The sequence below is a fragment of the Streptomyces sp. NPDC058086 genome, assembly GCF_042885015.1.
In the GTDB taxonomy this organism is placed as follows: Bacteria; Actinomycetota; Actinomycetes; order Streptomycetales; family Streptomycetaceae; genus Streptomyces.
This window is the reverse complement of record NZ_JBHVST010000012.1, coordinates 56,287-104,871: the sequence shown is the minus strand read 5'-3', so window position 1 is coordinate 104,871 and position 48,585 is coordinate 56,287. Positions and strand designations below refer to the sequence as shown.

The window sequence follows — 48,585 nt, the reverse complement described above, 5'->3', positions numbered from 1 at the left end:
GGAGGCACGGTCCCGGGAGGCACGGTCCCGGGAGGCACGGTCCCGGGAGGCACGGTCCCGGGAGGCACGGTCCCGGGAGGCACGGTCCCGGGAGGCACGGTCCCGGGAGGTGCGGCCCCGGAAGGTGCGGCCCCGGCAGACACGGTCCCGGGAGGTGTGGTGCCGGGGGGTGTGGTGCTGCCCGGGCCGTCGGCCGGGCTGGGCCCGCTCACCACAGCAGCCGGGTGGCGTACACGTCGCAGTCCACGCCGTGGCGGACGCGGCCGGCCAGTTCCGCCCAGACGGGTGCGCGCGGGTCGGGGACCGGTCCGGGCAGCGGCACGCCCAGCCGTCCGGCGATGCCCGACAGCGCGAGCAGCGCCCAGTGCGTACCGCCCAGAAACAGGCCGCGGCCGTCGTCGGCGGCCTCCCTGACACCGAGCACGGCGGCGGCCAGCCACAGCAGGGCCTGCCGGTCCGCCAGCGCCCGCGCCGCCGGAGCACCGGGGTCCGCGCCTGCCGTGCGGCACGGCCGGCGCAGCGCGCGCTGCTCGGTCAGCAGCCGCCGGGCCACCGCCCCCAGCGCGGCACGGTCCGCATCCGCACCGTCCGGACGGACGGCGCCGGCGCGCAGCAGACCCGACAGCACCACACTGTCCCCGCCCGGGCCGTCCCCGCCCGGCTCGTACCCGCCCGGCTCGTGCCCGTCCGGGGCGGAGCGGCCAGGCTCGTGCCCGTCCGGGATGTACCCCTCCCCCTGCTCCCCGACAGCGGCGGGCGTGGGGGTGGGCGGGTCGGCGAGCCGGAAGAGGGCGGGGGCCGGGCCGCGGTGCGGGGCGCGGGGCTCTTCGGCCGCCAGGGCCGGCAGGGCCCTGGCCAGACGGTCCTGCCAGTACGCGGCGCCCGCCGCGTCCACCCCGGCCAGGGGAAGGTCGCGGGTCAGTTTCGCAAGCATCCGGCCCCCGGCGCTGGCGGGTCCGTGGCCGCATTCGGCAAGAACCAGTCCCAGCTGCGCCAGTACGTCGGCCAGCACGGTCGGCACCACGTAGCCCGCCACCGCGCCCAACAGCCCCGCCCCCGCCCCCGGGCCGGCCGGGCGGCGCAGCGCCACACAGGCCAGGCTCTCGCAGGCCAGCAGGTCGGCGAAGGCAGCGGCGAGCACGGGCTGCCACTGCCGCAGGGCCGGCTCACCACCGCCGCGGCCGGCCACGGTGCGCGCGGCGTGGCGCAGCACACTGCCGGCGGCGGCCACCAGCGCCGCCGGGCCGAGCAGCACGGCCGGCACCGGGGAGGACTCCGCGACCTGCCCCCGGGCCCGTGCGGCAGGCGGCGTACCGGACCCGCCGGACATACCCGCGGCATGCCCCAGCGCCAGGTCCCGGCGCAGGAGCGGGCGCAGGACACGCACCCGCTGGTCGGCCGCGCGTACCTGCCCCAGACCGGCCGCCGTAAGGAGCGGGACCACCCGCCCGGCCCGGCCCTCCCCCGCACACCCGGCACACCCGGCACACCCGGCACACCCGGCACACCCGGCACACCCGGCAGAGGCGGCAGAGGTGGCAGAGGCGGCAGAGGCGGCGAGGGCGGGCAGGCCGTAGGGGTTGGCCGCGTCGCGGGGATCGCCCAGCAGCGCCTCCAGCCGCAGCGCGGCGAGCGCCACCTCGAGCGGCGGCGGCAGCGCGGCATACCGGTGCGCCAGCGCTCCCGGGACCGGCCCGGCCAGACGGACGGCACTCCCGCACCCGCCACTCCCCCCGCGCCCCGTCTCCCCCCGTACCGCCGGCCCAGACGGCCCAGACGGCCCAGACGGCGGGGACGGCACGGACGGCACGGACGGCGGGGCCGAGTCCGCCGGCCGGGCCGGCGGGACAGCAAGGGCAGAAACAGAAACCGGAGCAGGGGCGGGGGCGGGGGCGGGGGCGGGGGCGGGGGTGTTGGTGTTGGGCGCGGCGGGCTGGGTGACGGCCATGACCGGCCTCCTGTTCATCTGGTCATCGCAGACGGCGGACGGTGCTCTCGGCATGCCACTTGGCCAGGCCCAGCGTTTCGGTACTGGCGCGCGACAGCCAGGCACGGACATGGTCGCGGGCCTCCAGCAGGCCGGTGCCCGCACCGAGCACCGGGGTGACGGCTTCCTGCCGGAGCATCACCTGGTGGGCCGCGACGACCGTGACCCCGGACGGGTCCGGCAGCAGCGACCACTCGCCGCTGTGAGCGGCGATCAGCCCGGGCGTGAGCGTCTCCTTGTAGACGATCCGCCCGGCGTGCGGGAAACACAGCCGCACGGCCCGCGTGCTCACCGTCCGCCCGCCCGGCGCGGCACAGGTGTCCAGGGACGCCACCTGGATCCCCGGCACGTCCTCGCGCACACTGGCCCACTCCACGTGCGGGACCCGCTCGGGCCAGTCCTCGATCCGGTAGAGGAAGTCGTAGACCAGCTCCGCGGGGCCCTCGATCCGCACCCGGTCCTCGAACGACAGCAGCAGTTCGTCCAGCTGCTCCCACCGCTCGGCCGCTTGTTGTACCTGGGCGAGCCGGCGGTGCACGTCCGCCTCCGCCTCCCGGCGGGCACCGGCACCGTCCGCAGCCGCCGCCGGCAGCCCGCGCTCCTGGCGCAGGGCCAGCACACACGCCGTCTCGCCCGCCGGCCGCACACTCCACACACCCGAGGTCACACTGCCGGGCCAGGCAGCGTCCTCCTGCTCGAACACGACCGCCCGGGCATCGGGGTGCAGCACCCGCCGGGTGTGCCAGGAACCAACCCGGCCGCCCAGCACACCACCCGCACCGCCGGCGCCGGCCTCATCGGCCAGCTCCCACATCCGCAGCCGCTCCTGGACCCCGTCGAAGTCGAGACGCTCGACATGCACGACCGAGGGCAAGAACACCGGCCAGCGGGCGGCGTCGGCCAGCATCCCGTACACGACACCGGCCGGAGCAGCCACCCCCACCGAGTCCTCACAGGCGTGCACGCGCGACGACATGCCGGCCCCTCCTCCTCCAGGCACACCCCCCACCCTGCCCCCCACCACTCGAGCCCGCCTCGCGCCCGCCCGGACCCCCACCCCACCACCCCGCACACCCACCACCCCGCGCACCCACCACCCGGCACACCCACCGCCCGGCCGGCACCCCCGCAGCACCAGGGCCCGGCAGCACCGGGGCCCGGCACCCTGGGGCGGGGGCAGTACCGGGGCGGGGGCAGTACCGGGGCGGGGGCAGTACCGGCGGGTGCCGGCCGGGCGACTGCCCCAACACCGCCGTACGCCGCCCACCGCAGCCACCACGGCCCACACAACCGGGCACCAGCAGCACGCACCGCCCGCACACACGCCCAGCCCGCACCGCACGAGCAGCACGCACAACACGCACCGCACGAGCAGCACGCACAGCACGGGCAGCACGGGCCGTGGGGGCAGCACGGGCCGTGGGGGCAGCACGGGCCGTGGGGGCGGGGTGAGGCCCGGACAGGCAGCACGGGCGGGGTGAGGCCCGGACAGGCGGTGAGGCCCGGACAGGCGGTGAGGCCCGGACGGGCGGTGAGGCCCGGACGGGCGGTGGGGCCCGGACGCGGGCCGCACGGCCGCAAGCCCCCGCATACAGGGCGCGGGGGCGGGGGTGGGGGGCGGACCGGGTCCGGGGCATGCGCCGGGTCCCGGCGGAAGGAGCCGGGACCCGGGCGGGAGCGGGGCGAGAAGGGGTCAGCCGACCGGGGCGAGGCGTCCGGTCCCGGCGGGGCCACTCCCCGTGGAGCCCGGCCCGGCGGGATGGGGAACGGCGGCCGGTGAACCGTCCGGCCGGGCCATCAGGATGGAACGCTGCAGCTTGCTCAGCGCCGCCGACGGTTCCAGGCCCAGACTGCGCACCAGGGTGGCACGCAGCCGCTGGTAGGCGTCCAGGGCCTCCCCCCGGCGCCCCGAGCGGTACAGGGCCAGCATGTACTGCCCGCACAGGCTCTCGTGCGTGGGATAGCGGCTGACCAGCACGGTCAGCTCGGCAAGCAGCTCACGGTGGCGGCCCAGCCGCAGATCGGCCTCGATCCGCTGGTCCAGCGCGCACAGCCGGCTCTCCTCCAGCCGTTTGACCTGGGTGGCCAGGTGCATCCCGGCATGCACATCGGCCAGCGGCGGCCCGGACCACAGCCCGAGCGCGGCCCGCAGATGCCGGGCCGCCCCGGGGAAATCGGCGGCATCCATCGCCCGGTAGCCCAGCCCCGCCAGCCGCTCGAACTCCCGCACGTCACTGCCGCCCTCACCGCTCTTGAGGAGATAACCGCCCGGCACGGTCAGCAGCACGTCCTTGGCCGTACGGGCATCAGCCGCATCCGGCTGCAGCGCCGCGGTGATCAGCTCCCGCAGCTGCAGAATGTACGTCTGCAGCGTGGGCCGCGCACTACGCGGCGGCCTGCTGCCCCACAACTCCTCACTCAGCATGCCCACCGGCACCATCTGATCAGCCTGCAGGACCAGCAAGGCCAGCACCTGCCGCGGCTTGGGAGCGGTCGGAGTGATCGAAACGCCCTTCTCCCGCACAGCAAGAGTGCCGAGTATGTCGGTGTCCACGCCGTCTCCCCTGTCCATCCACTGCGGTCTGCCGAACCCCTCGGACCCCGTCAACCCCAGGCCCCCAAAACCTCCCAGCCCCAGGACCCGGAACCTCCCAGACCCCGGACCGCCAGGCCCGCACCGCCCCGGCCCGGCCCGAAACCACCGGCACCACCAGACCCCGATACCACCAGACCCCGGACAGCCAGGCCCCGATACCGCCAGACCCCGGACCGCCGGACCCCGATACCGCCAGGCCCCGGACTGCCAGAGCCCGGACCGCCGGACCCCGATACCGCCAGGCCCCGATGCCGCCGGAGCCCGGACCGCAGGACCCGCACGGCCCCGGCCCAAACCACCAGACCACCGGCACCACCGGACCCTCGACTGCCAGGCCCCGGACTACCGGACCCTCGACTGCCAGGTCCCGGACTACCGGGCCCCGATACTGCCGGGCCCTGGTCTGCCGGCGGGCCGGCGGGCCGGCGGGTGAGCCGCGCCCGCCGGCCGGGAGCCGCCCGACACACCGAGTAAAAAACAGCATGGACGGTATGTCAATCTCAAACCGGTCGTCTTGTTTTCTCTCCGCCGATGCTCGAGATCCCCTCGAGAGAATCCGACTTCTGGCGCATAAGCGCCCCGACCGGGCGGGATTCCGGCCGCTGCGGCCGTCCCGCCAGCGGTTTGACTTCCCCGTTGCCGGACCATGCGGTCTGTTTACCTGGAGGTGTGGTCGGTTCCGGCGGCCCGGGGACCGGGCAGGACCGGCAGCCGGCGCGAGGGAGCCGCAAGGCCGGGCAGCAGCAGGGCCCAGAACTGCTCCACCAGATGCGGGGAGGAGCGCACACGCTGACGGGAGGCGAGCCGGCCGAACCCGGCAACAGAGGCGACCACCGCCACCGCGGCCGCCTCCGGCGACACCCCCCGCGCCAGCTCCCCCGCCCCCTGCGCCTCACGCAGCAGCCCATGCACCCACTCACTCCACCACCGCCCCGGCCCCTCCGCACTCTTGCGCGAAGGATCACCGCCCAGCTCGAACCCGGCCCGCAGCACCGGATCCACAGCCAGCGCCGCCACCAGATCACCGCTGACATCCACCAGCAACTGCAGCCCGCCCCCGCCCCCCGCACCCTCCCGCACCGCCAGCCGCTGCACCGACACCGTCGCCGCCGCCTCCACCTCACGGGCCAGAAGATCCTTGCTCGGGAAATGGAAATGCAGCGCCCCGGTACTCACACCCGCCCGCCTGCTGATCACCGGCAGCGAAGCCAGCGCATACCCGTCCTCCGCGAACACCTCCGCCGCCGCACGCACCAGAGCCCGACGCGTCCGCACCGCCCGCACCTGCCTCACCATCCCACCCCTCCTCCCCACCCCCGCACCAGCCGCCACCACCCCGCACACACCGGAACCCCCCCACCCTACCAAACCGCATGCCCGGTATGTTTCCTCGTCCGTGCTCCACCCCAACCCATTCCTCCACCCCACCCGACCCCAGCCACCCACCCCCGGACCCCACACAAACCAAACACACCCCCCGCCACACCCCCGCCCCAGCACAAAAACACCCACACCACAGAAACCGGCACCCCCCACCCCCCAGCGGCCCGCACCACCAGCCCGCCACCCGCCCCACAGCCACACCCCGCCCCCCCACCCACACCACCAAGCCACCACCAGGCCCCCACCGCCAGGCCCCACCGCCAAGCCGCACCACCAGGCCACACCACCAAGCCACCACCAGGCCCCACCGCCGGGCCCCACCAGAAGCCACCCGCCCAGCCGCCCCGCCCGCCCCGCCACCAGAACCCGCACGGCCGACACCACAGGCCAGACCAGGCACAGCAGACACAAAAGACACACAACGCCAGAAGAGAACCGCCCCACAGGCCTGCCCCACGCTCAGCCACAGCACTCGACGCCCACTCGCACCCGACCAGAGCCCCCACCCCCACCCCGCCCCACACCCGGATCAGGGCCAGGGCCAGGGCCAGGCCCAGGGCCAGGGTCGGGGCCGGCCCGAGCCCCCACCCGCCACTACACACCCGGACCACGGCCGGACCCGGACATGGCGGGCACCGCAGACCGGGCTGCCCGGGCAGGCAAAGGAGGAAGGACAGACGGGGCCAGGATCCGAGGGCCGGGATCCGAGGGCCGGGGGCCGGGATCCGAGGGCCGGGGGCCGGGATCCGAGGGCCGGGGGCCGGGATCCGGGGGCCAGGATCCGAGGGCCAGGATCCGAGGGCCAGGATCCGAGGGCCGGGATCCGAGGGCCGGGGGCCAGGGGCCAGGATCCGGGCCACACCGGGACGAGACACACAAGGAACGGAAGAAGACACGCCAGGAGAACAGGAAACCGGACAGGAACGGGATCAGGCCCGTACGCCGACCCCGCCCAGACCCGCCGGCTCCCCCGCCTCCGCAGCCAGCCGCTCACCCTCCAACGCCACCTCCGCAGCCCGGGCCGGATCAATCACCAGCCGCCCCAGCACCGCAGGCACCGCCACACTCGGCAGCAAATGCTCAAACAACACACACACCCGCCGCTCCAGATCCTCCCGCCCCGCCAGCGTATGGGAATACACCTGCACCCCCGTCCACGCCGCCGAGAACACCCACGCACTCTCCGCCACATCCACCTGCGGCAGCAACTCCCCCTGCTCCTGCGCCTCCCGCAACACCCTCTCCGTCGCATCCAGCCACGTCCGGATCGTCCACGAACCGAAAACCGCCCCCATCTCCTGACCCAACGACAACCGCGCCGACGCACTCACCACCGGATTACGACGCATCCGATACGCCAACGCCAACCCCATATCCACCAACTCCTGCAACTTACTCACCCGCGGCGCCAGCACAAACCCCGCAAACTGCTCCCCCAACACCCCCTCCGCCAACGCCCGCTTCGACGGAAAATGAAAATACAAAGCCCCCTTCGTCACCCCCGCCCGCGCCAACACCTCACCAATCGTCGCCGCCTCATACCCACGCTCATCAAAAACCGACGCCGCCGCATCCAAAATCGCCCGCCGCGTACGCAACGCACGCTCCTGCCGCACCACAAACCCCTCCAAAGACCAACCCACAACCCACCACAACATGCTCCCTGCAACCACCCCAAACCAAACCAGCTAGTCCGTATATTCACAAGACCAAAACCCCCACCACACCCCAACACCAACGACCGGACGACCGGATTCAACCCCCACCGCCCCACCCCCTCCGCCACCCCGCAACGAGACTCCCGACCTCCGGGCCTGGCATGACTGCCTCCCCCGTTCACCATGACCCGGAGCATGCCCCTATCCCTTTGCCAAGGCGCGAACGGCTTGGCTAGAGCGGCCTGGTGCGGGTTCAGCCGCGGAAACGCCGGGTCCACAGACCTCCACCCAGACGTTCTTCATCAGCCCGGCGCTCCATGATCCACTGTTCATCGCGCTCGCGGCGCCCGCCCACCCCCAAGACGTCCGGCCGGCGAGCGAGGTGACGATGCTGGACACCTCCGCAAACTGGATTGGTAACTGGCAGTGGACGCATGATCACTTTGCGGGGCTGCTGCGTCCTGTCGGGCTGCTGCCCATCACCCTCTTCGGACTGTTCGTCGTCGCGTCACTGGTCCCCTTGCACCACACCACTGCCATGAAACAGAGGAAGCCCCAGGCGGTCATGCCGTCTCTGTGACGACTCGCGTGCCGCGAATCGTCAAGTGGCCAGGGCGGGTTGGGAGTCCCAGAAGGTGCCGCCGCGGAACATCGCGCAGAACACGCCGACCCTACGGCGTGCGAGACAAAGAAGGGCTTGGGTGCAGTGCTTGCTCTGGCCGATCTTCTTGTCGTAGTAGGTCCAGGAGGCCAGGTCGGACAAGGACGCCAACACGGACAGGAAGAAGGCCCGTTTGAGCTGTTTGTTTCCGCGGCGGGACGGCTGCTCACCGGGGATTGAGGACCCGTGGCTCATGGCGCTCCTGCACTGCCGTCAGGCCGTCGGTCACTCCAGGACCGGCGAGCGGACCCGAGCTGAACGCTCCCTCGTACGCGCCGACGCCGCGTACGACCGAGCCCAGGGGCAGCCCACCCATGCTGTCCTTCCTCACCCCGGCCGAGATCACCGGTCCCGCCGGTGCGGCACACCAGGCCCTCGGCCGTCACGCCCCCGCTCAGAAGGTCACCGCCCCCGCGCTGGCCCCACTGGAGCCGCGCTTCGAGCGGAACCGGGTCCACCACACGCCCAGCACGCGCTAGCCCTCCTCGATGGCGGGGAGGTCGAATACGCGGTGGCCGAGGCGGCACGGGCGGTCGTGATCGCCAAGCGGGTGCAGAGCGATCGCGTGCAGGACAAGCCCGCTGACCTGCGGCTTCAGATGCGTCAGCATACGAAGCGCGTTCCGGACACGGCGAACTTCCTGGAGCAGACACGACAGACGGGAGCATGACGTGGACGGGCTACGGCTGGAGCGACGCGACGGGACTCGAGGACATCCGTCCCCAGCTCCTCGACGTGTACGCCGAGGTGTACGCCGATCGGCTCGGCGAAGAGTTCCACAGCGATGCCCGGTTCGACGAGCGCCTGGGCTGGAACACGGAGGTTCCCGGCTTCGCCGCCGTCGTCGCCTACATGGACACGATCCCGGCCGGCTACGCGTACGGCTGCACCCTGTAGGAGGGCACCCGCTGGTGGCGCAGCCTGCGGACACTGTTCGCCGACGGCGCGACGCTAGAGACCAGGGCCCGCACGTTCGCCCTGTCGGAACTGATGGTCGTCGAGAAGGTCCGCAGTACCGGCACCGCTCACGAGATTCACGACGTGCTGCTGCGCGGCAGACCCGCGGAACGGGTTGCCCGTCCTGCCCCGGCCAACAGGGCTTCGTCCTGTCTTGGAGCCCCCTTTAGCACCCGGATGTGGGAGCCGTCGACGGCAGCCCGGGAGAAGTCCAGGACGTCAGCACCACGCAGTTCGGCGAGCAGAACCCGGTGCAGCCGTGGCCACACGTCGGCCTCAGTCGCGCCGCCGGGGTGGACGCGTTCTCGGTGCCGCTGGACGTGACCAGCGACCAGAGCGTCTCCGATGCCGGGGAACTGATCGAACGGCAGGCCGGGCGCCTGGACGTCCTGGTCAACAACGTCGGCATCTCGGGTTGTCTCCACAGGTCCCGCGTTCTTCGGGTCCTCGACGCGGATGACCTCGGCCACGGCCGGGCTGGCCGCGCCGAGGGCATCGGCCTGGGTGCGCACGGCCGCCGCCGGCCGCTTCCACGCAGACGCCCATGACCACCGGGCCGCGCTGGTCAGCCCCTGCGGCGGCGGGCGAACAGCACCGATCCGACGCCGAGCACGGCGAGGGCCCCGGCGGCCGCGGTGAGGGGGACGGTGGCGTTGGAGATGCCGGTCTCGGCCATCTCCCCGTCGGTGTCCGACGGCGCGGCGGGCGGAACGGACGTGGTGGCGGGCGGCGACGTCGGGGCGGCCGTTGCCGAGTTCGTCGGTGAGGGCGTCGAGGTCGGCGCGGTGGCGCTCGGTGTCGGCTTCGCGGTGGTGGGCCGCGGGGTCGGGCTGGTGGCTGTCCGCTGGATCCGGAAGGTGTCGTTGCCGTGGGCGATGCCCGCGCAGGCGACTTCCTTGCCGGTGTCCGGGAAGCGGTAGACGTCGGCGAAGGCGCCAGTGAAGGCGAACTCGGAGCCCCCGAGCGTCTTCGGCACGCCCTTGACGACGCGCACGCGCAGCTCGTACGTCCTCGTCTCGCCGGGCTTCAACGCAGGCGCGTCGATCCTGCCGGAGCCGTCCAGCGGCTGCCATCCGCCGTCCGCGGTCCGTGCCTCCACCTTCACGAAGTCGCTCATGTCGGCCAGCTCAGGGTCCTCGGTCTCGAGCCAGGGGTAGGCACTCGCCACGACCGCCGGCAGGTCCCGCTTGCCGACGTTCGTCACGGAGCCCCGGGCCGGCTGCCAGTCGCCGCCCGCCATCAGCACGGTGGCCGCCACGTCGACCGAGACCGTCACCTCGTCCTGCTCGTAGTCGCCGTAGGCAGTCGACACGTCGGTGCATTTGGGCAGGGACCCAGGGTCCTCCGCCGCCCGGGCCGCGGGCGAGCCGGCGAGCAGGGCGACGGAGGCCGCAGCCGCGATCACGGCCGGACGTAAATTCATGGAAAGGGTCCTCACGGTGCGGGTGGAAACATTGGGACGTTGCTTGCCGTACACGGTGAAGACATCCCACAAGTGCCCAGGGTTGTACGATCACCCCTCGGCGAGCAGCGGCCCCCAGGGGAACGGCGGATCCGGGATCTCCCGCCGCAGTACGGGGGCTACCTCGAACGGCGTTGCGGCCCTGACGCAGTGCAAGGCACGCACCGGCTCCGTGACCGTCCCCAGGGGGTACGTAGAGGTACTGAAGTGGCTGTGACGTCGTTCAGCGGGGTCTGGCGCAAGTTCCATGAACCGATGACGCGTTGTAGTTGTTGATCTTCCTTCGGGTGGTCAGGAAGTCGCCTCGACACTGCAACGCTCCGAGGCCCTCCACCAGGCCCGCGCCGAGGGCACCTTCACGGCCGTCCACGAAGCCTTCTGGGCTGCGGTCAAGAAGGCACTCGGAGATATCGACCCGGAGCCGTTGAATCTGGACCTGGCCCAGGTCACGCCCCTGACGCCGCGCCGTCTCGCCCGTGCTTTGCCCGCCGATCAGCGCCCCCTGCCCCGTCTGGAGCAGTGGGACGAGCTGTCGCAGCTTCGCCGGAAGGACTCAGCATGACCACTGCCCATCACGCGCTGACCGCAGAGGCATCCGACGCGGCGATCGACACTGCCTGCCGCCTGCTGCGGCTACCGACCATGCGAGCCCAGGCCGCCGACACGATCGCCCGAGCCGACGAGAGGGCCTCCAACGAGGCTTTCACCGGCTGGAGTCGCACCTTCACCGATCCCCGACTTTGCGCGGCGATCGTGGACCGGCTCACCTTCAACGCCACCCTCATCGAGACCGGCACCGAGTCATACACCCGGCCCCGACATGACCGGACCGCGCTCCGCACAGCCGCCACAACTCGGTGAGGGCACGTCCGGGCGGTCACTGGATGCGGATCTCGGCCAGCTTGCAGGCAGTACTCGGTGGTCTCGCCGGGGGTCGGGGCGGGGGCACCGAGCTTGGTGGCTTGCAGCCGGGTTGGCCTGCCCCGTCGCTGTGCCGACAGTTGAAAAACTGTCCCTTGATTGAGAGGTAGGCAGGTGGGACTACTTGAAGGTGGAAAGACGCTTGTGGCCCAGCCTTCCACTGGCCGAGCTGCTCCTGTTCCAGGTGCTCACCGCCAGGCTGTGGACCCACCCTCGGTCCGTGCGGCTGCCCACAGCGCGATCTGCGTGCGTGAGCGCAGGCCCAGCTTGTCGCGGATCTTGTCCAGGTGCGTGGCGACCGTGTGGATCGAAAGGCCGAGCCGGTCCGCGATCTGCCGGTTGGTCAGCCCTTCGGCGACGAGTTCGGCCACCGTGGACTCCCTTACGGTGAGCCGGAGCCGCTCGTCGGTGGCGCGGCCATCGCGCCTCGTTCGGTCCTCGCCGCTCCCTGCGCCGAGCGCGTACGCGACCAGCCGCTCTCCGCGCAGCCCATGGGCACCGGCGACGGCAGCCTCCTGCGCCGCTGCCGACAGCCGTGTCCGGGCACGCGCCGCCGCCTGTTCCATCCTGTGCCGCCAGGGGGCCTCGGGCTCGGTGTCCAGGCGGCGCCGCGCCTGCACGCTCGCCTCGTACAGCCGCAACGCACGCTGCATGTCGCCGCTCTCCGCGGCCACGAGGGCCAGGCCCTCCACGGGGTACAGGGCATGGAAACTGGCCCCTGGAGCGATCCGCAGCACCTCGGCGAACAAGGTCTCCGCGCTGCGCAGACGCCCCAAGGCCAGCCGCACGGCCCCCGCGGTGTGCAGCGCGGCCGCGGTCCGAGGCCATGGCGCTTGCTGCCTCAGCACGGGTAGACACCGTGACATCAGTTCGTCGGCCTCCAGCTCCCCGCCGGCCTGAAGCAGCGCCCAGGCCAGGTGATGGGTGCACCAAGCAGTGTCCTGTGGCCTGCTGGGGGAAGCGACGACCTCCAGGCACTCCCTCAGATCCGCGACGGCCTCGGCGAACTCACCGCGGCACAGTCGCGCCGCCGCCCGGGCGTCCAGGGCGTTGGCCAGTCCGGCGACGTCTCGACGCATCCGCTCGCTCTGCACCGCCCGCTCTCCCAGGCGCAGTGCCTCGTCCAGATCGGCCTGCTGGCAGGCCACGCGTGCGGCGAGCGCCGGCACCTGCCCACCCAGCGCCCGGCCCCCGGCTCCCCGCAGTAGTCCGGTGAGCAGCGCACGGGCGGCCGACGGCTGCTCCTGCTGGTAGTGCACACGCGCCAGCTCCAGTGTCAGCCGCACCAGTACGGCATCGCCGTGGCCGGCGCTGCAGGCCAGTACCGAGACGAGATTGTCCCGTTCCGCCGCGAGCGGGCTGCCGGCCTGGTCGGCGAAAACCTCCCCGCGGCCCCGCCCGGCCAGCTCGGTCAGCCACGCGAGCGCCCGGCGCAGGGTGGCGTGCAGCTCGCCGGATGCACGCAGACGGTCCAGGGCGCAGACACGGATGGCACTCAACTGCCTGAAGCGTGTGGGCGACGTCTCTCCCGGCAGACGCACGACGAGCGACTTCGCTTCCAGGGCGCACAGGATGCGGAAAACCTGCCGCCGGTCAATGCCGTCACCGGCGCAGACTGTTTGCGCAGCGGTCGCGTCGAACCCGCCGACCAGGACCGAAAGGCGCCGGAAGACCGCCTGCTCGGCCGGATCCAGCAGCCGATGGCTCCAGTCGACCGCTGCGGCGAGCCCGCTGTGGCGTGCGGGTCCGGTTCTGCTTCCCCCGGTCAGAAGGTCCAGCTGGGAGAACTGGTCGTCCAGCCCTGCCAGGATGTCGCTCAGCGCGAGCGCACCGACGTGGCGGGCCGCAAGTTCGACGGCGAGCGCCAGGCCGTCCAGGCGCCGGCAGATCTCGGCCACCAGGTGGCCGTTGCCGCGATGGAGCGTGAACCCCGGGGAGTTGCTCGCGGCGCGGTCGACGAAGAGCCGTACGGCATCGGACTGCATGAGGGCCGTCGCATCGTCTCCGGCGTCGGCCGGCGGCAGGGACAGCGCGCCGACCCGGAACACGGTCTCTCCGGGCACCCTCAGGGCCTCCCGGCTGGTGGCCAGGATATGCAGACGAGGGCAGCGGCCCAGCAGGGTCGCCACCAGCCGGGCACACGGCTCGGCCAGATGCTCACAGTTGTCCAGAATCAGCACCCGGGAGGCGTCACCGATCGCCCGGACCAGCACGTCGACGCCGGTCCGGCCCGCTCGTTCGCCCACCCCCAGCGCGGCGGCCAGGGACTGCGCCGCCAGCGCGCTGTCTTGGAGTGAAGCGAGTTCCACGAGGTCGACTCGTGCGAAGCGCTTCGGTAATCCCTTGGCGAACTCCAGCGCCAGCCGGGTCTTGCCCACACCGCCCGCACCGGTCAGCGTGAGGAGGCGCGAGCTCCTCAGGAGGGTACGCAGGCCCGACAGCTCGTGCTGCCGACCGACGAAGGAGTCGAGCGCCGGCGCCAGGACGCTCCCACCGGCCGTCGAGACCGCAGGCGTGACACGCGAAGCCGCCCGTCGCCGAAGCGCCCGCTGCCGGCAGGCGCTGGAGCAGTATCGAGCCGGCCGACCCCCGTGCGGCCTCACGATCAGCGTCGCACCGCACACATCACACGTTCGACTCCGGCTCATCCCCGATTCCTGGCCGCACCGCCCTGGAACGAAACCATCGCCTTCAGCCATGTGTCTCTATGAAGACTGCGCCGGTCGGCTTCAGGAGCAGTGCGGCCGCAGTCGCGCGTGCGATGGCCGACACCGTGGGAGGGCCGGCCACTGCAGGCATCCAGTTGCGTCAGGGTGTGGCGGCGGGGTCGATGCCGAGTACGACGGTGCCGGTCACTCCCTTGCCGAGGTCGCTGCCTGCCTGGGTGAGGGTCAGCAGGGTCGAGGACCCCCCGTTGCGGTAGATGCCGTCCCGCGCGTTGAGCGTGCGGGTGGCCGTGTTGTTCCGGTACGGGGACAGGGCGGCGATCCTGGTGTTGTACGCCTCCGGGAAGTAGAGCTGGCCCGTATGGGACACGTGGCCGCCGTGGTACGTCCCGTTGGACACGGTGCCTCCCACATGCGTCTTGACGTGGATGTGGAGGGCCCGGCCGACGTACCAGCCGGGGTAGACGGTCGTGAACTCCGCAACACCGGCGGAGTCGGTCAGCTGCACGCCGCGCAGGAAGGTGGTGTCCGGGGTGGAACCGCCAGCGACATAACCGGAGTAGACCCCGAGGGCGTCACTGTGCCAGATGTCGACCGCCGTCTGGGGCAGCGGGGCGCAGGTGGCTGCGTCGACCACCGTCACGCGGAGGGTCAGCGGAACACCCGCCTTCCCCTCCGTGATGTCCTTGCGGACCGTCTCCAGGTCCAGGTAGTACGGCCCCTCGGTCTGCTCGGGCGTGAGGACGCAGGCGGCAGCCGGCCGGGCCGCGGCCTGGTGCTCGGTGGCGGCGGTCGCCTGCGTGGCGGCGAGACCCAGCGCGGCCACGCCGAGGGTGGCGCCGCCCAAGGTGGCTATGACGGACCTGCGGGTGGCACCTGCGGGTACGTCCGACGTCTCGAGGCCGCGCTGCGGTTCCGCGGTGTTGTGGTGGGGGGTGTCAGTCATGGCGTGAGCATGGCGCCTGTGACGGCCCACGGGATCGCACGGACGACCCACGAGGCAACCGCGTTACGAAACCCTCCATCGGTGCCGCGTGCGCGCCGTACATGGCCGCCGCGCCCATGACCGTCCGGATCAGCAGGACGAGCGTCTGACGTCGTCCTGAGCCATGCGCGGGCGGCGATGCTCCAACAGGCGCAGCAGGTCAGGTCGTTCACTCCCCACCGCGACGAGGGTACGGGGTCAGAGCTCGATGAGGGGCGACTGGACGTGCAACCGCGCGAACCATCACATCGTCGCGACCAGGTTGCGCTGCGTCGCCCTGATCGTTGCGCGTGCGGGCGTCTGCCTCGGGTGGTCAGATGGACCGGTCCGCCCACCCTTGCGGTGGGCTCGGTCATTGCAGCCTTGCGGCCGGTGCAAAGGCGTGGGGTTTGGCACGCTTTGCATCGTGACGTGAGGTCGATGGCATGCTCGATGACGAGCACGTGACGGGCGACGGTGCGCACCTGGGCGGGTTCTGTTCCGGCAGCCGGCGAGGTCGCTCCGCGGGTGCGCTTGGACAGCAGGTGGTTCAACCTGCTGTGGCTGCTCCCGATCGGCTTCCTGGGGTCACCGAACACGCCGCACTCACCGAGACCCTCAACAACTGCCCCGACCAGCCCATTGCCGTCAGCCTCGCCCGCTGACCCCCGCACCTCCCTCCGCGGCCGCTCCGGCAGCCGACGACAGGCCGTCCGCGGCCGGAGGTTCCTCGTCCCAGGCCCGCGCCAGGCTGTGCACGACGCCGGACTCGCGGGCGAAGCGGTTGGCCTCCGCGGCGGAGCCGGTCATCCTGTGCAGCCACAACCCGTACGCCACCGACGCGATTTGCTCCTGCGTCAGATGCAGCCGTCACCGCTTGATCCCGTGATCGCACGAGGCCGCCCCGACCTGCTCCGCCAGCCCGTCGGCCGGCGGCACCCGGAGCCGGCCGGTGAGGCCGACGAACACGCGCAGCGCCGCCATCTGCGACGGAATCAGCTCCACCGGCTGCCGGTCCGGCCCCTTTCCACTAGGTGGAGGCTCGGCCCGGGGGCGGCAGCAGCCGTAGGTGAGGGTGTCGTGGCCGTACAGCGTCAAGCAGGCCGCCCACCGCACGGGCCGACCCTCCAGCACCCAAAGCTCCGCCCGGTCCTCCCGCCCGGCAAGCTCCACCAAGCCCTGGCTCTCCAGCGCGTTCACCTGTAGCTGGTGCGCCGGGAGGAGCTCCGTGTCCGGCGCCCAGCCGTGCCCGGCCGCCTGACCGCGCTCGCACAGCGCCTCCAGCACCGACAGTGACCTCTCCCAACCCCTCATCCCACTCCCCCCCCGCGTTGTGTGCCGTGCCCGTCCGCGTGCGCCGACCATAGAGGCCTACGACGGCCCGTGCTGTTCGAAGACGGGAAGGGGCAGCCCTTCGTGGGAATCCGCTGGCGGAATGCTGCCGGGGTGGCGGAAGGGACGCCCGCGACCCCGGCAGCCTTTGTTCCCTGCCGGGGCGGCGACCCGCCAACCTGTCGCCGAACCGGCCTGCCGCGGCAAAACCCCCTGGCCAAGGCGCCACCCCTAGGGTCCCGTGTCCTCCTGCGAGATGACGGCCCGTACCTCCTGCGGGCGACAGCACGTCCTCCACTGAGGGGACGTCAGCTACGACGCTGCGTTCTAGCGTCGCCGCCATGACCACAATCCGTCGCACTGCCGTTGCTGCAGTGCTCACACTCGTCCTGCCACTGTCCGCGGTCGCAGCGGGTACGGCATTGGCCGCACCCGTATCCGAACACTCCGCCGCCGCGGCCTCGGACCCTTACGGACTCCATCCGGAGCTCCCCCGCCCAACCGGTCCACACGCGATCGGCCGAGAAATCCTGCACCTCGTCGACACGCACCGTCAGGACCCCTGGGTGCCGTCGGTGGGACCGCGACAGCTGATGGTGTCGATGTACTACCCGGCCCAGCCCGGGACGGGCCGACCAGCTCCGTACATGACCGTCGAGGCAGCCCGGGACATGATCCAGTTGAAGCTGCCGGGTACCACCATCCCGGCCGAGGCGGTCAGCGGGACCCGCACCTGGGCGCGCTCCGACGCGCACCCGGAGCACGGCCGCTTCCCGCTGGTGATGCTCTCGCCCGGTTTCACCATGCCACGCACCGAGCTCACCAGCCTCGCCGAGGACCTGGCCAGCCGCGGATACGTCGTCGCGCTCGTCGACCACACCTACGAGAATTCCGGCACCACCTTCCCCGACGGGCAGACGCTCACTTGCGCCATCTGCGACACGCTCCCCACCGGCGGTCCCGGGGTCATAGCGGAGAGCCGGGCGAAAGACATCTCCTTCGTGATCGACCAGCTGACCAGCCGCCACCACCCTGCCTGGCAGTACGCCCGCATGATCGACGCCAGGCGGATCGGAATGGCCGGGCACTCCCTCGGCGGCGACGCGGCCGTCACCACCATGGCAGCGGACAAAAGGGTGCGAGCCGGGGTGAATCTCGACGGCACCATGTTCGCGCCGGTCCCCACCACCGGCCTCGGCGGTCGCCCCTTCCTGCTGGTCAGCCATGACCAGGGCGGCGGGGAGGATCCCACCTGGACGAGCGGCTGGGCGAACCTGGACGGCTGGAAGCGCTGGCTGACCGTCTCCGGTTCCAACCACGCCAGCTTCACCGATGTGCCGGTCCTCTCCGAGGCGCTGGGTATTCCCGAGCCCCCCGGTACGACGATCTCCGCCCAGCGGTCGGTGCAGCTCACCCGCACCTACGTCGGGGCGTTCTTCGACCTGCACCTGCGCGGCATCCCCGAGCCGGTCCTGGACGGGCCCTCTGCGGCAAACCCTGAGGTCAGCTTCCACCCCTGACGGACCCGCACGCACCGACGCAGCTGACGCTCCGTATTGGCCAGACTGGGCAACCGTTCGGTTCGCCGGGTTGATGGTCGTGGCGGTTGGATGTGCGATGACGTCCGATCCGACCGCTGGAGATGCGGTGGCCGAGCCCGTCCGCGTGCGCAGACTGACCGACCAGGAGGGGCAGCGGCTGCAGCAGATCGTGCGCCTGGGCAGCACGAGTTCGGCGCACTACCGGCGGTCGATACAGCCGCACCCGCGGACCGTTCCTCACCCTTGAGGGGCCGGCCGGCACGCTCCGCTCGCACCTGGTGCTGTGCTCAGGGGGTGAGGTCCAGGACCCGGACCGGTTCGCCGGCCCACCGGTGCGGGCCGTGGTGGCGATGACCGCGCCGTCGGGGCGGTCCGGGGTGGGCTGCGCGGAGTACTGACTGTGCGCCGCGGCCCACGTCTCCTGCCGCGCGAGAGCCAGGGCGGCGGCCAGGTCCAACTCCAGGACGGTGATGCCGTCCGGGCGCTGCCGACATGACCGCACCTGCGCCGGAACACCGGAGTCTCTGCTCAGCCCTCAGCGCGGGAGCTGGCTCGACGGCCTCGCAGACGCTCAGCCGGGAGTCGCTGCGGGCGAGGATGTCTCGAAGAGCGAGGCCAGGCGGGCGCACCGCTCGGTGAGCAGGTCGGCGATGGCCGTGGCGCGCCGGGCGGTCCAGCGGTCGGAGGGGCCGGAGATGGCGACCGAGGCTACCGCTTGCAGAGATGTGGTCAGGACGGGTACGGCGATCCCCAGCAGGCCCGGATGGTTGGCCGCCTGCGACAGGGCGTAGCCGTTGGTGCGCACCGAGGCGAGGGCGCGCTCGACTTCTTCGGCGTGCGCCGCCTCGCCCGCTCGCCGCATGATCGCGATGATCTCAGGGTCAGGGAGGAACGCAAGGATGGCCTGGCCGCTGGCGCCGCGGTACAGGGGGGTGGCCGAGCCGATCCTGGCGGCCCTGCGCAGTTCGTAGTCACTCTCGGCGCCGAGAACCAACACTGCCTCATCGCCCGCACGCAGGTGCAGAGTGGCCGTCTCACCAGACAGGTCGGCCAGGGACCGCAGCATCGGGCGGGCCCCGGCGAACACGTCGGCGCGCGGCATCACTTCGGCCGCAAGCCCCATCAGGCGGGCTCCGACGCGGTAGCCGCCGGCGTCAGCCCGGGTCACGTACTCCTCTTCCTGCAGGACACGTAGCAACCGGTAAGCGGTGGACTTGCTCAGCCCGACCGTGTCAGCCAGGTCCTGCAGGGCGGCCGGTGAACTCGCGGCGGCCACCGCTTCCAGCAGGCGCAGGGCCCGCCTGGCCGTGTCGCCACCTTCGGTCCGTGCCGCTGTCATGCCGCCACCCTGTCGCCCTGTTCCACAATCCATATCTTCAGATCCAGTATCTAAAACTAGGGCCTCGGTCCCTCCCGGACAAGAGGTCCTCACGAGTCCACTTGTGTGTGTCGTATCTCCTTGACGCGGCTTTACGCGCCTGTCACTCTCTGCCCCCGCCGTGAAGACCAGGTTGCAAATAGTGGAACTGGATGGTGCAATGACTGACATTCCCGGCACAACGCGCGCCGTGCGAAACACCGCGGACGCCGCTCGTGTGCAGGAGGCAGTCGGGTCCCGCCTCGACGCCCTCCCGGTGGGCCGCTGGCACCGCCGTGTCCTGCTGATCGTCGGACTCGGCTCGTTCTTCAACTTCTTCGAGGTCGCCCTCAGCAGTCTGCTGGTGCCGCTGCTGCCTGGCGGATGGGCGTCGAGCACGACCGACAAGTCGGCGTTGATCGGTGCGACCTTTGCGGGTGAACTGCTGGGAGCCCTGCTGTTGTCCGGGCTCGCCGACCGCTTCGGACGCCGGCGCATGTTCCAGATCAACCTCGTCGCGTACGCGGTGCTGTCCGTGGGTGCCGCTTTCGCACCCGACGCAGCCACGCTCATCGCCTTGCGTGTCCTGCTGGGAATTGGCCTGGGCGCCGAGCTCGCCTTGGTGGACACGTACTTGACGGAACTCATGCCGACGCCCCGGCGCGGTCGGATGATGGCCAGCGCCTACGGGCTCGGGATGCTGGCCGTGCCGGTGGCGGGACTGCTGGCCGCGAAACTGCCGCACAGTCTGGGTGGCGTGGCCGGCTGGAGGTGGCTGATGGCCTTCGCCGCGTGCGGTGCCGTCATCGTGTGGGTACTGCGCCGCCGCCTGCCGGAATCCCCGCGCTGGCTGGCCACCCACCGACCCGGCGAAGCCCTTGACGCCATGACCCGTATCGAGGCAAGCGCCGGACACTCGGCACCCGCCACCGGCATCGAGAACCCCGGCCGCACTGTCGCCTTGCATCCGGTATCCGCACCCCCATCGGCCACCTCAGGCGACCACGCGGCCCAGCTCCGCCTGTGGGGGCCGCAGCTGCGCCGGCGCACGTTGCTGGTGTGTGCGATGGAGGCGCTCGGCCCGATCGGCTTCTACGGCTTCACTTCCATCGCCCCCCTCGTGCTGCTGGACAAGGGGTTCACTGTGGTCGAGTCGCTGACGTACTCGGCGCTCACCGCGCTCGGCTACCCACTGGGATGTCTGCTGCTGATGCAGGTGACCGAACGGATCCAGCGCAGGACCCTGGTGATCGTCTCCTCACTGCTGGTCGCCGTGGCCGGCACGGCCTTCGGCCTGGGCAGCAGTGCGTGGGCAATCGTGTCCTCCGGCCTGTTCACCACGCTCATCAGCGTCATCAACGCGACCGTCTCGCGCGCCTACGGGGCCGAGCTGTTCCCCACCGAGGTCCGCAACACCGCCCTGGGCCGCGCCTACGCTCTCTCCCGACTGGTGGCAGCCGTCCTGCCGTTCTGCACCCTGACGATCCTCCACGCACTCGGCGCGGGCCCCCTGTACCTGATATGCGGCGCGTTGATCGCGCTGATGAGCGTGGCGGTCGCCGTTCTTGGCCCCAAGACCAACGCGGTCCGCCTCGAAGGAATATGACCTCCTGCACCCGCACTCGTATTGACGGCCTGAAGGCGCGTCACCGGATCAGGAAGGCATTCCTGTGAACGGCATTCTCCCGGTTCCTGCGCTCGTCGGCGGCGACCTGGCAAGGGAGCGGCGAGCGCCCTACTGGCCCTCGGGGGAACTGAGCAGCCGGTGGAAATCGGAGCGCCCCTGCGTACGGTGCTCGGCCAGCAAGCGCAGCGCGAGGGCTGGGGCGCCGTCCTCGAAGGCGGTGACGATCCCGTCGTGCTCGGCGAGGATCGTCTCGATCCGCGTGTGGTCGCCGGAGGCGGCCCCGCGGCGGTAGGACAGGGCGCGGTGCGGTTCCAGTGCTTCCCAGAGCTGCCGGATGAAGCGCAGCATCCATTCGTTGTCGCAGCGGTCGAGCAGGGCGAAGTGGAAACTCCGGTTGGCGGAGATCACGCCCTGCACATCTGCTCCGGCGACGGCGGCACGCTGGGCATCCAGCGCGGTGCGCATCGCTGCGATGTCCTCAGGCCGCATCCGGGCCGCCGCGTTCGCCTCGGCCCCGCCCTCCAGGAGTTCCCTGACCCGGAAGATGCCGTCCACGCTGTGGGGGCTGAGCTCGGTCACGGTGTAACCGCGCTGCGGGACGTAGGTGACGATCCCCTCCCCGGCGAGCGTCTTGAGCGCCTCGCGTACGGGGATGACGCTCAGCCCCAGCTCCTCGGCGGCCGCGCTCTGGCGGATCGGCGCGCCGGGGGCCAGGTCGCCGCGGACGATCGCGTCGCGGAGTTCCGCCAGAGCCACAGCCTCGGCGGTACGGGGGAGAGAAGTTCGCTTCAGTGCCACTCGCACATGCTACCCAGCGATCACATAAAAATAGATGTTATAAATTATAATGAGAGACGTGGGAGACCGGACCACTCGTTCTGCCCGATCCGGGCCTACGACATAGGAGGTGAGCGCGGTGTCCGCACCGACGCCAACGACCACTCGACAGCCCACCGACCCCGCCGGCCCCACGGGTCAGCTGGCCACCTGGCTGACCACCACCACGCTGGAACGCATCCCCGCCTCCGTGCGGGAGCGGGCCGCACACCTGGTGCTCGACGGCCTGGCCTGCGCGCTGATCGGCGCCCAGCTTCCGTGGTCACGCACGGCCGTCGAAGCGGTCCTGGGCCTGGAAGGCGCCGGTGACGTCCCGGTCATCGGCTGGGGGCGCACCACCAGCGGCCCGGCGGCCGCGGTGCTGAACGGCACCCTCATCCAAGGCTTCGAGCTGGACGACTACTACCCGGCCGCCCCCCTGCACAGCACCTCCCTGGTCCTGCCCGCGCTGCTGTCCACCGCCTCGCGGCTTCCATCGGTCTCCGGGGCGGAGTTCCTGCGGGCGACGGTTCTGGGCTTCGAGACCGGAACCCGGGTGGGCCTGGCACTGCACGGCTCGCAGATGCTCTCGCGCGGCTGGCACTCCGGTTCGGTTTTCGGCACGCACGCGGCCGCCGCCGCATCCGGGGTGCTGCGCGGCCTGGATGCTGCCGCCTTCGAGGACGCGCTCGGCCTGGCCGCAACGCAGTCGGCGGGTCTCATGGCCGCGCAGTACGAGGCGATGTCCAAGCGGATGCACCACGGTCTGGCCTCCCGCAACGGCTTCTACGCCGCCGGTCTCGCCCAGGCCGGATACACCGGCATCAAGAGGGTCTTCGAGCGCCCCTACGGCGGATTCCTGTCCACCTTCGGTGAAGGCCACGACCCCGACGCCGCCCAGATCACCAAGGACTTGGGCGAGGTGTGGAACACCGAGCAGATCACGGTGAAGATCCACGCGGCGATGGGCGGACTCCACCCCGCCATCGACGCCGCCATCGCCCTGACCGACGGCCGCACGCTGAGAGCCGACGCCATCGAGTCCATCCTCATCGAGGTTCCTGAGGCGATCTACCACCACGGGTGGTGGTACCCGGAGCGCCCCCTGACCACCATCGGCGCCCAGATGAACATCGCCTACGCCACCGCCGTCGCTCTCCTGGACGGTCACGTGCGGCCCGAACAGTTCACGCCCGCCCGGATCGACGCCGACGACGTGTGGCAGCTCATCGGCCGCACCGAGGTGAAGCAGGTCGACGAGCCGCAGGACCCCACCTGGACCCAGCGCGGTTACAACACCCGCCTCACGCTCACGCTGCGCGGCGGCGAGATCCTGACCCAGGCACTCAACCAGCCCCATGGCGGCCCGGACGACCCGCTCACCAACACAGAGATCCGCGAGAAGTGGCAGGCGCTGACCGCCGCTGTCATTGATGCCGACCGGGCCGCGGAGATCGAACGCATCGTCCTGGACCTTGAAGGCCAGGCCGATCTCGGCCGCCTGGTGGAACTGCTCGCCGCACCCGCCCGCAGCGTCCTCGGCTGACCCGTCACGAACTGCGAGGAATCCCCATGTCACTGTCCCCGCACGGAAGTTCCGCCACCGCGGGTGGCCGGCTGCGGTCCCTGCTTGCCCAGGAGAGCCTGATCACCGCCCCGGGTGTGTTCGACGGCCTTTCCGCCCACCTCGTGGCCCGGACCGGTTTCAGCGCCGCATACCTGAGCGGTGCGGGTGTGTCCGTCGCCGGGTTCGGCCTGCCCGACATCGGGCTGCTCACCCAGAGCGAGATGACCGAGCGGGCCCGCATCGTTATCACCGCACTCGACGGCATCCCGCTGATCGCGGACGCCGACACGGGCTACGGCGCGCCGATGAACGTGGCACGCACTGTGCGCGAGTACGAGAAGGCCGGGGTAGCCGCCCTCCACCTGGAGGATCAGGCATTCCCCAAGAAGTGCGGACACCTGCCCGACAAGGAACTCATCGCCCCTGAGGAGTTCACCGACAAGCTCGATGCCGCCCTCCAGGCCCGCACCGACCCCGACCTCGTGATCATCGCCCGCACCGACGCCCGCGGACCCCTGGGCATCGACGAGGCCATCGACCGCGCGGGCCGATACGCCGCCGCGGGCGCGGACGTCCTCTTCGTCGAGGCCCCGCAGAACGTCGAGGAAATCGAGCGCATCGCCGCCGAGGTCGATGCCCCGCTGCTGATCAACATGGTGCAGGGCGGCCTCACCCCCGACACCGCACCCGGCCGGCTCGCCGAACTCGGCTACCGCATCGCCATCCACCCCGGCGCCCTGCTCGCCCCCTACGTGCTGCACGGGCTGGAAGCCCTCGGCCGCCTCGGCGGCACCATGCCCGAGGCCACTCCCGGCCCGCAAGGTCTGTTCGAACTCGTCGGCCTGCGCGAGTGGTCCGCGATCGGCGAGCGCTACCGCGACAACTCAGAGGACGGTGCCTGATGGGCATGACGATGATGGAGAAGATCCTCGCCCGCAAAGCAGGCTTGGAGAAGGTCAGCGCCGGTGACACGGTGGTCTGCGACGTCGACATGACCGTGATGATCGACCTGCAGTTCGCCACCAGCTGGGTCCAGCCCCTGAAGATCAACGACCCGGACAAGGTCGCCGTCATCATGGACCACGCCGTGCCAGCCCCCAACGTGCACGATGCGATCGGCGGCACCCACGCCCGCACCTTCGCCCGCGACTTCCACATAGAGAAGTTCTACGACGTCGGCCGCCACGGCATCTGCCACCAGGTCATCGCCGAGAACGGCCTCGCCCGACCCGGCGAGATCCTCGCCTGCACCGACTCCCACACCTGCGCAGGCGGCGCCTACAACACCGCGGCCAGAGGACTCGGCCCGGCGGAGGTGTACTCGATCCTGTGCACCGGCCAGACCTGGTTCCAGGCCGCACCCACCATCCGCTACGAATTCACCGGTACCAAGCCCGCCGCCGTCTCCGGCAAGGACATCTTCCTGTACATCGCCGGCACCTACGGCGACGCCACCAACCACAACCTCGAGTACGGCGGACCGGGCCTCGCCTCGATCCCCATGAACGACCGGCGCACCATCGCCACTCAAGGCGCCGAGATCTCCGCCGACTTCTCCACCTTCCCCATCGACGCCCTCGCCCGCAACTTCCTCGCCGCACGCGCAGTCGCCCCCGACACGTACGAAGCAGCCGACCCGGACCCGGACGCCACCTACGCCGCCATACGCACCGTCGACCTCGACACCCTCGAACCGCACGTCGCCCGACCCGGCACGGTCAGCCACAACTCCCTGCCCGTCTCGGCGATTGAGAGGCGGCCGGTCAACCAGTGCTTCATCGGCTCCTGCGCGAACGGGCAGCTGGAGGACCTGAAAATCGCGGCCGACATCGTACGCGGCCGCAAGGTCGCTCCGGGGGTGCGGCTGCTGATCACTCCGGCCTCCCAGCGGGTCTACAAAGACGCCATGCGCGCCGGCTACCTCCAGGACCTCGCCGACGCCGGCGCGGTCATCACCAACTCCACCTGCGGCGCCTGCTTCGGCTACCACATGGGCCTGCTCGCCCCCGGCGAGGTCTGCCTGACCTCCTCCACCCGCAACTTCACCGGCCGCATGGGCAGCCCCGAAGCGGAGATCTACATGGCCTCCCCGGCCACCGTCGCCGCCTCCGCACTCACCGGCCACGTCACCGACCCGCGAGGGGAACTCACCTGATGGACACCCTCATCACCGGCCGTGTCTGGACCGTCGGCGACTCCGTCACCACCGACGCCATGTACCCCGCGTTCGCCATGAAACTGCCCGTCCCCGAAGCCGCGAAGCACATCTTCTACGAACTCCGCCCCGGCTGGAGCGACGAGGTCGAGGCAGGCGACATCGTCGTAGCGGGCCGCAACTTCGGCCTCGGCTCCTCCCGCCCCGTCGCTGCCCTGTTCCGTGAACTGGGCATCGCCGCACTGATCGCGGAGGAGTTCAACTCCCTGTTCTTGCGTAATTGCATCAACCACGGCCTGCCCGCCCTCACGGTCCCAGGCGCCACCAAGGAATTCACGGACGGTGACACCGCCCGCCTCGACTTCGCCGAAGGATGGGCCGAGAACCCCGCGACCGGTACCCGCCTGACCGGAGGCGCGCTGCCGCCCCTGGTCCTCGACATCCTCGCCAACGGCGGCATCCTGCCCAAACTCGCGCGCGAAGGGTACATACCCGCTCCGGCCGCACGCGGCCACTGAGCCGTTCTCTCCCCGTCAGGGATCGCACCCTCCTCAATTCAAGGAACCTCCATGCACAGCCAACTCGCTCCCGGCGTCACCCAGATCGCCACCAGCAAGCGTGACAACGCCTTCCTCGTCGACGGCGACGACGGCCTCACCCTGGTCGACGTCGGTTGGTCCAAGGCCCCCGGCGTGCTGCTCCACGCGGTCGCCGCCCTGGGGCGCAAGCCCTCCGACATCCGCCGCGTCGTCCTCACCCACGCCCACCCCGACCACGTACAAGGAGCCGCCGAACTCCGACGCCACACCGACGCACACATCCTCATCCACGACGCCGACCGAGCCTGGCTGGAAGCCGGACGCGTACCGACCCAAGGACGCTCCGGCGCCGTCGGCCGCTTCATCGACCACCTGCCCAAACTCCACTGGACCCCCACCACCGCCGACGGCACCTTCACCGACGGAGACACAGTGGAGGGCAGCGACGGGCTGCGCGTCATCCACACCCCCGGCCACTCACCCGGCCACATCGTGCTGATGCACGAACCGAGCCGGACCATCCTCATGGGAGACGCAGCCTTCAACCGCGGAAAGTTCGCCATCGGCCCCGCCGCACTCGCCGCCGATCCCGGCCTGCGGCCCGGCAGCCTGGCCCGCATCCCCCAGAACCTCAACGCAGTCGGCTTCGCCCACGGCGCCCCCCTGACTGGCAGTGAAGTCCACACCTTCCAGGAGTTCCTCCAGCAATTCCGCACGGAATCCTGAGCCCGGACGCCTCGGCCGGGCATGCGACGGCCGCTCTACAGGCCAAACCCTCTTTCAACACGCAGAACTTGACAGGGAACAGGCCCTATCGACGTACAGCTTGGTCCTCAGCCGGCTCCCGCAGCCGCCCAGCCACAGCCCGCACCGGTACGTGTCGCCCTGGCGGGCGTGCCGGAAGACACGCCATCGCCGACGGATCATCGTCCGTGCCGTATCCGACATGGCGACGACATCACGGCGCGGAATACGACACGACAAAGCGGGACCCTACAAGGATGTAGGTTCCCGTTTCAGACGCCCTGCCATGGCGCTGACCAGTGCTGATGCAGGCTGTCTCGCGCGATGTCCCCGCGAGTTCGCCTCGCTTCCGTGTGCTTTTCCACGCCGTCCGGCAGGGGGTAGACCGCCCGTGTCGCGCTGACCTGGCCTGTCTCACTTCCAGGTCGGACAAGGGACTTCGCTCGCGAGACAAGGACACGGGAGATGAGAACCCGCGCGTGCGCGCTCTCCTCGCCGAGCTGGCCATCGAGCAGGAGAACCAGCTCAACCTGGGCGTGGCCACCGCCGAGTTCCGCAATGCCATCGCGCAGCCCGGCATCGCCGAAGCGTTCGACCGTGACTTCGGGGGTCTCCCCCAGCCCTCTCACACCAGCAGCCGGGCAGCCTGACCTTGCCCATCTGGCTGCATATCGATATCCGGTGGCTCCTTGACCGGCAGGAGGAGCTACTCGGCAAAGCCCTGTCCACCCGTCCTCCGAGTGCGTCCGTGCGTCGGAACCGCTGGTGCCGCCACCCGCACCACCACGCGCACCAGAGATACCCAACGCGCACGCTCCACCTCCTCCGGCGATCAGAAGCGTTTGCCCCAGCCGCTGGCTGAACAAGCCGCTCATACCGCCCCCGCCGGACGGGCCTCCTCCCAGGTCGACAACAACCCGCAGCGTCTCCCTGGGCACGACGACGATGTCCCAGGCGGCGGAACCACCCCGCCCCCAGCGCCGCCTCCACCGCCCCGGCCACCCCAGCAGCGCGCGTTGATCGTGGTGACGCCAGGGGGAACGGTGAAGTTCTCGACGCTGCCGGAATAGTTGAAGCGCCCGATTCCGGAGGGAGGAGCGGCGGCCCGTTCCCGTGCCCCGCGCTCACCAGAGCCCGCTGGGCTCCCTTCCGGCCGCCCGGAGCAGGATGTCCCGCGTGGAACCCATCCCGTACTTGTCGACCTCACTGGAGAGTTCGGCCACGTCCAGCAGGAGCGGCGGGATGTGGACACCGGCGTCCCGGGCCTGCCCGCACAGACCGTTGAGGTCGACCATCATGTCCCGTGTGTCGCGGCCCTGATCCTCGACCGACATCTCTACCAGTCGCCGCCGGAAGCCTTGGGGCGTGGGTTCGAAGGGCAGCGTCGTCGCCCAGCCGAACGAGTGGCACCGCTCCACGAGCGCGCGCAGGGCGGCCTGGACGTCCTCGTCGCCCTCCTCGTAAAGGGAAAGCACGTCCCGCAGCGCCGCCTCGGCCTCCGGCCGGATCCCCGCCTCGTCCAGCGGACATGGGCCTTCCTGCATCTTCCGCATCCAGTCGGGGTCGGTGATATCCACCGGCCTCGTCGCGATGGGCTCGATGCACGCATCGATCACTGCGACCCACTCCTCGAGCTCCGACAGTTCCCCCATGGCGCCCCTTCCCCCCCGTCCGACCAACGGTGGCATGCCGCGGCCCGCCCTCCGCGGCGGGAGGATGAGGCCGTAGGAGCATAGAGCGCCACGGCCCACGGCCCGCTGACGGACCCTCGGCAACGACGATGCGGGCAGAGGGCAGCAAGCGCCGCCGGACGCGAGCCGGACGCCCGGCCCGCTGACCCGGCAGATGGCATTCCGTCACCTCGCAGGCCGTATTTCGTCGATTGCCCATACCGCCACCTCACCACGAACCCACGGCCCGATCCCCCAGAATGTCGGCACCCAACCCGCGGCGGATTCCCCCTGAAGAACCTTCACTTTCCACAGAACCCAAGGGCCTCTAGGCCCTGGTCTCCTACCTCTGACCCACGGTGCGAAGTAGCGACCGGGGTCGCATCACGGCGGTCATGTGCTCCTCATCGCCGCGGTGAGGAACTCCAAGCCGACGTCGCTCGCCTTCAGCTCTTCGGCAGGCATGGCCAGTTCGGTGCCGCAGCCGAGCCGTTTGTGTTCATGGACGACGAGAGAGACTGCGACGCCGGAGGAGCGGATCTCCCCGGCCGGCTTCACGGCGGCCTCCACTTCGGGCCACTGCGTGACGCGGGTGGAGATGCGCTGGTCAGCGTCGTCTTCTCGTCGTGCTCGGTGCCCCACGGTCGAAACTTCAGTTGAGCGGAGCCCACGGGTTCTCCGACATGTGGCGGGGATCACGTCGGGGGGAAAACCTGGGGCCCGGCCCGGGCGTCTAGCCGGTGTGAGATCAGTCAGGAAGGCACCGAGCGCGCTGGACGAGGAGCGTCTCGTCCAATTGGTGGCCAGGGGTGACCGCGCGGCGTTCGAGGAGCTGTACCGGCGCACCGCGCCGTGGATGGCGTTGCGGCTGCGCCGACGAACAGATCGTCGCCGAGGTCATGCAGGAGACGTATCTGGCGGTGTGGCGCGCGGCGGGCGCGTTCGCCGGGTCCTCGGCGGGCGGGACAGCCGCAGGATGGCTGTGGACGATCGCGGCACGCCGCCTCGTGGACGCCTTCCGGCGCAGGGCCCACCACGCCGAGCCGCCGGCGGCCGCCGCTCTCCCCGACGCGGCGCCCGCCGCCGAGGAGGAGGCACTCGCGACGGCCGTCGGCGGTGACGTCGGCGACGCGCTGCGGCGCCTCGCGCCGGAACTCAGACAGGTACTGCAGGCCATGGTGCTCGACGGGCTGTCCGTCCGGGAGACCGCGGTCCTGCTCGGACTGCCCGAGGGCACGGTCAAGACCCGTGCCCGCCGGGCCCGGATCGCGATGCGGGAGGCGCTGGCATGAGCCTGGAACACGCGTCGAAGCGGATCATCGACGGTTACGCACGCGGCGACACGGACATCGCCGCCGACGAGGTGTGGGCCCTGGAGGCCCATCTGGAGGCGTGCGGGGTGTGTCGTGACCGGCTGTCGGCCGCCGTCACTGCCGAGGCGCCCGCCGTGGCGGCGCTGGTCGGCACCGTGTGGTCCGACCTCGAACCCCAGCTGGCCGCCACCGCCACGATGCCGCGCCAACGGCGCTGGTCGGCGTGGCTGTCGAGGTGGATGACGCCCACGATGGTGCCGTGGCTGGCCATGGTCGTGAGCGTGACACTGCTCGCGCTCCTGCTCGACCTGGTCGACACCGGCTTCGGCGAGGTGTCGCTGGTGCTGCTGCTCGCGCCGATCCTGCCCGTCCTCGGCGTCGCGGCGTCGTGGTCGCGCGGCCTGGACCCGGCGTACGAGCTGACGGCCTCCGCGCCGAGGGCGGGACTGTACCTGGTGCTGCGGCGCACGGCGTCCGTGCTCGCCGTGGTCGTCCCCGTGCTGCTGGTGGCCGGATGGGCGACCGGTGTGACGGCCGCGCAGTGGCTGCTGCCCTGTCTGGCCTTCACCTCGACGACCCTGGCGCTCGGCGGTGTCGTCGGCGTGACCCGCGCCGCTGTCGCGCTGGCGGCCGTGTGGGCCGCCGCCGTCGTGGCGCCGACCCTGGCCACCAGCCGTACGACCTTCGCCCTGCAGACGGGCAGCCTGCCCGTGTGGGGACTGGTCCTGGCACTCGGTACCGCTGTCGTGATCGCACGCAGGGGCGCGTACTCCGTGTTGGGAACCCATCGATGACCAACGGAAAGGAACACCACATGATGTCCGCGGTAAGCGCGGCCGACATCGCACCAACGGCCTACGCCTGGCAGATCCAGGCCACCGGACTGAAGGTCAGGGTCGGCAGGAACCGGATGGCCGTCAACGGGCTCGACCTGTCGCTGGGCATCGGCGTACACGGCCTCCTCGGCCCCAACGGGGCGGGCAAGACCACCCTCATCAGGACGCTGGCCACTGTACTGCGCCCCACCGAGGGCACCCTGGAGATGCTCGGCGAGTCCGCGGGCGGGATGGGCGAACACCGGGCGCTGCGCCGCCGGATCGGCTACCTGCCGCAGGAGTTCGGCTACTACAAGCGCTTCACGGTGCGCGAGTTCGTCGAATACATGGCGTGGCTGAAGGAGGTGCCCAAGGCGGACATCCCCGCCGCCGTGCAGCGCGCCGTGGAGAGGGTCGGTCTGGCGGACCGCGCCGACGAGAGGATGAAAGCCCTCTCGGGCGGCATGGTGCGCAGGGTCGGCATCGCCCAGGCCATCGTCAACGACCCGACGATCCTGCTGCTGGACGAGCCGACGGTCGGCCTGGACCCGGCGCAGCGGCTGCGCTTCCGTGAGCTGCTGCAGGAGTTGGGTACGGACACCTGCGTGCTCGTCTCGACCCATCTGGTGGAGGACGTCGCCGCGGCGTGCACCGACGTGGTGCTCTTCGCCGAGGGGCGACTGGTCTTCCAGGGCCCTCCGGACGAGCTGGCCTCGGTGGGCGGCCCCGAGCACGTGGGTGACAGCCCGCTGGAGCGCGGCTACTCGGCGCTGCTGCTCAACCCCGAGCAGGGAAGGGGCACCTGGTGAACGTCCGCGTCCTGCGTATCGAGCTGAAGCGCTCCGTCGCCCCGTGGGCCGGCGCCGTGGTCCTGACGCCGGCGCTGGCGTTCCTGTACCTGATTCCCGGATCGTGGTGGACGGGCACCACGGCGTGGACGGCCCAGTGGACGTCCATGGCCCTGTGGACCCGCTCCCTGCTGTTCTACCTGTGGCCGCTCGCCGTGGGGCTCGGGGCGCTGCAGGGCCTGCGCGACCACCGCTCGAAGATGTCCGAGCTGCTGACGAGCACGCCGCGGCCCGCCCGGCACCGCGCGGCCACGCTGGCGGGCGCGACGGCGATCACGCTGGCCTCGGCCTTTGCGCTCCTCGTCCTCGTGGGCGCGGTTCAGGTGGTCGCCAACACCGAGTACACGCACCTCGGGTGGCTGCCGATCTCGCTGGTAGGGGCACTCTCTCTCGTCGCGGGGGCCGTGCTGGGCATGGGGGCAGGGCGGGCCCTGCCGTCCGTGCTCACGCCGCCCGCGCTGGCCATGGGCGCCTTCGTGTTCACGGCCCTGATGCAGATGTCGTTGGGGCGGACGGAGACGACCACGGCGACGGGGCTCCCGAGCACGGAGCCGAACCGGGTCTCCCTGCTGTCACCGGCGGTGCAGGAGGTGCGCGATGAACTCGTGACGCTCTCCGCCTCCGTGCACGTCGGGCAGACGATCTGGCTGCTCGCCATGGCCGCGACCGGCTTCGCGCTGCTGGTCGCCGCGAGCCCGCGCGCCCGGCTGCTGGCCCTGACGCCCGTCCTGGCGGGCGCGGTGATCGCTCTGCTCGTCCTTCCCTCCGACCCGCGCCGGATCTACGTCGTCGACGAGGCCGCCGCGGAGCTGGTGTGCGACGGCCCGGTGTGCGTGACGAAGACGCAGCAGGCGCGACTCGCCGACCTCGCGGGTCCCGGTAAGGAGGCGCTGCGGCGGCTGCATGGCGCCCTGGGCAGCCAGGCGCCGGTCTCGGTCCGGGAGAACGCCACCGTACTGCCGGAAGGCTCCACCCCGCAGTGGTCCCGCAAGACCGTGCTCTTCGACTTCGACGACGACATCATCGCCGCCGCGAAGGGCGAGGAGCTGACCTGGGCCCTGATCGCCAAAGGCATGGTGCCAGGGTGCTCCCCCGTCGGCTGGAGCAGCTTTGGGGACGATGAATTCGCGCAGACCGTCGCGGTGGGCTGGGTCCTCGGGGACCTCAGGCCGCTTCCAGGCACCTTGTCAGCAAGTTTGCGCCGCGAGGTCGACGCCGAGACCCGCCCGGTGTGGAAGGAACTCAAGGCGCTTCCGTGGTCCGAGCAGCTCTCGCGGATCAAGGCGATGCGCGCCGCCGCGCTCTCCTGCAAGGGCGACGCGTTCGCCGCGCTGAAGGGCGGTGCGTCCCTGTGAGATGGCTGACGCTGTACGCACGCTCCCGTCAGGTACCCGCGTCGCTCGCCGCGGTGGTGATCAGCGCGGTGGCGGTGTGGACACTCGCCCGGGACGACAGCGGGGGGCTCGGTGATCCGCGGCTGCCCGTGCTCGTCCTCGCTACGGGGGCGATGGCAGCCTCGACCGGGCTCAGCGGGCAGGACCTCGCGCTGGACCGGACGGCCGCGGTCCGGTGGGTGCCCCGCAGAGCGGCACACGTGCTGCTCTGCGGCGCGGTCGTCGCCGCGGTGCTACTGACAGTGCAGACGATGGGCGAGTCCATGGCCACCACCGCTTTCGTCGTCCGGGACAGCGCGGGCCTGATAGGACTGGGCGCCCTGGGCGCGGCGCTCTCGGGCGGCCAGTACGCCTGGACGCTGCCGTTCGCCTGGCTCTCGTTCTCGTTCCTTGCCCCGCCCCCGACGAGTGCGCCGATGCGGGTGGCGAGCTGGATGCTGCTGCCGTCCGGCACGGCAGCGGGTACCTGGACGGCCCTGGTCCTCGCGGTTGCCGGCACCGCGGCCTACGCCATCGCGGGACCGAGACGGTGACGACCGCAGCGCGGTCGCGTGCGGCATGCGCACGCATCGGATCGAGCACCCACTACGCGGCCTTGTTCATTTCGGCCCCGAGTGGGAGGTCTGCAAGGTGCGCGGCAAGGTCTTCATGATCATGGCCGAGGTGCCGGGGCGCCCCGTCGTGATCCTGAAAGCCGATCCCGGCGACGCCACGAACGGGAGGAGCCCAGTGAGGGCTGCACACGCGGCCTGTGCTGCGGCAATGCCGAAGTTCAGGTTGCACAACGACAACGAGAAGATACTCGGGGTCTGGGTCGAGCCCTTGGGCGAGGACTTCTGGACAAAACCCAAAGAACAGTTCACGATCAGCACCGCCACCGCCCAGGGCGTGGACCCCCACGAAGCACCCTTCGACGTCGTCTTCCACGACCAAGGTGTCAGCGTCCACGTGAACATCGGCGACGAGGCCGTCGTACGTGACCAGTCCGGCACTGAAGCGGCCTGCGGCCACCAGCAGCCCCTCGAAGTCCTGCGGGCTTGGACCGAGGCGGCTGAAGCCGCCGCTCAGCGAACCGCCGAATCATCATCCACACTCCGTGAGATGACTCGCGAACATGCAGAGTCCGTGCGCCGCGGAACTCACACAAGCCGAAGCCACCAAGCAGGCACAAGAACTTCGACCGTCACCATGACCACACAGGTCACTGGTCGAACGGCAAGTTGAGTACCTGTTTGATCACCGCGTGTTCGTAGGCTTCGAGCGCGGGTCGTTCGGCTCCGAGCTGGTAGCCCTCCTGGCCTGTCCAGCTCAGGGGCGGCTACCCACGTTCGGTAACGACGTCGTACAGCCAGGCGAACCCTGCCCGCACCTGGCTCGGGGACAGTTCGCTCGCGCGGACCAGCTGGGGGAACAGCAGCAGGCCGCCGGGTGTGGCCTCGGACAGGACGAACCGGAGGGTGTCCGAGTGCCGCTGAACGCCGTCGCCGCGGCGCCGTGATGGGCGGGGCCCATCACTCGACCCGCCTCGGGGGCCTCAGCCGTCTCGTGGGACATACCGAAGTCTGGAAAATGACGGCCACAGAATGATCACGTGGCGGACCGACGACGGGGTCCAGCTACAGGCCCGCTCCGGACGCGACGTCACCGCCGCATGGGGAGACCTCGCTCTCGCCGGGCACCACCTCCAGGCCGGGACCGTTCTCGACGGCGAGGCCGTCATCACCACCGAGGACGGCCGGATCAGCTTCGAGGCCGCACAAGCCCGAGCCGCCTCCTCCCCCGCCCGCGCCCTCCGGCTCGCCGCCCAACACCCCGCGCACTACATCGCGTTCGACACCGTCAACTGCCGTCCAGCGATGCCCGGCCGCGCCCGTACAGAGAGCGCCGCGCAACCCTCCTCAAACTCCTGGCAGGCCTGCCCGCAAACTCCCCGATCCAGGCCGTCTCCGCCACCAGCGACCGCAACACCGCACTCACCTGGTGCAGCGCCCTCCACAACGAGCACGGTTGTTTACGCACAACTGCCGTGTCTCGTAAGGAGCGTGGGGGCTAGGGCTCGAACGCGTTTGTGGGGTGTGGTGCGCTGTGTCCCGTCCCTAGGGTCGGGGGCATGGAGCTGGCGTTCTACTCCAGTGAGGGCTGGGAGTCCTGGGGGTTGTCGGGGAAGCCGACGATCCCCGAGGGGATGGCGTTCCTCGTCGACGACGACCTCCTGCTTGAGGACGGCCACGGGGTGCGTGCGACGGCTGTGGCGAACGAGTGGTGGCGGCTGCGGCCGACGGAGAACTGTCCGGCGCCGTCGTCATGGGGTACGTACGCGCGGATCCTGCGGGACTGGATCGTGGCAGCCCAACTGCACGGGGTCGAGGTCTTCGACACCCGGGACCGGCTGAAGGGCCTGCTGAGCACGTACGCGGTGGACCGGGCCACGGGGGACTCCAAACAGCGGCTGGGCGCGGTCACGTGGAATCAGCACATGAGCGTGCTGGGGATGTTCTACCGGTGGGCGATGGCCGAGCAGTACGCCACGGCGGTGCCGTTCACCTATGAGCAGGCGGTGATGCTCTACGCCGAGACCGTCCGCGAAGTCCTGGTCAATCAGGCGCGGCGGCGGGTCCCGAAGGCCCACGTGACGATCAAGTACCTGGAGGACGACTTCGCGACGACGTTCATCAACGGCCTGGCGGGCCTGCGGCCGGACGGGAGCGAGGACGAGGGGCCGGGCCGGTATCGCGAACGGCATCTGGCCCGCAACAGCGCGATGGGCGAGCTCGTGATGTCGTCTGGTCCACGGCTGCAGGAGTTCTCCTACCTGCTGGTCTGCGAGGTTCCGCCGCTTCCGGTGGCGCCGCGGCTGATGCCGATCGCGTTCCCGCTGCCGGAGGCGATCACCAAGGGCAGCAAGTTCCGTGTCACCTGGACCTCGTACTCCGCGCTCGCTCGCGGGCACTCCTACGTCTCCTTGGAACGCATGCCGGCCTGCGAAGGGTCGGTGTGGCGGCCGCCGAAGCGGTGGGGTGCTCCGCTCATGGTGAGCGAGATGGACAGCCGCGGAGGCCGGGTCAACGGGCGGCGCGTGCAGTGGCATACGCTGCGGCCCGCCGATCGCCTCCGCCTGGTGGCCCCCGACGGTGGCTCGATGCTGCTGGCCGTGCGGTCCGATGGAAGCCCGTTCACCGCCTGGTCCACGGTGTTCGAACGGACGGCCCGCCGGATCCGCGAGCGGTTCGAGCCGCGCTTCCCGCACGTGCACCCGCACTGCTGTCGGCACACGTTCGCGATGGCCACGATGGAACGGCTGGTGGCCGGGTTCTACGAGCAGGCCGCGCGGCTGTCGGCTGCGGGCAGCGACGCCGACGCGGCCCTGTCGCACTACCTGACGACGACCGAACCGCTCCTGGTCCTGCGGGACCTGCTCGGCCATTCCTCGGTGCTCACCACGGAAAAGTACCTGCGACGCCTGGACATGCTGCGGATCTTCCGCGAGCACTACGTGGAGTCCGGACGCCGTTGGGGGCTGCTCGATCACGAGGTGGCGCAACGAGAGACGGACGACGAGTTCGCCGACGCCAGTCACGAGGTGGGTGTCTGATGCCCGCCACGGTGACGGAGCAGCCCCTGGGCCTGGACTGCGTGTTCCTCGAAGGGAGTCGGGCACAGTGCCTGCTGCGTGAGGATGTGCTGCCGGTGCTGGCACGGCAGCTGCTGCGGGCCCTGGCGGATCTGGTCGTCCCGCACGGCGGGCTCGGCACCGCGGGCACGGTCAAGGGACGCCTGACCGCGATCCATCAACTACTGTGCGGCCTACATCAGTTGGGTTTCATCTGGGACGCGAGCGCCCTGACGCGCACGGTGCTGGCCGAGTACTGGATGGGCCGGGACAACCGGCATGAGGCGCATGACCGGGGACTGCTGCGACGTCTGGACGACCTGGAGCATGTGCTGGCTCCGGACGTGCGACACATGGTGGACGGACGGACCTTTCATCCACGGCTGAACCGCAACCGGCGCCCGTTGCCTGCCTACTCGGCACGGGAGTGGAAGGAGCTGACCGCGTCGGCGGAGTACGCGGTGGTGCAGGCGTGGGAAGCGCACCGGCAGGCGCTGCGGGACGCGGCGCGGGGTGGGGAGTTGTCCGACCGGCTGTCGCGGGAAAACATCCAGTTCTCTCTGCTGCACCACGGGCCGCAGGCCCTGGGCCGAGCCGCCCGCAACGGCCGCCCGGGACGTATGTGGCGGGTGGGCGACGTGTATCCCGATGGCGCCCACGAGGCGGTGTCCGCCTTGTTCCCCAGGGCCTCGGTGGCCTTCGCCTACCGCCTGTTGTTCGGGATCCGTACCGGGATCGTGCCGGACGGACTCGCCGACCTGGGTCTGGGGGATGTGCGCTGGAGCGGGGACGTGGCGGTTCTGCTCGACTACGTCAAGGGCCGCACCGGCAAGGAGTCGTTGACCCTGTCCCGGCCGGCGGTGCGCGTGCTGAAGCAGTGGCTGAAGCACACGGACGTCGCCCGGCGGTTCGCTCCGCGCGAGCTGCGCGAGCAGTTGTGGCTGCGCTACTGGCCGGGAGACGGCAGTGGCTGGTCGGCGGGCCGGTTCGAGAACTCCGCGCGGGCCACGTGGGTCCGCGACCATCAGCTCGTCGACGATGCCGGGCGGCCGCTGCGGATCCACCTGCACCGGATCAGGACCACCGTCGAGGCGTCACGAGACCGGACATCCTGGCGTGGCAGCAGCCGGGCCACGATCGACCCCAACCACACCCCGGCAGTGGAGGGCGATCACTACCTGGCCGGGCAGAGCCCGGCGCAACGGACCGCCACCGAGAACGTGATCGAGGATGCCCAGCGCGACCTGGTCCGCCGGGCCCATGCACAGCCCGTGGTGATCGCCGCTCACGAGGACCTGGCCTCCTTCGTCCGTGACTTCCCGCAGGCGGCCCGGCAGCTGCGACTGGACGATATGGCGCTGGCCGAACTGCTGGGCGGCGAGCGGGATGTGTTCGCGGCAAGCTGTGCGGATCAGCTGTCGGGGCTGCACGGTCCGGCGGGGCAGCCGTGTCCGGCGCGGCCATGGGTGTGCCTGCTGTGTCCGCTGGCCGTCTTCTCGCCCCGCCACCTGCCCAACCTGATGCGGCTGCGGGCGTACTTCGCCAGGCAGTGGCGCCTGATGCCCGCCGCAGCGTTCCTGAGCGTCTTCGGCCCGTACGCCCAGCGGCTGGACGAACTGCTCACACCGGACTGTTTCGAGGAACGCGCCCTGCAGCACGCCGCCCAGCAGGTGACCGGCCTCGACAGCGAACTGCCCCTGCGACCCGAGGAGTACACCGAATGGTCGTCGAAGCCGCGCGAGCGCGGCCGGAGCCCGCGTTCGACGGCGCGGACATCTGCACCGTCGCGGGGCTGCCGGTTCGGCGCGGACAGCACGGTCCCCGCTTCGAGCAGGACCGCTGGGACTTCACGGTGGTCGACCAGCTGCCCCGCTCAATCCCCCGCGGCGTGCTGATCTGGAACTTCGACGAGATCCGCAATCCCCGCTGGCGCGTGCTGGCCAAGGAGTACCTGACGGCCTTGTGCGCCCCCGGCCACGAACGCGTCCGCGTCCTTGCGGCCGCCCACCGAGTACCGCGCACGGTGCGGACCTGCCACGACCGGTTCCAGCAGCTGACACGGTGGCTGAACTGCCTGACCACGCAAGGCGTGACGTCCCTGGCGGAGGTGACCCAGCATCACTGCACCGTGCACCTGCAGCACCGGTGCGCCGGCCGGACCGGGGACGAGCCGGCCAGGCCCGCACAGCTGACAGTGGTGCAGGTACTGCAGGAACTCGCCGACTACGGCGAACTGTTCACCACCGACCACTATCCGAGCGGCCTTCGCCCCTGGGACAGACAGTTGGCTCACGTGGTCGCCGGGGTGTCGAAGAACAGCGGGGAGAACAAGACGCCCCCGGCCCGCGCCGAGGTGATGGCCCCGCTGCTGACCGCCACCTTGTTCCTCATCCACACCCTCGCACCCCGGGCCCTGGCCCAGGCCAAGATCTGCGACGCCCCGCGGCCCCAGCCACCGGGCCCCGTCCGCACCGCCACGACGGCCCACTTCGAGCAGGCCGTCCGCGCCCACCTGGTCAGCGGGGAGCCGTTCGAGCAGGATGAGGACCGGTCGGTCCGCCACAAGCTCACCCATGGATGGGACCGGGCGGACCCGCTACTGAAGGTCAACTTCGCGGCACTCGCCCTGGAGGGCGGCGTGCGCAGCCGCAGCGGCCACCCTTTCCGTCCCGGACCCGGCTTCCTGCGCGACCCGCGCACCGCAGCCGTCCGTCCGCTGCTGGAGCAGGCCATCGCCGAGGTGGGTGTCAAGCCGCGCTGGGGCCGGGGTGCGGAACTCATCGACCGCGCGGACGGCGCCGGTGCGGTTGCCTGGACGCTGCCCATCACGCAGGACGGCCTGGCGCGACTGCTCAGCCACGTCCGTACGGCCCGCATCCTCACGATCGCGGCACTGAGCGGCATGCGCACCAGCGAGCTGATCGAACTCCCCCTCGACTGCCAGCTCGCGCCCTGCTCCTACGGTCCGAACCGGGTGCGGCACCGCCTCAAGAGCAAGGTCATCAAGCACCGCGGCCACGGCGGGAGTTGGGACGAGTGGGTGGTGGTGCCCGAGGCGTACGAGGCTGCCGGCATCGCGCGCGAGCTCGCCGACCCGGGCGCCGCGCACCTGTTCCCCGCCCACCTGGATCTGTGCCGCCGCTAACTGGAGCTGCGGGAGTGGGTCAACGGCGGCGAGGGACAGCGCCTGGGGCTGCCCCATCTGCCTGACGATGTCCTGACCCCGCGCATCCTGCGACGCACCCTGGCGGTCGAACTCGCCCACCGGCCCGGGGGCTTGTTCGCGGCGAAGCTGCAGCTCAAGCACCTGTCCGTCACCACCACCGAGGGGTATGCGAACCGTCCCGGCGGAGCACAGGCCCTCTTCCTGGCCGAGGTCGGCAAGGAAGAGGAGTCCCGCAATCAGACGCTGACCCTGCGGGCGTTCCGCGACTATCAGGCCGGGCGTCGCCCCTCCGGCCCCGGGGCCCGGGACCTGCTGGCGTTCTTCGCCAGTGTCGAGCGCCAGCTGGAAGAGCTGGACGTGACGGCTCCCACGGTCAAGCGCAGCGATCAGGAACTGCTCAACCTGCTGGCCAGACGGGTCGGCGCCCTGCACCTGGGGCTGGCGAACTACTGCTGGTTCCTCGACCCGGGCAAGGCCCTGTGTCTCACCCTCGCCCGCAGCGCCGAGCGAGACCGGCCGCTGGCCGGGATGTGCGACTCGGCCCGCGGCCCGCAGGCCACCCATCACTCCTGCCACCGTGAGGTATGGGCGAGCTCGGCAGCCACCAGCTGGGCCTTCATCAGCAAGATCGGACGCGGCCAGAAGAACGAGCGAGCCCGGCTGGTCGTCGAGGCCGAGCGCGCCGAACGCATCGTCGCCGGGATCGACGCCGCGGACCGCGGAGAGATGCATGGGACAGATCAGTAGCAGCGAACGCCGGCGCAACGAGGAAGCGATCCGGGCCGCCATGGACCGCCTCCTGCGCGGCGAGCTTCCGCCCGGCGGACGCTGCGACCTCAAGACGCTGGCCGCGGAGGCCGGGATCAACCGCACCGGGTTCTACTCGAAGAAGAACCCCAACGGCACTGTGCGGGAGGGCCCGTACCAGCATCTTGCCAAGGACTTCGTACGCCGCCTGAAGGCACTGCACGAGGCGGGCACCCTCCCGGACCCCCGGGATGCCCAGATCGCCCGTCTGAAAGCCGAGATCGACGCACTGCGGGAACATGCGGCTCGTCAGAGCGAGGCGATCGAGAAACTGAGCGAGTTCAAGATCCTCGCGCTGTCCCGCATCGCCGCCCAGCACGAAGAGATCATCCGGCAGCGCAGTCCTCAGGCCGCTACCGGCACGCCAACTCGGGCCCGCCTCGCTGCTGTTCCCCGCGGCGGCCAGACCATCGGCTCCTGCAGCTGACGTACCGGCGAGGCGTCACTGCACGGGAAGGAGATCGGCGAGCAGAGTGCGGACGCGCGCCTCGATCTCGTCCCGGATCGAGCGGACCGCCTCGACGCCCTGACCAGCCGGGTCGTCGAGCTTCCAGTCCCGATACTGCTTGCCCGGGAAGACCGGGCAGGCATCCCCGCACCTCATCGTGATCACCACGTCGGACGCCTGGACCGCCTCGATGGTCAGCACCTTGGGCACCTCGGCGGACAGATCGATCCCGGCCTCGGCCATCGCCTCGATGACCGCCGGGTCTCGGCCGGGGCGGACCCGGCCGAACGGACCTCCACCCGGCCGGTGGACAGGTGCGTGAGGAAGGCGGCGGCCATCTGGGAGCGTCCGGCGTTGTGCACGCACACGAACAGCACGGACGGCTTGCCGGAGACGGTTTCACACACGAGCGGTTCCTTCTTCGAGGGCAGCCGACTGGCCGGTCACCGGGGCGGGTTGAGAGAAGAAGCGGCAGGCGGCAAGGGCGACATAGACGAGCCCGATCAGCACCGGCACCTCGATGAGCGGACCGACCACGCCCGCCAGTGCCTGGCCGGAAGTCGCGCCGAAGGTGGCGATCGCCACCGCGATGGCGAGTTCGAAGTTGTTGCCCGCGGCCGTGAAGGCCAGCGTGGTCGCCCGCGGATAGTCCAGGCCGACGGTCTTACCCAGGGCCATGGACCCGGCCCACATGAGCGCGAAGTACACCAGCAGCGGCAGCGCGATCCGCACCGCGTCGAGCGGCCGGGAGGTGATCGCCTCACCCTGCAGCGCGAACAGCACGACGATCGTGAACAGCAGCCCGTACAGGGCGAACGGCCCGATCCTGGGGATCAGTTCGGTCTCGTACCAGGTCCGGCCCCGGGCCTTCTCGCCCAGCCGGCGGGTCAGGAACACGGCGATCAGCGGGATGCCGAGGAAGGTGAGCACGCTGCGGGCGATCTCCCACACCGATACGTCCAGGGTGGTCTGTTCCAGTCCGAGCCAGCCGGGCAGGACCGAGAGATAGAAGATCTACCATCTTGATTCCGCTGGTGAGGGTGCTGGTGTGGCAGGGTTCGTAGGCGCTCGTGCTGGTCGTGTGCGGGTGTCTTGGGTGTAGATCGTTCGTCAGGGTGGTTCGTGGGCTGTTCCGGCTCGTGGTGGCCGGTGCGGTTCCTACGCTGGAGTGTCATGACGGATGAGGGGATGCTGGAGCGGATCGCCACGCGTCGTGCCGAGCTGGACCTGCTGGAAGAGGAGCTGGTCAAGCAGCTGGCCGATGTGCGGGTCGAGCGTGATGAGCGTCGAGCACCTGAAAGCGGCCGGCCTCGGCGCCCTGGCCGACCTGGGCTTCCTCGGCCTCGGCAAGGACTGCAACGACCAAGTCGTCGTCACCGGCTACAAGGCCACCCGCACCCGCAAGCTCACCACCGGCCGGAAGACCGCCAACCGGATCATCGCCGCCGGCCGCGCCCCCGTCGAGCACGGCTTCGCGCACCTGAAGACCTGGCGCATCCTCACCAAACTCCGCACGAGCCCCGCCCGCGCCACCAACCTGCTCCGCGCCCTGCTCGTCCTGACGAACCTCGAACTCGACCGCTGACAGACGATCAAGACCGAAGACAGCCGCCCACGACCAGCACGAGCACCCACGAACCCCGCCACACCAGCAGCTGCACCAGCGAAAACCAAGATGGTGGATCTTCAGTGAAGATCCGACTGGACCTCGGTCAGTCGATGCCTTCGACGATGCGGAAGTCGCGCTCGACGCCGTCGGAGAGGGCGACCAGCGCCTCCTGGTAGGCCGCACTCTCGTGCGCCGCGACGGCCTGCTCGAAGCTGTCGAACTCGATCAGGACGGTGCGCTCGGCGATTCCGGCATCATGCGCCACGACCCGACCGCCACGGACGAAGGTCCGACCGCCCCCGGCCTTGACGGCCGGAGCGGCCAGCTTGTTGTAAGCAGCCAGCTTCTCAGGGTCTGAAATGGTGCGGTAGACGCTGACCCAGTAGCCCTTGGGCATGGAACCTCCAGTGTTGGGATGAGTGCATCTGACTTACGGGTTGGTCTCGGACGAGCGTCGGCGGGCGAGAGCGAAGCTTGTCAGCGTCGTGATCGCCATGGCGCCGATGCCGACCAGCGCCGCGGTGGTGTAGGCGCTGTCGTCGGGGAAGAGGTGGCCGGGGCCGGTGCCCGCGGCGAGGATCAGGCCGCCGATGGCGCTGCCCAGGGAGTACCCGACGCTGCGGACGACGTAGTTGAAGCTCATGGCGCTCGACGTCTCGCTCTTGGGGGTGACGGCCAGGATGACGCCGGGCATCGCGGCCGAGAAGCCGCCGACGCCGAAGCCGAGCACGCCCATCGCCGCGAACAGTTCGGCCAGGTCCGACCGGGCCGCCGCGAACAGGGCGAACCCGCCGCCGACCACGACGGCGCTGCCGGCCAGGAGCAGGGGGTCGGCGATCCGCGTCCGGACCCGCGGCGTGAGCTTGCCGGCGACGAACCCCAGCACCGAGAACGGGATGAGGACCAGCCCGGCGACGAAGGTCGTCAGCCCGAAGCCGTAGCCGGCGCCGTGCGGCGTCTGCGCGTACCGGGTGATGAGCGTGAGCAGGAGGTACATGCCGATCCCGCCGACGAACATGGCGAGGTTCGCCCCGGCGACCGCCGGGTGCCGCACCGCCCGCACATCGACCAGGGGCGTCGTGCTGCGCAGCTCGATGACGGCCCAGACGCAGAGCAGCACCACCGCGACGACGGCGAGGCCCGCCGCCACGGCGAGGTGCCGGCTCCACAGATTCCGTTCGCCGGCGAGGAACAGCACCAGGAGCAGCGCAGCGGCCAGGACGACCGCGCCTGCCACGTCCACGTGGGCGGAGCGGCCTTCGGGGGCTTCGGGCATGGAGCGCCACGCGGTCAGGAGGGCGGCGGCGGTGACGACCAGGCCGAGGCCGTAGGCGGCCCGAACCCCGCCGAGCTCGGCGAGCAGTGCGGCCAGCGGGTAGCCGACGCCGGCCCCGATGATCGAGACCACCGAGATCAGGGCGATCACGGCCGCGCTGCGCTCCTCGGGGAGGTGGTCCCGGGCCACGCCCATCATCAGCGCCGTCAGCCCGAGCCCGACGCCCTGGGCCGCCCTGCCGGCCAGCAGCCACGCGAACGGCAGCGGCAGCACGGTGAGCGCGCTGCCGGCGACGACGACCGCCAGCGTGGCGAGGATCGTGGCCCGCCGGTGCGGGCCGGCTCCGAGTCGGCCCAGGACCGGCGTGGCGACGGCGCCGCTGAGCAGCGCGACGGTCAGCGTCCACTGCGCGCTGCCGAGCGAGACGTGGAACGAGGTCGCCACGCTGGTGATGAGCGGCGTCCCGAGGCTGGCGACCGCCGCCACGACCAGAGCGATGAACATCAGGGCGGGGACCAGCAGCCGCGCCTCGGAACACGCCACCGGGAACGCCTTCACCGCGGCCCCGCCGACCGGCTGCCCGGTCACTGCTTCGGCCCTTCGCGGTCCTGGCTTTCGAGCTCTGCCAGATGCTTCAGCGCCGGAAGGGCCGCCACCAGCGCCTCGACCTCGTCGCCGGTGAGCTCGCCGATCAACCGCTCGAACGCGTGGACGCCCGCCTGGCGCCGCGTCCGGACATAGGAGGCGCCGGCCTCGGTCAGGCACACCAGCGTGACCCGCTTGTCGGACGCGTCGCCCCGCCGCTCGACCAGGCCGGACTCCTCCATCACCCGGACCAGGGCGGTCATCGCGGGCTGGGTGACGCCCTCGACCGCGGCCAGATCGGTGATGCGCCGCGGGCCGGTCCGGTCCAGGGTGGCCAGGGTGGCGGCGGACGTCAGGCTCATGTCCCGGGGCAGGCGTCTCGCGGCCCTGGTGGCCAGGCCGTAGAGGGCTGCCCCGATGGCGGCGGACGCGCCAGGAGCGATGTCTTGACGACTCACGCTCGAAGCATAGCATTTTTATATTCATAGTTTATGGAAATGGTCGACTGGCGCGGGCGGCACCGCCTGTTGCGGACCCGAGGCCATCGAGATCGACGACAACTTCGGCTCCACCCTGTACACCGAAGACGAGCGCGACACCCTGCCCGCTGAGGCCCTCGCCGCCTCCCTCGGCTGCGGCAACCCGACCGCGATGGCCGACCTCCACGAAGGCGAACGCGTCCTGGACCTCGGCTCCGGCGGCGGCATCGACGTACTGCTTTCCGCTCGCCGCGTCGGCCCCACCGGCAAGGCGTACGGGCTCGACATGACCGAGGAGTTGCTCGCCCTCGCGCTGGAGAATCAGCAGAAGGCCGGCGCTACCAACGTCGAGTTCCTCAAGGGCACCATCGAGGCCATCCCGCCGCCCGCGAACACCATCGACGTCGTCATCTCCAACTGCGTCATCAACCTGTCCACTGACAAGCCCGCCGTCTTCGCCGAGATGATCCGGGTCCTCAAACCCGGCGGCCGGATCGGAATCTCCGACGTCGTCGCCGACGACACCCTCACCCCCGATCAGCGTGCCGAGCGCGGCGACTACGTCGGCTGTATCGCCGGAGCCCTCTCCTTCGCCGAGTACCGCCAGGGCCTCGAAGCCGCCGGGTTCACCAACATCGAACTCAGCCCCACCCACGCGGTCGCCGACGGCATGCACTCCGCCGTCGTCCGCGCCACGAAGCCCACCACCAGCAACAAGGCTGAGGCGAGCACGGGCAGCGACTCCTGCTGCGGCGTTACCGCCTGCTGCACTCCCGCTGAACAGGCCGACGACCCGAACAGCACGGTCGCCGACGCCAAGAGCGCATCCGGCTGCAACTGCGGCTGACAGCACGCCGGTTCGACACCTCACCTCAGGGTGGCCTCCCGCAGCCCCTGAGAGCGACACGAACGCCCTCCTCAACGGGACATCGGATCCCGCGCTGATCCAACTCAAAGAGACGCGACCAGCGCGGGACACACCCACCGCGCGAACAACACGGGCATCGAAGGCATCGTCGCGAAACGCACCACCTCCCCGTACCGAGCGGGCCGCATCAGCGCATGGTTGAAGATCCGCCACGCGGACACGATCGAGGCAGCCGTGCTCGGATTCACCGGCACCGCCCGGCACTTGAAGGCCTTCGCCGTACGGCTTCCCGACGGACGCGTCGCGCTGTCCCGGCACCCGACCACGGCACTCGCCGCCGCCGTCGCCTCGCGCCTGGTCCCCCAGCCCGGGCGCGCGTTCACGAAGGCCGGCGACTCCTGCACGCCTGCCGGGGGCGATGTCGTGGTGGAGGTCGTGGCGGGCACGACCCGGCACACGGTGGTCACCGTGGTCCGTCTGCGCTGACCTGCGGCAGGCTTCGGCCGATGTCGCGGCCGGGCCGATGGACTGGCGCGGGTCCAGGTAGCAACGCAGCCGTACGCCGGGCTGGTCGACGTCCCGCGTCGTCCGCTGCGCCGTCGCCCTGCGGTCGGCGAGCAGTTGCCGGAAGGCGAGCGCGGTGGCGTCGTCGGCAGCCGCGACGTCGACCACGACCAGGCCCGGCCGGCATACGTGCATCTCGTTGATCGGGTCCATGTACGGGGCGTCGCCATGTCCGAAGTGGACATGCGGTGGGGGTAGTTGGCTTTGGAAGACGACGGAACGGGCGTTCGGGTTGCGTGGGGGTTGCAACTTTTTTCGTCAAACGTGCAACCATACGAGTCCTTTACATGTCCTTCACTCACGTGACACAAAACCCTGGGGGGACCATGAACCACCGCGCCCGCATCAGACTCTCTGCCGCCACCGCCATCGCGGCCTGCGCGCTCACCATCACCGCCTGCAACTCGGGCAGCACCGTGACCGACAAGCCCAAGGCCCAGGCCTCCACGCCCGCCAGCAAGGGCAGCGGGGAGAAGCCGGCCACGAAGAAGTCCGCGGCCCCGGAGGTCGCCAAGGTCGGTGACACCATCGCTCTCAAGGGCACCGACGACGGCAGCAAGCTCGACGTCACCGTCGTCAAGGTGGCCGACCCCGCCAAGGGTGCCGACGAGTTCACCACGCCCGGGTCCGGCAAGCGGTACGTCGGTATCCAGTTCCGGCTCGTCAACACCGGTAGCGTCGCCTACAACGACAGCCCCTCGAACGGTGCGCAGGTCAGTGACGCCGACGGGCAGCAGTTCGAGTCCGCGTTCGCTGACATCTCTGCCGGGCCGTCCATGTCCTCGGATGTGAAGCTCAAGCCCGGTGGCAAGGCCCTCGGTTGGATTGTGTTCGAGGTGCCGAAGGCGTCGAAGGTGTCGGTCGTGCAGTTCGGCATGGACTCTGGGTTCGCCGAGCAGACCGGGGAATGGAAGCTGTCCTAACCGGCGCTCGCCCGGCCGTACCCGTGACGGCCGGGCGTCAGTACTACACCTGTAGTTGCATTTCGCGCGATCTCGCCTCACCGCGGGCGGCATATCAGGCATACCCGGAAACGATCACGCAGGCCGAGCCATGACGCCCCCTCAACGCCAGGTGTTCCAGGGGGACCCATGCGCCGCGCCACCGCCGCCATCCTGCTCATCGCACTCGCCCCGTTCACCGCCTGCTCAGGCAGCAGCGAGTCCGCCGCCTGGTGGTCCGCAACGGGCACCACCGGAACCGGACCGTGGTCACCGCAGCCGGACCGGTCGAGGTCAGGGCCCCGCGCGTGAACGACCGGCGCGTCGACGACACCAGCGGCGAGCACAAGCGGTTCTCCTCGAAGATCTTGCCGCCGTGGTGCCGCAAGTCCCCGAAGGTCTCCGAGGTGCTGCCCCCGCTCTACCTGCACAGTCTGTCCTCCGGCGACTTCGTGCCCGCGCTGGAGCAGTTCCTCGGCGGCACGGCCGGCCTGTCACCTGCCACGGTGACCTGGTTGACCAGTCAGCGGCAGGACGACCACGCCGCCTTCCAGGACCGCGACCTGTCGCAGACCGACACGTCTACGTGTGGGCCGACGGTGTCCACCCCAAGGTCCGGCTCGGCCAGGCCCACTCCTGTGTCCTGGTTCTGCTCGGCGTCCGCCTGGACGGCACCAAGGAGCTGGTCGCCCTGGCCGAGGGACTGCGCGAGTCCACCGAGTCGTGGGCCGACCTGCTGCGCGACTGCCGCCGCCCCGGCATGCGCGCCCCCGAGCTGGTCGTCGGCGACGGCGCCATGGGACTGTGGAACGCGCTCGCCGAGGTCTTCCCTGTCGCCCGTCACCAGTTCTGCTGGGTCCACAAGGCCCGCACCATCACGAACGCCCTACCGAAGTCCGCGCAGCCGGGCGCGACGAAGGAGATGCAGGAGATCTACAACGCCGAGGACCGCACCTACGCCTAGAAGGCGATCGAGGCGATCGCGCGCACCTACGGCACCAAGTGGCCCAAGGACGTCGCGAAGAACACCGACGACGCCGAGAAACTGCTCGCGTTCTACGACTTCCCCGCCGAGCACTGGATCCACCTGAGGACCACAAACCCCATCGAGTCCACGTTCTCGACGGTCAAGCTCCGCACCAAGGTCACCCGCGGCGCGGGCGGCCCAGCCGTGGCCCTAGCGATGGTGTTCAAGCTGGTGGAGTCCGCGCAGGCCCGCTGGCGGGCGATCACCGGAGCACACCTGGTGCCCCCTGGTC

General features: G+C 70.7%; 44 protein-coding genes and 10 pseudogenes (1 of these 54 only partly in view). 31 read left to right on the top strand and 23 right to left on the bottom strand.

What is annotated here, in order from left to right:
* Positions 1-208: 208 nt before the first annotated feature.
* From ACFVWD_RS12390 to ACFVWD_RS12370, 5 genes are all read right to left on the bottom strand, one after another.
* Positions 209-1,639, bottom strand: coding sequence for a hypothetical protein (locus ACFVWD_RS12390; protein WP_389595556.1), 1,431 nt, complete (start codon positions 1,637-1,639; stop codon positions 209-211).
* A 331-nt stretch (positions 1,640-1,970) separates the two neighbouring features.
* Positions 1,971-2,963 (bottom strand): SRPBCC family protein, encoded by a 993-nt coding sequence (locus ACFVWD_RS12385; RefSeq protein ID WP_389595554.1) that lies wholly within the window; start codon positions 2,961-2,963, stop codon positions 1,971-1,973.
* Between the two features lie 717 nt (positions 2,964-3,680).
* Positions 3,681-4,541, bottom strand: a complete 861-nt coding sequence (locus ACFVWD_RS12380; protein WP_389595553.1) for a BTAD domain-containing putative transcriptional regulator — start codon at positions 4,539-4,541, stop codon at positions 3,681-3,683.
* Between the two features lie 699 nt (positions 4,542-5,240).
* Positions 5,241-5,879, bottom strand: coding sequence for a ScbR family autoregulator-binding transcription factor (locus ACFVWD_RS12375; RefSeq protein WP_389595551.1), 639 nt, complete (start codon positions 5,877-5,879; stop codon positions 5,241-5,243).
* Between the two features lie 1,016 nt (positions 5,880-6,895).
* Positions 6,896-7,585 carry a ScbR family autoregulator-binding transcription factor gene (locus ACFVWD_RS12370; RefSeq protein ID WP_389595550.1) on the bottom strand — a complete coding sequence of 230 codons (690 nt, stop codon included), beginning with the start codon at positions 7,583-7,585 and terminating at the stop codon, positions 6,896-6,898.
* 427 nt (positions 7,586-8,012) lie between these two features.
* Here ACFVWD_RS12370 and ACFVWD_RS12365 point away from each other — a divergent pair, with 427 nt between their 5' ends.
* On the top strand, positions 8,013-8,204 hold the full coding sequence (locus ACFVWD_RS12365) for a hypothetical protein (protein WP_389595548.1): 192 nt from the start codon (positions 8,013-8,015) through the stop codon (positions 8,202-8,204).
* 21 nt (positions 8,205-8,225) lie between these two features.
* Here ACFVWD_RS12365 and ACFVWD_RS12360 read toward each other — a convergent pair whose 3' ends face one another.
* Both ACFVWD_RS12360 and ACFVWD_RS12355 read right to left on the bottom strand, forming a co-directional pair.
* Positions 8,226-8,480: a hypothetical protein gene (locus ACFVWD_RS12360; protein WP_389595546.1), complete on the bottom strand. Its 255-nt coding sequence runs from the start codon at positions 8,478-8,480 to the stop codon at positions 8,226-8,228.
* Positions 8,452-8,601 carry a hypothetical protein gene (locus tag ACFVWD_RS12355; protein ID WP_389595545.1) on the bottom strand — a complete coding sequence of 50 codons (150 nt, stop codon included), beginning with the start codon at positions 8,599-8,601 and terminating at the stop codon, positions 8,452-8,454. The genes ACFVWD_RS12360 and ACFVWD_RS12355 overlap by 29 nt, the downstream gene beginning before the upstream one ends.
* Between ACFVWD_RS12355 and ACFVWD_RS12350 the strand changes: the two genes are divergently transcribed.
* From ACFVWD_RS12350 to ACFVWD_RS12335, 4 genes and pseudogenes are all read left to right on the top strand, one after another.
* Entirely contained in the window at positions 8,600-8,764 is a 165-nt protein-coding gene (locus ACFVWD_RS12350) for a hypothetical protein (RefSeq protein WP_389595543.1), read from the top strand. The genes ACFVWD_RS12355 and ACFVWD_RS12350 overlap by 2 nt on opposite strands.
* Before the next feature lie 32 nt (positions 8,765-8,796).
* Complete coding sequence (locus ACFVWD_RS12345; protein ID WP_389595541.1) at positions 8,797-8,955, top strand: hypothetical protein; 159 nt, start codon at positions 8,797-8,799, stop codon at positions 8,953-8,955.
* The gene (locus ACFVWD_RS12340) at positions 8,952-9,182 is read left to right on the top strand and encodes a hypothetical protein (RefSeq protein ID WP_389595539.1); all 231 of its coding nucleotides are present in this window, start codon (positions 8,952-8,954) and stop codon (positions 9,180-9,182) included. Before ACFVWD_RS12345 ends, ACFVWD_RS12340 begins: the two co-directional genes overlap by 4 nt.
* Before the next feature lie 341 nt (positions 9,183-9,523).
* A pseudogene (locus tag ACFVWD_RS12335) lies at positions 9,524-9,658 on the top strand (SDR family NAD(P)-dependent oxidoreductase); the annotation flags it as partial.
* Between the two features lie 149 nt (positions 9,659-9,807).
* Here ACFVWD_RS12335 and ACFVWD_RS12330 read toward each other — a convergent pair.
* Complete coding sequence (locus tag ACFVWD_RS12330; protein WP_389595537.1) at positions 9,808-10,665, bottom strand: hypothetical protein; 858 nt, start codon at positions 10,663-10,665, stop codon at positions 9,808-9,810.
* Positions 10,666-11,391: 726 nt separating this feature from the next.
* On the opposite strand from ACFVWD_RS12330, the pseudogene ACFVWD_RS12325 reads away from it, so the two are divergent.
* Positions 11,392-11,565: pseudogene (locus ACFVWD_RS12325) on the top strand (ATP-binding protein); the annotation flags it as partial.
* Between the two features lie 248 nt (positions 11,566-11,813).
* On the opposite strand, the gene ACFVWD_RS12320 reads toward ACFVWD_RS12325, so the two are convergent.
* Positions 11,814-14,273 carry an ATP-binding protein gene (locus tag ACFVWD_RS12320; RefSeq protein ID WP_389595535.1) on the bottom strand — a complete coding sequence of 820 codons (2,460 nt, stop codon included), beginning with the start codon at positions 14,271-14,273 and terminating at the stop codon, positions 11,814-11,816.
* Between the two features lie 160 nt (positions 14,274-14,433).
* The gene (locus tag ACFVWD_RS12315; protein WP_389595534.1) at positions 14,434-15,237 is read right to left on the bottom strand and encodes an intradiol ring-cleavage dioxygenase; all 804 of its coding nucleotides are present in this window, start codon (positions 15,235-15,237) and stop codon (positions 14,434-14,436) included.
* Between the two features lie 464 nt (positions 15,238-15,701).
* On the opposite strand from ACFVWD_RS12315, the gene ACFVWD_RS12310 reads away from it, so the two are divergent.
* Positions 15,702-15,920 carry a hypothetical protein gene (locus tag ACFVWD_RS12310; RefSeq protein WP_389595532.1) on the top strand — a complete coding sequence of 73 codons (219 nt, stop codon included), beginning with the start codon at positions 15,702-15,704 and terminating at the stop codon, positions 15,918-15,920.
* On the opposite strand, the gene ACFVWD_RS12305 is transcribed toward ACFVWD_RS12310, so the two are convergent.
* Both ACFVWD_RS12305 and ACFVWD_RS12300 read right to left on the bottom strand, forming a co-directional pair.
* A complete protein-coding gene (locus ACFVWD_RS12305) occupies positions 15,904-16,116 on the bottom strand; it encodes a DUF6417 family protein (protein ID WP_389595653.1) in 213 nt (70 codons plus the stop codon). The two genes, ACFVWD_RS12310 and ACFVWD_RS12305, sit on opposite strands and share 17 nt — an antisense overlap.
* Positions 16,117-16,125: 9 nt before the next feature.
* Positions 16,126-16,569 (bottom strand): hypothetical protein, encoded by a 444-nt coding sequence (locus ACFVWD_RS12300; RefSeq protein WP_389595530.1) that lies wholly within the window; start codon positions 16,567-16,569, stop codon positions 16,126-16,128.
* Between the two features lie 359 nt (positions 16,570-16,928).
* Between ACFVWD_RS12300 and ACFVWD_RS12295 the strand changes: the two genes are divergently transcribed.
* Positions 16,929-18,107 (top strand): alpha/beta hydrolase family protein, encoded by a 1,179-nt coding sequence (locus ACFVWD_RS12295; protein WP_389595528.1) that lies wholly within the window; start codon positions 16,929-16,931, stop codon positions 18,105-18,107.
* Positions 18,108-18,415: 308 nt separating this feature from the next.
* On the opposite strand, the pseudogene ACFVWD_RS12290 reads toward ACFVWD_RS12295, so the two are convergent.
* A pseudogene (locus ACFVWD_RS12290) lies at positions 18,416-18,603 on the bottom strand (hypothetical protein); the annotation flags it as partial.
* 96 nt (positions 18,604-18,699) lie between these two features.
* Positions 18,700-19,467, bottom strand: coding sequence for an IclR family transcriptional regulator (locus ACFVWD_RS12285; protein ID WP_389595526.1), 768 nt, complete (start codon positions 19,465-19,467; stop codon positions 18,700-18,702).
* 229 nt (positions 19,468-19,696) lie between these two features.
* Here ACFVWD_RS12285 and ACFVWD_RS12280 point away from each other — a divergent pair, with 229 nt between their 5' ends.
* Positions 19,697-21,091: an MFS transporter gene (locus ACFVWD_RS12280; protein ID WP_389595524.1), complete on the top strand. Its 1,395-nt coding sequence runs from the start codon at positions 19,697-19,699 to the stop codon at positions 21,089-21,091.
* A 129-nt stretch (positions 21,092-21,220) separates the two neighbouring features.
* Here the strand turns inward: ACFVWD_RS12280 and ACFVWD_RS12275 are convergent, their stop codons facing one another.
* Positions 21,221-21,910, bottom strand: coding sequence for a GntR family transcriptional regulator (locus ACFVWD_RS12275; protein ID WP_389595522.1), 690 nt, complete (start codon positions 21,908-21,910; stop codon positions 21,221-21,223).
* Between the two features lie 118 nt (positions 21,911-22,028).
* On the opposite strand from ACFVWD_RS12275, the gene ACFVWD_RS12270 reads away from it, so the two are divergent.
* The 6 genes from ACFVWD_RS12270 (at position 22,029) to ACFVWD_RS12245 (ending at position 27,583) form a co-directional block, all read left to right on the top strand.
* Complete coding sequence (locus tag ACFVWD_RS12270) at positions 22,029-23,474, top strand: MmgE/PrpD family protein (protein WP_389595520.1); 1,446 nt, start codon at positions 22,029-22,031, stop codon at positions 23,472-23,474.
* A 26-nt stretch (positions 23,475-23,500) separates the two neighbouring features.
* Positions 23,501-24,397 (top strand): oxaloacetate decarboxylase, encoded by an 897-nt coding sequence (locus tag ACFVWD_RS12265; RefSeq protein WP_389595519.1) that lies wholly within the window; start codon positions 23,501-23,503, stop codon positions 24,395-24,397.
* Positions 24,397-25,650 carry an aconitase/3-isopropylmalate dehydratase large subunit family protein gene (locus tag ACFVWD_RS12260; RefSeq protein ID WP_389595517.1) on the top strand — a complete coding sequence of 418 codons (1,254 nt, stop codon included), beginning with the start codon at positions 24,397-24,399 and terminating at the stop codon, positions 25,648-25,650. The genes ACFVWD_RS12265 and ACFVWD_RS12260 overlap by 1 nt, the downstream gene beginning before the upstream one ends.
* On the top strand, positions 25,650-26,168 hold the full coding sequence (locus tag ACFVWD_RS12255; protein WP_389595515.1) for a 3-isopropylmalate dehydratase: 519 nt from the start codon (positions 25,650-25,652) through the stop codon (positions 26,166-26,168). The genes ACFVWD_RS12260 and ACFVWD_RS12255 overlap by 1 nt, the downstream gene beginning before the upstream one ends.
* A 51-nt stretch (positions 26,169-26,219) precedes the next feature.
* Complete coding sequence (locus ACFVWD_RS12250) at positions 26,220-26,915, top strand: MBL fold metallo-hydrolase (protein WP_389595513.1); 696 nt, start codon at positions 26,220-26,222, stop codon at positions 26,913-26,915.
* Positions 26,916-27,412: 497 nt separating this feature from the next.
* Complete coding sequence (locus tag ACFVWD_RS12245; protein WP_389595511.1) at positions 27,413-27,583, top strand: hypothetical protein; 171 nt, start codon at positions 27,413-27,415, stop codon at positions 27,581-27,583.
* A 474-nt stretch (positions 27,584-28,057) separates the two neighbouring features.
* Here the strand turns inward: ACFVWD_RS12245 and ACFVWD_RS12240 are convergent, their stop codons facing one another.
* Both ACFVWD_RS12240 and ACFVWD_RS12235 read right to left on the bottom strand, forming a co-directional pair.
* Positions 28,058-28,585 (bottom strand): hypothetical protein, encoded by a 528-nt coding sequence (locus ACFVWD_RS12240; RefSeq protein ID WP_389595509.1) that lies wholly within the window; start codon positions 28,583-28,585, stop codon positions 28,058-28,060.
* Between the two features lie 411 nt (positions 28,586-28,996).
* On the bottom strand, positions 28,997-29,245 hold the full coding sequence (locus tag ACFVWD_RS12235) for a hypothetical protein (protein WP_389595507.1): 249 nt from the start codon (positions 29,243-29,245) through the stop codon (positions 28,997-28,999).
* 100 nt (positions 29,246-29,345) lie between these two features.
* Here ACFVWD_RS12235 and ACFVWD_RS12230 point away from each other — a divergent pair.
* The 11 genes and pseudogenes from ACFVWD_RS12230 (at position 29,346) to ACFVWD_RS12180 (ending at position 40,983) form a co-directional block, all read left to right on the top strand.
* Positions 29,346-29,895 (top strand): annotated as a pseudogene (locus tag ACFVWD_RS12230) (RNA polymerase sigma factor).
* Positions 29,892-30,710: a zf-HC2 domain-containing protein gene (locus ACFVWD_RS12225; protein ID WP_389595506.1), complete on the top strand. Its 819-nt coding sequence runs from the start codon at positions 29,892-29,894 to the stop codon at positions 30,708-30,710. The pseudogene ACFVWD_RS12230 and the gene ACFVWD_RS12225 overlap by 4 nt, the downstream one beginning before the upstream one ends.
* Positions 30,707-31,540, top strand: coding sequence for an ABC transporter ATP-binding protein (locus ACFVWD_RS12220; RefSeq protein WP_389595504.1), 834 nt, complete (start codon positions 30,707-30,709; stop codon positions 31,538-31,540). The genes ACFVWD_RS12225 and ACFVWD_RS12220 overlap by 4 nt, the downstream gene beginning before the upstream one ends.
* Complete coding sequence (locus ACFVWD_RS12215) at positions 31,537-32,934, top strand: hypothetical protein (protein ID WP_389595503.1); 1,398 nt, start codon at positions 31,537-31,539, stop codon at positions 32,932-32,934. The genes ACFVWD_RS12220 and ACFVWD_RS12215 overlap by 4 nt, the downstream gene beginning before the upstream one ends.
* Positions 32,931-33,506, top strand: coding sequence for a hypothetical protein (locus ACFVWD_RS12210; protein ID WP_389595501.1), 576 nt, complete (start codon positions 32,931-32,933; stop codon positions 33,504-33,506). The genes ACFVWD_RS12215 and ACFVWD_RS12210 overlap by 4 nt, the downstream gene beginning before the upstream one ends.
* Positions 33,507-33,603: 97 nt before the next feature.
* Positions 33,604-34,197, top strand: a complete 594-nt coding sequence (locus tag ACFVWD_RS12205; protein ID WP_389595661.1) for a hypothetical protein — start codon at positions 33,604-33,606, stop codon at positions 34,195-34,197.
* 359 nt (positions 34,198-34,556) lie between these two features.
* A pseudogene (locus ACFVWD_RS12200) lies at positions 34,557-34,751 on the top strand (DNA ligase); the annotation flags it as partial.
* Between the two features lie 332 nt (positions 34,752-35,083).
* Positions 35,084-36,565 (top strand): site-specific integrase, encoded by a 1,482-nt coding sequence (locus tag ACFVWD_RS12195; protein ID WP_389595500.1) that lies wholly within the window; start codon positions 35,084-35,086, stop codon positions 36,563-36,565.
* Positions 36,565-38,478, top strand: a complete 1,914-nt coding sequence (locus tag ACFVWD_RS12190) for a hypothetical protein (RefSeq protein WP_389595498.1) — start codon at positions 36,565-36,567, stop codon at positions 38,476-38,478. The genes ACFVWD_RS12195 and ACFVWD_RS12190 overlap by 1 nt, the downstream gene beginning before the upstream one ends.
* 1,382 nt (positions 38,479-39,860) lie before the next feature.
* The gene (locus ACFVWD_RS12185; RefSeq protein ID WP_389595496.1) at positions 39,861-40,496 is read left to right on the top strand and encodes a hypothetical protein; all 636 of its coding nucleotides are present in this window, start codon (positions 39,861-39,863) and stop codon (positions 40,494-40,496) included.
* On the top strand, positions 40,480-40,983 hold the full coding sequence (locus ACFVWD_RS12180; RefSeq protein WP_389595494.1) for a hypothetical protein: 504 nt from the start codon (positions 40,480-40,482) through the stop codon (positions 40,981-40,983). The genes ACFVWD_RS12185 and ACFVWD_RS12180 overlap by 17 nt, the downstream gene beginning before the upstream one ends.
* Positions 40,984-40,998: 15 nt before the next feature.
* On the opposite strand, the pseudogene ACFVWD_RS12175 reads toward ACFVWD_RS12180, so the two are convergent.
* Positions 40,999-41,342, bottom strand: a pseudogene (locus ACFVWD_RS12175) (arsenate reductase ArsC).
* A 61-nt stretch (positions 41,343-41,403) separates the two neighbouring features.
* A pseudogene (locus tag ACFVWD_RS12170) lies at positions 41,404-42,015 on the bottom strand (arsenic resistance protein); the annotation flags it as partial.
* Positions 42,016-42,283: 268 nt separating this feature from the next.
* Here ACFVWD_RS12170 and ACFVWD_RS12165 point away from each other — a divergent pair.
* Positions 42,284-42,589: a transposase family protein gene (locus ACFVWD_RS12165; RefSeq protein WP_389595492.1), complete on the top strand. Its 306-nt coding sequence runs from the start codon at positions 42,284-42,286 to the stop codon at positions 42,587-42,589.
* Positions 42,590-42,716: 127 nt separating this feature from the next.
* On the opposite strand, the gene ACFVWD_RS12160 is transcribed toward ACFVWD_RS12165, so the two are convergent.
* The 3 genes from ACFVWD_RS12160 to ACFVWD_RS12150 are packed head-to-tail and all read right to left on the bottom strand — an operon-like array spanning position 42,717 to position 44,836.
* The gene (locus ACFVWD_RS12160) at positions 42,717-43,010 is read right to left on the bottom strand and encodes a DUF1330 domain-containing protein (RefSeq protein WP_060897481.1); all 294 of its coding nucleotides are present in this window, start codon (positions 43,008-43,010) and stop codon (positions 42,717-42,719) included.
* A gap of 33 nt (positions 43,011-43,043) precedes the next feature.
* Positions 43,044-44,477 carry an MFS transporter gene (locus ACFVWD_RS12155; protein ID WP_389595491.1) on the bottom strand — a complete coding sequence of 478 codons (1,434 nt, stop codon included), beginning with the start codon at positions 44,475-44,477 and terminating at the stop codon, positions 43,044-43,046.
* Complete coding sequence (locus tag ACFVWD_RS12150; RefSeq protein ID WP_014173936.1) at positions 44,474-44,836, bottom strand: MarR family winged helix-turn-helix transcriptional regulator; 363 nt, start codon at positions 44,834-44,836, stop codon at positions 44,474-44,476. Before ACFVWD_RS12150 ends, ACFVWD_RS12155 begins: the two co-directional genes overlap by 4 nt.
* Positions 44,837-44,987: 151 nt before the next feature.
* Between ACFVWD_RS12150 and arsM the strand changes: the two are divergent.
* Together arsM and ACFVWD_RS12140 are read left to right on the top strand one after the other, a co-directional pair.
* Positions 44,988-45,800, top strand: a pseudogene (gene arsM / locus ACFVWD_RS12145) (arsenite methyltransferase); the annotation flags it as partial.
* A gap of 219 nt (positions 45,801-46,019) precedes the next feature.
* Positions 46,020-46,307, top strand: coding sequence for a hypothetical protein (locus ACFVWD_RS12140; protein ID WP_389595659.1), 288 nt, complete (start codon positions 46,020-46,022; stop codon positions 46,305-46,307).
* Between the two features lie 51 nt (positions 46,308-46,358).
* Here ACFVWD_RS12140 and ACFVWD_RS12135 read toward each other — a convergent pair.
* A pseudogene (locus tag ACFVWD_RS12135) lies at positions 46,359-46,538 on the bottom strand (DUF6207 family protein); the annotation flags it as partial.
* Positions 46,539-46,711: 173 nt separating this feature from the next.
* On the opposite strand from ACFVWD_RS12135, the gene ACFVWD_RS12130 reads away from it, so the two are divergent.
* Complete coding sequence (locus ACFVWD_RS12130; RefSeq protein WP_389595489.1) at positions 46,712-47,308, top strand: DUF4352 domain-containing protein; 597 nt, start codon at positions 46,712-46,714, stop codon at positions 47,306-47,308.
* Between the two features lie 242 nt (positions 47,309-47,550).
* Positions 47,551-48,585: pseudogene (locus ACFVWD_RS12125) on the top strand (IS256 family transposase) (its annotated part continues 60 nt past the right edge of the window); the annotation flags it as partial.

Excerpts from the sequence above, each read along its gene's own strand:
- ACFVWD_RS12360 (WP_389595546.1), bottom strand. The coding sequence starts at position 8,480 with ATGAGCCACGGGTCCTCAATCCCCGGTGAGCAGCCGTCCCGCCGCGGA.
- ACFVWD_RS12150 (WP_014173936.1), bottom strand. The coding sequence starts at position 44,836 with ATGAGCCTGACGTCCGCCGCCACCCTGGCCACCCTGGACCGGACCGGC.
- ACFVWD_RS12190 (WP_389595498.1), top strand. The coding sequence starts at position 36,565 with ATGCCCGCCACGGTGACGGAGCAGCCCCTGGGCCTGGACTGCGTGTTC.
- ACFVWD_RS12260 (WP_389595517.1), top strand. The coding sequence starts at position 24,397 with ATGGGCATGACGATGATGGAGAAGATCCTCGCCCGCAAAGCAGGCTTG.
- ACFVWD_RS12240 (WP_389595509.1), bottom strand. The coding sequence starts at position 28,585 with ATGGGGGAACTGTCGGAGCTCGAGGAGTGGGTCGCAGTGATCGATGCG.
- ACFVWD_RS12220 (WP_389595504.1), top strand. The coding sequence starts at position 30,707 with ATGACCAACGGAAAGGAACACCACATGATGTCCGCGGTAAGCGCGGCC.
- ACFVWD_RS12300 (WP_389595530.1), bottom strand. The coding sequence starts at position 16,569 with ATGAGGGGTTGGGAGAGGTCACTGTCGGTGCTGGAGGCGCTGTGCGAG.
- ACFVWD_RS12350 (WP_389595543.1), top strand. The coding sequence starts at position 8,600 with ATGCTGTCCTTCCTCACCCCGGCCGAGATCACCGGTCCCGCCGGTGCG.
- ACFVWD_RS12310 (WP_389595532.1), top strand. The coding sequence starts at position 15,702 with ATGCTCGATGACGAGCACGTGACGGGCGACGGTGCGCACCTGGGCGGG.
- ACFVWD_RS12355 (WP_389595545.1), bottom strand. The coding sequence starts at position 8,601 with ATGGGTGGGCTGCCCCTGGGCTCGGTCGTACGCGGCGTCGGCGCGTAC.
- ACFVWD_RS12225 (WP_389595506.1), top strand. The coding sequence starts at position 29,892 with ATGAGCCTGGAACACGCGTCGAAGCGGATCATCGACGGTTACGCACGC.
- ACFVWD_RS12285 (WP_389595526.1), bottom strand. The coding sequence starts at position 19,467 with ATGACAGCGGCACGGACCGAAGGTGGCGACACGGCCAGGCGGGCCCTG.
- ACFVWD_RS12165 (WP_389595492.1), top strand. The coding sequence starts at position 42,284 with ATGAGCGTCGAGCACCTGAAAGCGGCCGGCCTCGGCGCCCTGGCCGAC.
- ACFVWD_RS12340 (WP_389595539.1), top strand. The coding sequence starts at position 8,952 with ATGACGTGGACGGGCTACGGCTGGAGCGACGCGACGGGACTCGAGGAC.
- ACFVWD_RS12250 (WP_389595513.1), top strand. The coding sequence starts at position 26,220 with ATGCACAGCCAACTCGCTCCCGGCGTCACCCAGATCGCCACCAGCAAG.
- ACFVWD_RS12130 (WP_389595489.1), top strand. The coding sequence starts at position 46,712 with ATGAACCACCGCGCCCGCATCAGACTCTCTGCCGCCACCGCCATCGCG.
- ACFVWD_RS12365 (WP_389595548.1), top strand. The coding sequence starts at position 8,013 with ATGCTGGACACCTCCGCAAACTGGATTGGTAACTGGCAGTGGACGCAT.
- ACFVWD_RS12195 (WP_389595500.1), top strand. The coding sequence starts at position 35,084 with ATGGAGCTGGCGTTCTACTCCAGTGAGGGCTGGGAGTCCTGGGGGTTG.
- ACFVWD_RS12385 (WP_389595554.1), bottom strand. The coding sequence starts at position 2,963 with ATGTCGTCGCGCGTGCACGCCTGTGAGGACTCGGTGGGGGTGGCTGCT.
- ACFVWD_RS12320 (WP_389595535.1), bottom strand. The coding sequence starts at position 14,273 with ATGAGCCGGAGTCGAACGTGTGATGTGTGCGGTGCGACGCTGATCGTG.
- ACFVWD_RS12265 (WP_389595519.1), top strand. The coding sequence starts at position 23,501 with ATGTCACTGTCCCCGCACGGAAGTTCCGCCACCGCGGGTGGCCGGCTG.
- ACFVWD_RS12295 (WP_389595528.1), top strand. The coding sequence starts at position 16,929 with ATGACCACAATCCGTCGCACTGCCGTTGCTGCAGTGCTCACACTCGTC.
- ACFVWD_RS12375 (WP_389595551.1), bottom strand. The coding sequence starts at position 5,879 with ATGGTGAGGCAGGTGCGGGCGGTGCGGACGCGTCGGGCTCTGGTGCGT.
- ACFVWD_RS12255 (WP_389595515.1), top strand. The coding sequence starts at position 25,650 with ATGGACACCCTCATCACCGGCCGTGTCTGGACCGTCGGCGACTCCGTC.
- ACFVWD_RS12160 (WP_060897481.1), bottom strand. The coding sequence starts at position 43,010 with ATGCCCAAGGGCTACTGGGTCAGCGTCTACCGCACCATTTCAGACCCT.
- ACFVWD_RS12330 (WP_389595537.1), bottom strand. The coding sequence starts at position 10,665 with ATGAATTTACGTCCGGCCGTGATCGCGGCTGCGGCCTCCGTCGCCCTG.
- ACFVWD_RS12180 (WP_389595494.1), top strand. The coding sequence starts at position 40,480 with ATGGGACAGATCAGTAGCAGCGAACGCCGGCGCAACGAGGAAGCGATC.
- ACFVWD_RS12315 (WP_389595534.1), bottom strand. The coding sequence starts at position 15,237 with ATGACTGACACCCCCCACCACAACACCGCGGAACCGCAGCGCGGCCTC.